Raw genomic sequence first — 57,671 nt, 5'->3', positions numbered from 1 at the left:
GGACTCTAAGGGGCTAGTGGTAGTGTCCATATCCTGGCCGTAAAGAAGCATGCCCGCCTCCAGCCGCAGCGTATCTCGAGCGCCTAAGCCACAGGGATGTACGCCTACCTGCATTAAGTTATTCCATAATTGGACGACGCTCTCTTGAGGAACGATGATTTCAAATCCATCTTCGCCAGTATATCCGGTGCGCGCAAAAAACCATTGTTCCACATCCACACATTCAAAATGTGTCAGTGTGGAGACTGCATCAATTTGCGCAGGATTAAGCGTTTTCAAGGTTTTTTCTATTGCCTGAGGTCCTTGGATGGCAATCATCGCCAATTCTCTGCGTTCTTGCAGACCCACCGCAAACCCTTCGCTTTTTTTGCGAATCCAGGCTAAATCATTTTGTCGTGTTGCCGAATTTAGAACTACTCGGTAATTATCGGAAGCGCGTTGATAAACGATGAGATCGTCAATAACACCACCATGTTCGTTGCACATGCAGCTGTAAAGCGCTTTCCCATGGTGCTCGAGTTGATCCACATCATTCGTTAACAGCTTACGTAAAAATTGGCGGCCACCGGCGCCAAGTATGTCAACAATGGTCATATGCGAGACATCAAACATGCCGGCATCTTTTCGAACATAGTGATGTTCATTGATTTGCGATCCATAATGCAATGGCATTTCCCAGCCATGAAAATCAACCATTTTTGCGCCACATGCTTGATGAGTGGCATGAAGGGGAGTTTTAGCAATCATTGTACGTCCTTTTTCAATCACCTTGATGTGGGTGATTATACCTATTGCGATATATACTGTATATTGCATACTGCATATTTATTAGGACTACTTTAATGATCGGGCTAAATGTTTGGCGTTGGATGCTGGATTTAGGTTGGTTGCTCTTTCTTTTAATACTCTTCAGGCATTTTTGGCGTGATAGACAAATTTTGGTACAGGCTCAATCATGGCTAAAAGTTAAGGGATATATCAGTGCATGTGAATGGACTACAGTCGGCCATAGCGTTTGGCCTAAAATTGAATACACTTATCAAATTAACGATCACAATTTCACCGGGGAATATTTGTTTTTGGATACAGCTCATAATAATCCGAACAGTAAATATTCGCGCGGAGTGGCATATAAAGCAGCCGTAGCCTTTCAAGAAAATGAGGCAATTGATATCTATTATAATCCTAATCGTCCTGAGCAATCTGCTTTAGACGTATCCATGCCAACCAAATTGAATATTATATTGATTTTGATTGGCATACTAATTGGGGTGCACCTGGGTCTTATGGCTTGGCGTTATTGGGGGTAGGTGCGCTGGCAGGTGCGGTACCCGTTGATGGTGTATTCGTCGTACTCGGAGTTGGTGTGCTCGTCGGTGTGTCACTGTCTTCTTCGAGGATGCATTTACAAGCGGGTTTCGTTTCAACCGACTGTAGGTTGGTCATGCTGTATCCGCGAACACCTTGGCCTGAAGGGGCGACCATAAAATTAATGGCTACTCTCAAATGTTGCCGTTGTTGATACTGAGGATTTTGATAGACCACCAACAGCCTCATGTTTGCTTTCCAATGTGTGGGATCAATTTGAGTGATTACTGGGGGTTCCGTTGCTACGGAGCTTACTCGATATTGATTTTTTTGCACTGCCTCTGGCAATTTGGAAGCATTTAAAGCATTACTGAAGGCAATCCAGCCATCAGCAGTAAAATATTTGGCTATTTTCTTTTGATCTTGGAGGTAATTTTGATAGCTGTAGGTATATGTAGCCACAATTGCTTCATTGACCCAAACCGATAATTCAGCCTGTTCTGATTGTGCATAACTTAATTGGAAAAAAATGGATAATAAAATAAAGGCAAATTTTTTATTCATATGTATGGTCCTTTTACAATAAGGAGGGCTAGACTTCGTTTTTTACATCATAGTGTAGCATTATTCAATGCACATAAAAAAATCCCCGGCTGCTGCCGGGGCAAATTGGATGTTTGGATAATTGATCCAAACATTGCCCCGCTTAAGAGGGGGTAAAGCGGAGCTAAGCATTCGGGGGAAATGCTCACTATGTTAGACACAAAAAACAGCAAAAAGTTCAATAAATGTTCAAATATTTATCATTTAAATCAATAAAGAATTTAATGCAATAAATAGGTTATTGAATATTAATGCATTTTAATCATTAAAGCAGTTATTTTATGCTCAAATTTCCATCTAGAAAAGTAGCATTTTTTGAACTTTACCCGCATTAGAACAACTTAATTGAGCAGAAAAATACATATTCAGCGGCGTAAATCTATCGATTATGTTGTCTTTATGGTATTTTATTCCCCTTAAACAAGCAGCTGAACTCGCATCAATACAATTAAACCTGTATCACAATTTGAGATACAAGCTTATCTTGATGTTATTTTTGAGCTTCACTACTTTTTCTATATAAATAGGGCTTGTTTCAAATTCGCTAGATTGAGCCCAAATGACGTGATTTAAAATATTAAAACGCCCTGCCAATCTGCGTCATCCGGAGCACAGCGAGGGATGACAACAGATAGTAGGCACGCACAGATCACGCCATTTGCGCTCAAAATCTAGCGCATTGTAAACAGACCCTTTACTGCGTGATTCATGCGTTGCAGAGTGTGTTTTGGGTGTCGACAAGCTGATTAAGGGGGGCATGGTGCGAGAAAGTCGATTCTACTTTGCTAATCCTGATAGATTTGGCCGATACATCAATCGTTGGGATTTGTTGCTCCTTATTCTTATTTTTTCGATCTTGTTTTTTTTGGGGTGGGCCGGTTCACAAATGGCTACTCCCTATCAGTTGGGACAGCAGATCCCTATTTCTTTAGATCCTGCCAATCTGCCTTTTTATGCATTACGTACCGTACTGCGTATGTTTATTGCATTGTTTTTTTCAATCATTTTTACCTTTACTGTAGGACTTTGGGCGGCCAAAAATCGACGTGCGGAACAAATCATTATCCCTGCGATTGATATTTTGCAATCCATACCGGTTCTTAGTTTCTTATCCATTACCGTGACTGGATTTATCCGCCTGTTTCCAAACAGTTTGTTGGGCCCAGAATGCGCCTCCATTTTCGCCATTTTTTGTGCCCAAGTATGGAATATGACTTTTGGTTTTTATCAGTCATTAAAAACATTGCCTCATGATTTACAAGAAGTGTCTTCTATGTTCCGACTTTCAGCATGGCAGCGTTTTTGGAAGCTGGAGGTTCCTTTTTCGATGTCGAGCTTATTGTGGAATATGATGGTTTCCATGTCTGCAAGTTGGTTCTTTGTGGTTTTATCGGAAGCAATTTCTGTAGCCCATCAAGACATCAGATTACCTGGGGTCGGTTCGTACATTGCTTTAGCAATCCAGCAACGGGATATCCATGCAGTGGGCTATGCCATTTTGGCAATGGTGATTGTTATTTTTTTATATGACCAAATATTCTTCCGACCCTTAATTGCATGGTCTGAAAAATTTAAAACCGAACAGTCGCATGATGAAGTGGAATATCAATCTTGGTTGATAGACTGGATACGCGGTAGTCGGTTAATGAAACAATTTGCTGAAGTCATCAGTATTTTTACTGATTATTTTGTCAATGCGCGCTGGCTTAGGATCAATGAGGCTAAGGCCATTAAAGAAGTTGATTTCAAAAGACAGAAGCGTCTCGATCGGGTTTGGAGTATTTTAGTCTTCATCAGTGTTTGCTCAGGAGCATGGTTCCTCTTACGTTTTATCCTTGCAGAATTGAAAGTCAGTGATATTTTACATGTCTTTCTACTGGGGGCTGCTACAGGCACTCGCGTTCTGTGTTTGATTTTCTTGAGCTCCCTCGTTTGGATCCCAATTGGGGTATGGATTGGCTTGAGACCAAGAATTGCACAAAAAATACAACCGGTCATTCAATTTGTCGCGGCGTTTCCAGCGAATTTATTCTATCCTTTATTTGTGATTGCTATTGTTGCGTTTCATTTAAATGTCGAAATATGGGTGACGCCACTCATGATTCTTGGAACACAATGGTATATTTTATTCAATGTGATTGCAGGAGCATCTACTATTCCGCGTGAGCTTTATCTTGCTGCAGATAATTTTGGTTTGAAAGGATGGATTTGGTGGAAACGATTGGCGTTGCCAGGAATATTTCCTTTTTATATTACTGGTGCCATAACGGCAGCCGGTGGTGCATGGAATGCGAGTATCGTCGCGGAATTTGTGAGTTGGGGGAATACTACCCTTAGAGCCACCGGCCTTGGCGAATACATTCAAGCCAGTACGGCAACGGGTGATTTCCCAAAGATTGCTTTAGGTACCGCGATGATGTGCCTGTATGTGCTTACTTTTAACCATTTGATTTGGCGTCCGCTCTATCGGTTGGCGGAAGAACGTTTTAACTTTAATTAAAAAGATACCTATGTCTCAAACCATTATTGCTATAGAAAGCTTGCGCAAGTCATTTAAAAAAGCCGCAGAACAAGATTTGCTGGTGCTTGAGGATGTCAACTTTAAACTGCAAGAAGGTGAAATCGTTGCATTATTAGGTAAATCCGGTTCAGGAAAATCTACTTTGTTGCGTATTATTGCCGGGCTTATCGCGCCTACCAGTGGAACGGTCACTTATCGAGGCAAACCGGTTACCCGCCCAGTTGATGGTATTGCGATGGTTTTCCAGTCTTTTGCCTTAATGCCATGGCTTACTGTATTAGAAAATGTGGAACTGGGGCTTGAGGCACAAGGAGTAAACCGTGAAGAGCGTAGACATCGCGCGATTGAAGCAATTGATATTATTGGCCTTGACGGTTTTGAGTCCGCTTTCCCCAAAGAGCTTTCTGGCGGGATGCGCCAACGGGTCGGTTTTGCGCGAGCTCTCGTCATTAATCCGGATGTCTTACTCATGGATGAACCTTTCTCAGCCCTTGATGTACTCACCGCAGAAAACCTAAAATCGGACTTATTGGAATTATGGAAAGAAAAGAAAACCAATACTAATGGCATTTTATTAGTAACCCATAATATTGAAGAAGCCGCTACATTAGCCGATAGAATTGTAATTTTCGGTAATGATCCCGGTTACATTCGCGCAGAACTCCCGGTGACTTTACCGCAGCCGCGTGAGCCGGAGTCTCCTGAGTTTCGGGCTTTGGTTGATAAAATTTATACGTTAATGACAACTGGCCCCAAAGAAAAGGCAAAACGGGCGCAAAGAGAACGACAAATCGGTTTGGGATATCGCTTGCCTGACGTAGAACCCTCAGAATTAACGGGTTTGATTGAGACAATGACTTCTTTTGAAGAGCGGATTGATTTGCCAGAACTCGCTGATGAATTAATGATGAATATTGATGATCTGTTCCCCATACTCGAAACTCTGGAGATATTAGGTTTTGCTAAAGTTTCTGCAGGGGATATCCAATTAAGCGACTTAGGAAAGCAATTTGCGGAAGCGGATCTGCAAGAACGTAAACAACTATTTGCACAAAGATTATTGGAAAAAGTGCCCCTGGCGCGTTACATACGACGGATTTTGGATGAAAAGGTTGGTCATCGAGTTTCTGAAGAACGGTTTTTGAGTAAGCTTGAGGATTATTTAAGTGAAAAAGAAGCAGATCGGGTATTACGCACTATGATTGATTGGGGGCGTTATGCCGAGATTTTTGCCTATGATTTTAATACGGGGATCTTAAGTTTGGAAAACCCTGGTAAAGGTGCCTAATAAAAATTTCCGTCGCTTCAAAGCGGATTTCACTGTCCGCCAATGAATCACTATAAGTTCAAAGAACACTTAAATTAACACCAATAATTCGTTATTATTTTTGTTGAAGCTGATCTAAGGTTATTTAGCATGGAGCACAAAAGGGAATATGATGAGCACTTCAAAGTAATTCTTCTTGGAGATAATGCGGTAGGGAAGTCCAGTTTAATGCATACCTATTGTGGGGGTACCCTTCATCCTTTTGATGAGTATATGAGCACTATTGGTGTTGATCAAAAAATACAATGGGTCAATGCCTTTAACAAGAAAATACAATTACGGATCTGGGACGCATCGGGAGCTTCGAGACTGCAAAAAGTGGTAGATTCCTATTTTCGTACGGTCGATGGCGCCTTGGTTTGCTTTGATCTCTCGCAAAAGGGATCGTTACAGAATACCAAGGGATACATTGAGCGTTTACGCGCAACGAAACAAAATGTGCCTATACTACTCGTGGGTTGTAAAGCAGACATTTCCCATCGCCGAGAAATAGCCACCGAACAGGCACAGCAATTGGCTGATGAATTGCACATTGATTATTTCGAAGTTTCGGCCCTCAAAAAAGCAAATATTGAGCAGCCGTTTATCCATATCCTTGAACAAATCTATATTTCTAGGCAACTGAATAAGGTAAAGCCTACCTTAGAAGCGTATTTCCATGAATATTTAAAATTAACTAACCCTAAGAACCGTGCCGGTTTTTTTATAGAACAAGGTATGTTGTTAGATAAAGCTGATGACAAACTGCAAGAAGAATTCAAAACTCATTTCAAACAATTATTTGATTACAAAAATGTGGAAGAGTTAGTTGCGTTTTGTAGAAAAGCATCAGAGCTCATGGAAAGAGGCAGTGAGTTTTATAAACGTGAAAACCCTGTTTTGAGCGGCTTTGTTGCCAGTCCGCTGACAAAAATAGTAAAACAAACAGTGAATGTGCTCACTTATGTGTTAGGGGAGGCGTTGGGTTTCGCTGCCGCAAGAGAACTGATTGCTCAGAAAAGCACCATGACCAATGTACTTTAAAGACAATGCACCTCGGGGCATTGATTCGCGTGAGCGTATGCATCAACGAAAAGCATGGCTTTAGTTGGTTTAGCCCCACCAGGTTAAGAGAAAAGCTCAAAATATTCCCTCTCCCCAGCCCCTCTCCCCTAAGGAGAGGGGATACTGAACGGTATGGCAGTTGCTCTAGCTTGACATCGAACCAAATATTATTGCGCGGGTGAGGGTTTTTCAGGTTATCTGAATATGATTTCACGACTGGTGGTGAGGCGATTATTTATTTGATGACCAGTGATTCTAGCCGAGCTCGAATCAAATTTATTGCGCCGTCAAAGAAGTTTATAGTGCTATCTGAATACTAATTCACGGACATCGCCTCTCCACCTTGGGGGAGAGGGTTAGGGTGAGGGGGTATTTACCACGTCGTCCCACTCACGGGTCGCATCGTTCACCTATAGCAGATTACCCTTTGCGAGCAAGGTAATTTAATATTTCTAATAAACGCTCTGGGCTTCCGGCCATCTGTAAATCAGTTTTGTATTTGTTATTCACCACAAAAGCGGGTACCGCATTAATTTGGTATGTGCCCATGAGGCTCATGCCATTTTGTACGCGCATATCGATTGTTGGTGAATTTTCAAAAGCGCTTTTCGCAATTTCCTTATCGACACCCTGAGTAATAAAGAAATTGATCATCGCTTGTTTTGACTCTAACGGTTTTTTCTCTACTTGGATGGCTTTAAAGAGTAACGGATCCATTTTATCAGAAAGAGCGAGTGTTTTTGCAGTGTAGTAGGCCTTAGCATAAAGCTCCCAAGTAGGCTTGAAGACGACAGGGACGCGTTCGAATTGGATGTTATTACCCATTTTACTCACCCATTCATCTAAGGGTGCTTCTATTTTATAACACCAAGGACAGCCATAACTAAAAAACTCTTCAATGATGGGGGTTTTATTTTTATTGTTTGTTGCTTGGGGATTACTCACAACTTGATAATCCTTACCTTCAACAAATGAGGCGGCTAGAGCCATTGCGGGCAAGAGCAAGAATACAGCGATTAATTTTTTTAACATAATTTAATTTCCTAATGTAACCCTTCAATATAATGTGCAACTGCTTCCATATCATCTTGGCTCATTCTACTACTAATATCTTGCATGATATGGTTTAAATCATTTTTTCTTTTACCGTCTTTAAACGCATTTAATTGCAACACGGTATAAGCAGCATGCTGACCCGAAAGCACCGGAAAGCCCGCTTGGGAATTACCTGTCCCTTTAGGACCATGACAGGCAATACATGCCGTAATCCCTTTTGTAAAATCTCCGCCACGGTAAATTTGTTGACCACGGGTAACAAATTGTTCAGGGGTGCTGCCTTGGGCAAGAGGCATTTTAGCATAATATGCTGCCAAGTCATCCATGTCCTGCTCGTTCAGCATCGCAACAATAGCCTGCATGGTAGGTACATTGCGAAGGGAACCCTCTTTGATGTCTTTAAGCTGTTTTATAAAGTATTTGGGATGTTGTCCTGCGATATTGGGCCAATCGGGATTGGGACTATTGCCTTGTTGACCATGACATGCAGTACAAACAACCGCTTTAGTTGCTACGGAGTCAGCATTTTCTTGGGCAAAGAGGGTGAGTGGTACACCGAGAAGAAAAGTGAGTACAAATTTTTTCATCGATTTCTCATAATAAATTCTTGAAGTAATGGTACACTGCCTTGGTTGAAATCCGAAATATTATAATTCATATGTCAGAAAATCCTTATTCTAAAGCAATATTCTTAAAAAGTGCCGCACGCGTATCCCATTTGCCCGAGGACTCAGGATATGAAGTTGCTTTTGCCGGCCGCTCCAATGCAGGCAAGTCAAGTGCTTTAAACTGTTTAACCGGCATCAAAAATTTGGCACGAACCAGTAAAACACCGGGACGCACCCAGTTGATTAATTTATTTGAGATTGATGCAGAGCGGCGTCTTGTCGATTTACCCGGCTACGGCTATGCCAAAGTTGCCTTGCAAGTGAAGATGGATTGGCAAAAAAATTTAGCGCATTATCTTGAAGTCAGAAAAAGCTTAAAAGGGTTGATCTTATTAATGGATATTCGCCATCCTTTAAAAGATTTGGACCTGATGATGATTGATTGGGCTCTAGAGCGAGAGCTTCCAGTACATATTTTACTGACTAAGTCCGATAAATTAAGTCGCAGTGAAGTCAAAAATACGGTATCTAAAGTGCGCAAACATTATGAATTGGCAGAGCATTTAATTACGGTGCAATCGTTTTCCTCTTTAAAAAAAGCAGGGGTTGAGGAATTGATAGTTTTACTGAATCAATGGTTTGAAATAGTGTAGCCTCAGGCTACACACTCAATGGGTGAGATGAATTTCTCGAGTTACCCCTTGATGGTGGCATTTTCCAATACTTTTTCTGCTTGACTGGCACGATATTTTTTAATCGCCGCGATGCTCAGGATATTTATTTCCCAGGATAGTTACTGCCAAAATAGCTGCATTGATTGCGCCAGCTTTCCCTACCGCAAGAGGGCCAACCGGGATTCCAGCCGGCTGGACAAGGATAAAAGCGCATCAAGGCCATTAGTGAACGTCGATGAGGACATGGGCACACCTAAAACCAGCTTCCTCCATAATGGCCCAGGCTGATTTTGAACCCATCAGAAGGGTAGACCTATTTCCCCGGTGAATCAGTTCATTGCGGTTCGATTGAGGTATTGTTGGCTTGGGTGTGGCGAAACGAACCTTGGCTTTCATTGGAGGCAATAAGCTGAATTGCTTCAATCAACGCCTCTCCTTCCAATTCTTGTACTCGGGTTTTTAACCGCTCTGGGGTATCACCTGCTAAAACAGGACATTTCTTTTGTAAAATAATCGGACCTGCATCAACCTGCTCAGTAACATAGTGCACGGTGCAGCCGGTTTCAATTTCACCGGCATCTAAAACGGCTTGGTGAACATCGAGATTCATCAACCCTGCATAAGCGGGTAATAAAGAAGGATGAATGTTGATTATTTTATTGTCCCAATTCATCACAAATTCAGCAGATAAGATACGCATATAGCCAATTAAAACAATAAGATCGATGTGGTGCTGTTTGAGTGTCTCCGATAAAAAATTATCGAATTCGCTGCGACTTAATCCTTGAGGATCAACAAACAGTGATTTGATTCCGAAATGTGCGGCTTTTTCTAAAATCAGAGCATCTGCTTTATTGCTTAAAACCACTTCTATGGTTGCAGGCAAGCGCTGTTGCTTTATTGCCGCAACAACTGCGTTTAGATTTGTTCCGCGAGTGGAACCCAGTACGGCAATGCGAATCATGAGGCGCGTATCCTTTGCATGTGATCAATACGTTGCTGAATTAATTGTTGTGTACCGATGTCTTCACGATGAAATAAAGGCCCTTCAATTAATGAAATTTCACGTTCCGCTTTTATTTCTGCAGCAACAATGGAATCGGCAATTCCTACATAAGCGGCAGTACGCGAACCCTCCGCGATGATGTGCTGATCGACTTGATTGACTGAAGAAAGGTAGAGATGATCCTGGCAAACTACTTTTGAAAAATCAACGACAAAATTCTTCTTTGGGGTATCAGGATAGCCTTCAGGAACTGCATATTTACACACCGTAGCCTGTTTGGAAAATTGAACCTTATCATCGCTTAAGTCGCCATCAATCATTGCTTGGCAAAGGGCAACAAAATCAGACTCTAAAATCGATAATACATTTAATGATTCAGGGTCGCCAAAACGGGCGTTAAATTCAATGACATAAATTCCGTTTTTAGTCGCAATAAAGCTGCCATATAAAATGCCAATATAAGGTTCATCATATTCAGAAGACAAGGCCTGAAAGACGGCATTGTTAATCGCTTGCGCTTCGTGTACGTCGTCAGCCGTTAAAAAAGGCAAGCGATGGTCGGTGTCTGAATAACTCCCCATACCGCCCGTATTTGGACCTCGATCGCCGTTATAAGCACGTTTATGGTCTTGCACTAAAGGCATGGGAATGAGCCTTTTGCCATCAGCAAAACACATGAAGGAAAATTCTTGGCCAATCAGTTTTTCTTCGATGAGAATCGTTTGTTTTTTATCAAGAATTTCCTGACAAAAACGCAAGGCCTCAGCAATTGAGTGCAAGTGTTCGCCTGCAACTTTAACCCCTTTGCCGCCCATTAAGCCATTCGCTTTAATGACGTAATTGCCTTCTCCAAGCTCGGTGAGGAATGCTTCAACATGATTGAGGGTGGTAAATTTTTGATAACGCGGTAGACCGGCGATATGATGTTTTTTCATTAAATCACGGGCAAACTCTTTAGAGGTTTCAATTTGTGCCAATTTTTTTTTCGGTCCGATGGTTGGAATTCCTGCCTGCCATAATGCATCAGCCATGCCTTGTTCAAGGGGGGCTTCTGGACCAATAATCGCTAATTCAATTCCCCAGAGTTTTGCTCTAGAGACAACGGCAGCGCAATCGGTAATATCCCCAGCAGCATAGTGTTCTGTGAGATGATGGATGCCTGGGTTAATTGCCGTCCCATAACAAAATAATGAAGGTCGTTGTGGTGAACGGTGTAGTGCTTTGATGAGTGCATGTTCACGCGCACCAGAACCGATAACAAGAATGTTCATTCAATGTCCTCTTTATTTGGGGAAATACCTCTACTTGTTTCACGTTGTAGTTCAAGTTGCTTCATTTTTTCTGCGGTGAGCTTCTTACAAAAGTAATCACCATCCATACACGCCATGCAGGGTTTCTTGATTTGATGTTCCCCCCGACGCGTTACGGCTTCAACCAAGTCCTCGTGGGATTGATAGAGTAAGGCATCCACACCGAGATAGTTGGCAATTTCATCCTCACTTTGATTTGCAGCAATGAGCTCTTTGCGTGAGGGAATATCAATACCACTAAAACAGGGATTTTTTAGTGCGGGTGATGTGGAGGCAAAATAAATTTGTTTCGCACCAGACTCTCTTACCATTTTGACAATTTCGCGAGAGGTGGTGCCTCGCACAATACTGTCATCGATAATCATGACGATTTTATTTTTAATTTCCGTTGGTTGCGGGGTTAGTTTGTAACGAATATTCCGACTTCTGGCCTTTTGATTGGGCATAATAAACGTACGGCCTATAAAAGGATTTTTATACAGTCCCTCAGAGTAACGGACCCCTAATTCGCTGGCAAAAGACAACGAAGCGGTATTGGCCGTGAACGGGGCAGGGATAACAATATCCGGGATAAGATCGGGATGTTTTTTCTTCCATTGGATCGCCAAATTTTGTCCCATGCGTAAACGCGAGCGGTATACGCTGACGTTATTGAGCGTTGCATCTGGGCGGGCAAAATAAACGTATTCAAAAACGCAAGGTCTGAATTCTTCTGTCTTCAATACGCGACGGTGCATCCTCCCCTTTAAATCAATAAAGGCAACTTCACCAGGTAAAATATCTCCTTTGGGCTCAAAGCCTAAGGCATAAAAAGGGGTGGTTTCTGATGCAAAAATTGTATCTACAGTCCCATCAGGATTTTCACGTGTTCCCCAAACTAAAGGGCGAATCCCGTGGGGGTCACGAAAGGCAACCAGTCCTTTGCCAATAATCACAGAAACAATCGAATAAGCTCCTTCCATGCGCTCAAAAATATGTGAGACGGCTTGGGTCAGTAGTTCGAAAAAGCGGTCATCGTTTTCCTCATTACTGGCGGCATTACTGGCCAGATTATCCGCAAGCATCAGTAATAGGGCTTCAGAATCGAGTGAGGTGTTGAGATGTCGATGTTGTTTTAAACGAATTTCATCGGCCAACTCTTGGTAATTCGACAAATTACCATTATGTGCCAGCGCTATGCCACGGGGGCTACCAATCCATAAGGGTTGGACATCGCTTTCCGAATAACCGCCGGCGGTAGGATAACGAACATGACCAATGCCGATGTTCCCCATGAGCGGGGCAACATTGTCTGGCGTAAAAATTTCACGTACCAAACCCAATCCATGTTTTGTGTAGAACCGCTGATCACAAGTTAGGATGCCAGCGGCATCCTGACCGCGGTGTTGTAAATGGATTAGACTCTCATATAATTCAGAGGCTACTGGTTCGTGACTGTAAATACCTACTATCCCACACATCGGTTATATTATCCCAAGTAATTTGCAATATGACGCATGATCCGTTGCTCAGCAGGTTCTTTATGTTCCGCAAAGCTGAACTTTTTGCCTGTGATTCGTTCATACAATTGAATGTAGCGTGACGAGAGCTCTTCAATTAATTCTTGTGGTGCTTGCGGAAGTTGCTCATCATGATAAGGATCTGAGTTTTTTACAAACCACAGTCGCAAGAATTCCTTATCAATATTTTCCGGTTCTAATCCAGCAGCAATGCGGTCATGATAACTGTCGGCAAGCCAATAACGGCTGGAGTCGGGCGTATGGATTTCATCTACTACGATAATGTTCCCCTGCGCATCACGACCAAACTCATATTTGGTATCCACTAAAATCAAACCATGATTTTTAGCGATTTCAGCACCACGTTGAAACAGTCTCAGCGCTAAAGCACTGGCTTCTAACCAATCGGCTTCACTCATCCATCCTTCAGAAATAATTTCTGCTGGTGCAATAGGGCGGTCATGAATTTTTTCTTTGGTGGTTGGCGTCAAAACCGGCTGCGCCAATGGCTGATTTTTTCTTAATCCTTCTGGAAAAGTAATCCCACAATATTCACGCACCCCATTTTGGTATTGGGTCCAAAGCGACGTGCCAGTTGTTCCGCTAATGTAACCCCTGACTACAAACTCAATGGGAAAAACGGAGCATTTTTTGGCAATAACCACATTGGGATCGGGAACCGCAATGATGTGATTAGGAACAAGATTTTTGGTTTGTTCAAACCACCACGCACTGGTTAAATTAAGTACTGCACCTTTGTAAGGAATGAGGGCAAGATGTCGATCAAAGGCGGTGAGCCTATCGGTAGTAACGAGCATGATGGAATGACCCAAATCGTATGCATCTCTTACTTTTCCTTGATATTTTTTGCCTACGGGCAAATTCGTTTGATCCAAGCAAAAAGCTAAAGCCTCCCGAATTTCGTTGTCATAACGCGTGGTTGTATCGGTAGCATTCATGAGCATAGGGGTTTCCAATAATGTGAGTTAACAAAATAGGGTCTATTAACCTAGAAACATCAGTTTCCTCGCTAGTAAACTGCCATAAAACACCGTGATGTATTGTGTTTATTTTTGGTAATTCATAGTGGGTATTCAGGGTTTGAAGCGTTTGTTGTCCTTTCAGATCTTCTTTTGCACGAACGAGGTACGCGAAAGTATTTTTCGCGCTCAGTTCGTTGACGGAAACTTCACGCTCCTTTCGATCCGAATATAAAAGTCCGGTATTTTTGAGCTGTGCAAACTCCTCTGCAGAGTCACAATCAATTTCCCAGTGTTCAAATCGATTCACCGTTACGGGAAAACCTAAGCGTCTTAAGGTTTTTTGTACCGTCAAGGCTTGGTTGTCCGTGATAATCAGTTTGACCAGGCAAAGATGCGAGGTTGGGTTTTTATTGAAATTTTTGAGGTTGACTGCCATTCCTTCCCGCGCCTTGTTTGCAGGAGCCAACTCATGCGAGGACTCTGGAGCGACTGCATCGACACCCAGGCGGCCAGTACGTTCTTTGATGTAATCACGCATGGAAGCAAAAATTGGATCGCCGTTAATCGTGCGCTCCGGATGAGGCATCATCGCCATAACATTTCCAGCCTGGTTGGTAATGGCAGCAATATTCCCAGCAGAGCCATTGGGATTAGTCGGGAAATTATCAATGATCTTGCCTTCGGCATCGCAATATTGGAATAAATTTAAACCTTGCTGTTCTATTTTCTTTAACAACGCATCAGGCATTAAAAAACGCCCTTGCGCATGGGCAATGGGAAGATGAATTAAATCGGTGCTTTTAAGATGGCGGGTAAATGCATTATGTTGATGATTTGCCGCCAATCGCATGTGCACCCAGGCATTATAAAAACCAGTGCCTACTATTTTACCATGGGCAATACGCTTGTTTTCAGTCAGAGCCATACTGATCTCATCCTGGTCAAAGCTGGGCACTAAACCTGATTCGACGAGTATTTGGGCGCCATTGCAGATTCCAAATACCGGTTTGCCTTGCTCACTCTGGGCTTTGATTTCTTGAATGACGGGATCGAGGGCGGCAATAATTCCTGCACGGGATCGATCTTCATAAGAAAACCCCCCAATAAGGATATAACCATCTAAGTGACGAAGCTTCTCTAAAGGTTCATTCCACAAAAACTCAACGGGCTCCATGCCAGCACGCTTGACCGCAAGTGCCGTTTCTCGTTCACAATTGGAACCTGGAAATTGAATTAAACCGATGCGTATCATAACAGTTTCACCCTTTGATCCCCTCTCACAACCTGTCCAATTTCATAAAGAGGGAACGATGGAAAATCACGGAGTACTTCGCGTACAGCAGATAAGGTTTCTGGTCCTATAAACAGTACTAAACCCGCGCCCATATTAAACGTACGATACATATGCTCATCATCCAAATGGCCTAATTTACGTAATAAATTGAAGATAGGTAATTCAGGAATCCGATTTTTATGAATTTCTACACCACAATGTTGCGGTAAAATACGGGGAATGTTCTCCAGTAAACCACCACCTGTGATGTGCGCCATGCCCTTAATGGGAATGTTTTTTTCCAAAATGCTCAAAATTGGCCTGGTGTAGTTAATATGAGGAGTTAAAAGCTCTTCACCAATACTATGGGAAAAATCTTGGAGTTGTGATTCTACCTTGTAGCCCGCAACATCAAAGAGCAATTTTCTTGCTAATGAATAACCATTGGTATGCAAGCCGCTTGAAGGAAAGCACACCAGCAGGTCGCCTTCACAGATGGCTTTGCCTTCAATGGCTTTATTTTTTTCAACTACCCCGGTAATAACGCCGACCAAATCCAGTTCGCCAGGTAAATAAGTACCGGGCATTTCTGCAGTTTCCCCGCCGACTAAAGAGATCTGGTTTTCTTTACAGGCCTGGACCATGCCCTTAATGATTTGCTCAACGATTTCCGGTTTCAATTTATCGTTGGCAATGTAATCAAGCAGTGTAAGCGGTTTGGCGCCTAAAACGATAATGTCATTGGTGGTGGCACTCACTAAATCAATTCCGATGGTATCGAATTTTTGCATCATTTTGGCGACCATCATTTTTGTGCCGACCCCATCGATGCTTTGTACCAGAACCGGATGCTCGTAATCTTGCAGCAGGGTTTTGAGATCGTACATAGCACCGAAGCTGCCAATCCCGGTCAGTACCTGCGGCGAGAAGGTGCTTTCTACCGATTTTTTAATACTACGAACCGCTTCATTGCCTGCTTCTATGTCTACACCGGCAGCTTTATAATCAATAATTGACATTATATGAGCCTCTCAACTAAACCATTGTTCCAGGCAGTTTTGGCTGCACTGATTGACAGATTGATAACCGAATTCATCATCAAGGTTGGATTTACTGTGGTTTCACCTATAGTTTGAAACGCTACAGAATATTGGCGGAATATGTGTTCCAGCTTGCTTATATTTTCCGGGGAAACTTCGAGGATGAATCCGCCACTTTCTGAAAACAACTTTTTATCATTGGGCAAATCACCGGAAATAAAAACATTCACTCCAATTTCATTTTTAAAGCTCATTTCTGCGAGCGCAACCGCGATGCCGCCCTCGGAAATATCATGAGCTGAGCATACTAGGCCTGCCTGCATGGCTGCATGCACTGCGCTGATCTGATCAGCAAATGCAGCAAGATCGGGTTTAGGGAGTTGGCTGCCCAGGTGATTGTGTAACTGATAATACACACTGCCACCACATTCATCTTGACGTGCTCCAACCATCAACAGCACTGAATTAGGATGTTTGAAATCATAAGTGACGGTTTTGGATAAATCATCCATTGCACCAAGGCAACTGATAATAGGGCTTGGCGGAATGGCACCTTGGGCTGATTCGTTATAGAGCGACACATTCCCTGAAATAATAGGGAGGCTGACACTGCGATCAGTAAACATTTTTACCGCGTGACACGCATCGACTATCCCACGCACAGAGTCAACAAATTCTCCCATTTGCTCGGTATTTTCAGGATTGCCGAAACACAAACAGTCAGTCAAAGCCAGAGGCCAGGCACCTACTGCGATGATATTGCGTACCGATTCGATGACGGCATTCACCGCCCCCCAATAGGCATCAATTTTATTATAACGGGGATTATGATCGACGGATAAGGCAACGCCCGTGCGCTGAATTTCCTCGGGATACTTATCCTCATTAAAAGGGGCAATTACTCCTGCATCAGCCCATCCTGGCTCCACAATAGAGCGGCCTTGAACCTGCTTATCATAGCTTTCATAAATGGGAGCACGTGAAGCAATGTTTTCATGAGCAAGCAAACGCAATAATTCTTCATTGAAATCATTCACCACAATTGGCTGTGGTTCACTGTGCGCGTGTTGTTTTGAGCTGTAGGGACGATCGTAAAGAATACCTTTGGTAATGTCTTCTGCGCGCGCCGAGACAATTTCTTTTCCTTGGGCTTTCACGACATATAAGCCATCATTTCTTATTTTACCTACGACGGTTGCTTGTGCTCCATCGCAGATTTCTGGAAGTGCAAAACGCGTGTTGTAATGGGTTAAGAAGGTCTCCACCAATTCTTTGGGAACAACCCACATAAAGCGTTCCTGAGTTTCGGAACATAAGACCACGGCGGGTAATAAATTGTTCATACTGGTTGGCACTAGGTCAAGATTGATTTCTGCCCCATAGCCACTGGCTTCTGCCAACTCAACGCTGGCGCATGCTATTCCTCCAGCACCTAAATCCTTGAAGCCTACGCGGTCAATGAGATTGTTTTCGCGCAGGAATTCAAACATTGCATAATTGGCTTTAAGAATGTGTCTTTGCAAAAAGGCATTGGGCTCTTGTACGGCGCCTTTATTTTGTTCTTGTTGCTCTTCACTCAAAGTGGCTGAAGCAAAAGCCGCTCCGCCAAAACCACTGTTATCTGTGGGTTTACCGACTAGTATAAATTGATACTCTTCTGCATTAGGGGGAGCATAGGAGTGGATAATGTGATCTTCTCTGACTACACCTAAGGTCACTACAGTAACGAGACAATTTTCATTATATGCTTCGTCATAATAGGTATCACCACCGAGATTGGGAATGCCAAGTGGATTGGCATAGCCCGCAATTCCTTGCACTACGCCCTGATGGATCCATTTTGTTTTGGGACGATTAATATCTCCAAAGCGCAAACTGTCGGCAACGGCTATGACTTCAGCACCCATACAGCATACGTCACGCACATTTCCACCCACTCCTGTTGCCGCCCCTTCAAAAGGTACAAGCTGTGAGGGGTGATTGTGTGATTCATGACTGACCACAATACCATAGCGTCTATTTTGCTTATCAGTGGCTACTGCCACAATCCCGGCGTCCTCTTTGGGGCCCAGGATTACGTGGGGTGCTTTCGTATTAAATTGGTTAAGGTGTTTGCGACTGCTTTTATAGGAACAATGTTCCGAACCCTGAATTGACCATAAGACGCATTCAGCATAGGTTGGTGGTCTTTTTAGTAAGGTATTTTGAATGGTGAGGGCTTCTTCGGGAGTGAGGCGCAAGCTAAAACGTTGGAGTAAATGAGCTATTTCCTCCAAGGACAGCTGAGAAAAATCAAAACAATCCGGGGCATCTTGCATTTTAGTGGATCTGACTGGTAGCTAAAACGTGTCTAATTTTACTGGTATTTCGCATATAAAGCAATACATATTTTGCATTTACTTGACAAATTGGTCAAAAATTTACAATATTGGGGCGAGCAATTATAGCCTGGATGCAGTACAAAAAAAGCCCAGGTTAAGTCATTCATATTCTCGAAATCCTGGGGTACGGCAAGGCCTGTACCCAGGCTCCATTTTTAATAGGGAAATGAATGGATTAAGGCTAATTTGACTCCTTCCACAATGTCTCTACGATTTTGGGGTTGGCCAAAGTGGATATATCCCCCAATTCATCAAGACTCTCTATTTCCTTGCCGGCAATCTTACGTAAGATACGCCGCATGATTTTGCCGGAGCGAGTTTTGGGTAAATCACTCACTACATGAATGACATCTGGCTTGGCTATAGGGCTTATTTCTTTATTGACCTGCTTGATTAATTCCGCCTCTAATTGATCATTGGCCACATAATCTTGTTTTAAAATGACATAGGCGTAAATGCCTTGGCCTTTAAGCTCATGGGGAATTCCGACTACAGCTGCTTCGGCAACAGCAGGATGACTCACCAGGGCACTTTCGATTTCTGCAGTACCTAAGCGATGGCCTGAGACATTAATCACATCATCCACGCGTCCGGTAATCCAATAATCACCCTCTTCATCGCGTTTTGCACCATCTCCCGTAATGTAATAACCATGATGCAGATAGGTCATGCAATAACGTAGGTGATCACCGGCAATGGTTCTTGCCATGGAAGGCCAGGGGTATTTTATTGCCAAAAATCCTTCGCCGGCGCCTATGATTTCGTGACCATGTTCATTGAGTAATACCGGAATGATGCCCGGGATGGGTTGGCGCGCTGAGCCAGGCTTATGGGTGGTATCATCCGCTCTGGGACTAATCATCACCGCGCCAGTTTCAGTTTGCCACCAAGTATCTACTATAGGACATCTGTTTTGGCCTACTTTTTGATAATACCACTGCCATGCTTCGGGATTAATCGGCTCGCCCACGGATCCAAGTAATCGTAAGGAGCGTCGAGAGCTCGAATTTAACCATTCATCGCCAGCACGCATTAAAGCACGTATGGCGGTGGGTGCCGTATAAAATACGTTGACTTGATGCTTATCCACGATTTGCCAGTTTCTGGAAGAATCGGGCCAAGTTGGAATTCCCTCATAAATTAGGGTGGTAATCCCATTACAAAGCGGGCCATATACCACATAACTATGCCCTGTAACCCAGCCTATATCAGCAGTGCACCAAAACACTTCATCTTTTTGACAATTAAAAATCAATTGGTGGGTGTAAGCGGTTTGTACTAAATAACCCCCTGTTGTATGCACTACTCCTTTTGGTTGGCCGGTACTTCCGGAGGTATACAATACGAACAAAGGATCTTCTGCATCCATAGGTTCTGGATCACAGTGCGCGCTTACTTCTGTTTTGAGCTCATGCCACCAATGATCTTTATTTTTATCTAAAGGAACGGCATCATCGCTCGTTTTGATTAGGAGTCTTTGCAACGGCAGATCATTACATGCTTCATCAACCTGCTCCTTGAGACTCACTAATTTACCACCCCGATTAAAATGATTTGCGGTAATCAAACACGTGCATTCAGAAGCAAGGACGCGTTGTCTTAACGCGTGGGCAGAAAAACCGGCAAATATGACGGTATGCACAGCGCCAATACGTGAACAAGCAAGCATGGCAATTGCTGCTTCAGGAATCATGGGTAAGTAAATCGCTACTTTGTCGCCTTTTTTTACTTGTAGTTGTTTGAGCACATTACTCATGCGACATACTTCAGCATGTAATTCAGCAAAACTCAGGATTTTATGTTGGTTGGGATCATCGCCCTCCCAAATAATCGCTGGTTGGTTTGCTTTATGGGGTAAGTGGCGATCGAGACAATTCATGCTGACATTCAATTTTCCACCTTTGAACCAGGTTACATCCCCATCTTTGAAGCCGCCGGTGAGGACTGTATCCCAAGGTTGGAGCCAATCAACAGTTTGTTGCGCCACTTCGGACCAAAACTCGCAAAGAGAGTCTTCGGTTGGCGTTAGTTTTGGATCGTGCAAATGAGCATGCATGTTATACCTCTTCACCTTGAGAAATCAGTTTAATAATTGCTGAAAAATCAGAATCACCTAGACCTTGGTCGATAAAATGTTGATAAATGGTGGTTGCTTTTGCACCCAAAGGAGTGCTCACCTTCACTGATCGCGCTGAATCCTGACTGAGCAATAAATCTTTAAGCATCATTGCTGCTGCAAATCCGGGTTTGTACTCATTATTGGCCGGTACGTTTTCTAAAACCCCCGGAACGGGTGCATATTTACTCATGGCCCAGCATTGTCCAGAAGCATTAGTGACCACTTCAAAAAGTTTTTGCGGTGACAGTTGCAAGTGTTCGGCGAGAGTAAATGCCTCTGAAATCGCAATCATCGAGATCCCAAGGATCATGTTATTACATATTTTCGCCGCTTGTCCGCTGCCTGCGGTACCGGTATGAATGATTTTCTGTCCCATGGCTGCCAAAATAGGCTGAGCGGCATGGAATGCATGTTCTTCACCACCCACCATGAAGGTTAATGTGGCTGCCCCGGCCCCGGCTACTCCGCCAGATACAGGAGCATCAACGACTTGAAGTTGGTGTTGTTTGGCTAAATGATGCAGTTCACGCGAACTGTTGACATCAATGGTGGAGCAATCAATAAACAAAGCTCCTTTTTTTGCTGCATGGAACAATCCATTATTGCCATGACAAACATTTAATACTTGCTGACCGTTTTGCAGCATCGTAATTAATACATCGTGTTCTTTTGCGACTTCAAGGGTGTTTTGCGCAACTAGGCCACCTGCCTGGGAAAATTGATGCAAGGCGCTTTGTTGCAAATCATAACCGGTCACTTGATGTCCTGCTTTAACCAGATTGATGGCCATAGGTAAGCCCATATGACCAAGTCCCACAAATCCTATTTTTGCCATTGCGTTCTCCATGTGCTGTACCATGTAGCCTGGTTAACAACGAAATCCTAACCTGGGGTTTCTCGATTAAAGCGTTCCGGGTCCGGTGTCGTGTTATTCAGGCTACAGGAAATTATTCTCTTGGTTTAATCATGCGTTGGCATAATAAAAGCACTTTCATTGATTTCAGTAACAGGCCATTTGGTGGTGACGGTTTTGCGTCGGGTATAGAAATGGATGCTTTCCTGTCCGTGCATATTACTGTCTCCAAAAGAAGAATGTTTCCATCCACCAAAAGGATGATTGGCAACAGGAACAGGGATAGGGATGTTAATCCCAACCATCCCAACCTGGACGCGTTGGCTGTACTCGCGAGCGCTAAATCCATCCCGTGTGAAGATTGCGGTGCCATTTCCGTATTGGTTTCTATTGACTAAAGCGAGCGCCTCCTCGAAATGATTGACTCGCACAATGACCAAAACGGGGCCAAAAATCTCATTTTGATAAATCGACATGTTTTCATCCACATGATCGAAGAGACAGGGGCCCATGAAGAATCCTTGTGGGTGCTCAGGATGCTTAAATGCTCTGCCATCAATAATGAGTTTGGCTCCCTCGCTTATTCCTTTATCTACCGCAGCCAGTACTTTTTCTCGATGAGGGCCACTGATTAATGGTCCCATATCGGTGTTAGGCGCATCACCGGCGTTGATGCGAGTTGCTTTGATTAGTGGTGTCATTTGTTCAATTAACGCATCTGCTGTATGCTCGCCTACCGTAACCACGACGGAGATTGCCATGCAACGTTCACCTGCAGAACCATAAGCTGCACCTACAATCGCCGCAGCCGCTTGATCGAGGTCGGCATCTGGCATGACCACGCAATGGTTTTTAGCACCACCAAACGTATGGGCGCGTTTTCCGTGGGCTGTTGCTGTAGTATAAATATGTTGGGCAACAGGTGTAGAGGCAACCGCAGTAAAGGCAGCAATGTCGGGGTGAGCCAGCAAATGGTCTACTGTTGTTTTATCACCATGTAAACAATTGGCTACTCCGGGGGGTAACCCTGCTTCACTTAATAATTCGAGCAAGCGGACAGCGGCGGAAGGGTCTTGTTCTGAGGGTTTCAATATGAATGTATTGCCACAAGCGATAGCAGGGATCATCATCCATACAGGTACCATGACCGGAAAATTAAAAGGGGAAACACCGGCACAAACCCCTAATGGTTGTCTTAATGTATGACAATCAATGCCATTGGTCACATCGGCTGAAAAATCGCCTTGCAGATGATTGGCTATGCCACAATGTAATTCGACTACTTCGATAGCACGTGCTACGGAACCTTTGGCGTCATCTATAGTTTTTCCATGTTCGCGCGTAATGATACGTGCCAGGTCCAATTGATTTTTTTCTAATAATTCTCTGAACTTAAAAAGGATGCGCGCTCTTTTGATGGCGGGAGTCTGGGCCCATTCAATTCCTGCTTCTTTGGCGGTAGCAACTGTTTTATCACAAAGTGCTGTAGACGCGAAATGAACTTGACCAATCACTTCTCCCAAAGCAGGATTGTAGATAGAGTGACTTGTGGCGTTCGTTTCGTTAATAAATTGACCACCAATATAATGTTGTACAATGTAGCCCATTAGCAAACTCCTTTTTATTATTTTTATCAAATTAAGTGATTATTGTAATTGTTTCATGGAATTATTTATACAATAATAACGAAGAGATTAGGACTAAAAATGACCTCTATTTGAATCGCTCTGCTGAATATTTTTGAATCGAGGCGAGTAGTTAAGGAAATTAATCGATGGGAAAAGGAATTATTTTACGTGTACCTCATGGTACCGAATTATCATCAGAATTACTCAGTTCATTACAGAAGCGCTTTCCTGGCTATGTTTTAGAAACTTACCATCAGAAACCTGATTATAATCGGAGTTTTGGACGTCGGGTCAATAGCCTTAACAATGCATTTAATTTTCTTCTTGATGCATACCCTTTACCTCCTCAGAGCAGTTTTTTGACCAAGGAAACCTTACGTGATTACGTAGAAGAGTGTAAAACCTTGGCTTTAGATGCAAAAGGCTCAACCGATAAGTTACATAAGGAGTTAGAAAAATATACTGCCAAACTAATCGAGGTGATTGCGTTGGCTTGGGGTACCTCTAACGAAGAAGCGATTGAGCTGCTCAATGAGGCAGAACAATATGAATTAATGCGGAATGGCCGCAATGATTTAGTCACTCTAATACCGATGAAAGTGGGTGAGGATATCAGTTATATCCTGCAGTTGGACGAATCGCTGCCTCCTTACTACGATGAAATAATTAACGAACTCAAAGAGATAAAAGCTCAGGAGTATCCGAAAACTCCATCCTGGCTGGCCAAGCTGCCTGAATATCAACAAGCCTATTTTTACCATCTGGATCCCGCCATTAGCAGTCCTACAAAAGTGGTTCAGGATTTCACAGACTTTAAAATCAATTGGTCCTCAATCAAAAAGAAAGCAATCAGTTTGAAGAGGGACCTAGAACAAATTGCCAGTAATTTGTTGCCACTACCTAAATGGTTTAATGAGCTGAGTCCGCATCAGCGAGAAATGATGCGGCTTTTGGCCGCTAATCCTGCTCAACTAGACAAAAACCTGGATCAGTTTAAAGATTTAATCACCGGAGAGAGTTTTAATAAAGAGAGTATCGATACAGTGGGACAAATCTCCAGTCTTCCACAATGGTACTGGGTATTGCCTCATCACCAACAGTTTTTTTTGCAGCACGTACTGCAAGGAGTTGATAGGGTTGAGGATGCGGTGACTTTTTTATCCAGCCGTCATCGAACGCTGCCTTTGCCTGCTAATTACGCCGCGCATAGTTTATTGGGTATGAGTCATGATGGAAAAGTAATTCGCGAACTCTCAAAAAAACGTTACCGCTCCAGTCATATTGCTACACGAGATGGCTTGGATTGGCCTGCAGCAGTCCAACAACGCCATTCCGACTCGAATTTGGCTAAAGTGATGGAGCAGGTGCAGCCTGATCAACCGGCATTATTACAAACGCTGATTAGTCCAATTCATGCGGTGGACTATGTACCGACCTGGATTACAGACTTCATACCAACATTGCCTCCAGATTTGGCGTTGTACAAATTAGCACGGGCTGCGGTTGAGCGGCGAGATAAGTATGCGCAAGAGCGGGGAGAAAAGCTTCAACCCATTCAACAAAACAATCATCCTTATAATTTAGCAAAAAGGATCTATTATACCCCGTCAAGTGATCCAGACAGTTTGAATTTATTGGCTGTCGCGAAAAAATATGTTGCCACAACTCCTGGACTACAGACTCTACTGGATCAATATAAAAATGTTTTAGAGTCGAAACCCGGTTCCGCGACGGTTTTTGATTATGCGGGCAGAGAGTTGTTTTTGAGCTCCTTGGAACAGTTAATTATTTTAACGATTGGTGGGCATTCTTATGGCTCTTGTGTGAGCGGTAAGGATAGAAAAGCCATTGAACTCATCCATACGGATGCAATGCTCCTTTATAGAGAGCTTTATGGCTGCTGGCCGATATTCGATGAACCTGAAGCTAAAGATCGCATTCGTTTTGTTTCTCTGGTCGCTGATCTTTATATGAGCCGTCATCAACAGGAACATGCAGGACATAATGCCCCGGGCTCTGAAGGGATTAAAACTCCTGAATGGTATTTACCAGAAGATATTGCTACTGAAATTAAAAAGCGTCTCGATAGTGAGCGAGCGCTTAGAGATGATGACCGAGCCGCAACGGATAACGAAGTAAAAAATATTTTTGTGGGTGGTCATAAAAAAGTAAACGAATATTTATTACCGAAAAACACCCTAAAATGTCGTTTAGTGGCCCGACAATTAGGCAAGAAAAATTGTAATCGACTGTACGATGCGCTTCATCCTTTAATTAACGAAAAAAGTTTATTTACCCCAGAACCCAGTTCACGTTGGTCTACTTTGTTTTTTACCGATACGTCGCCAACAACGCCTGAGGGAATAGAGCAAATTTCTGAACTCATGTTAAGTCCCACCTCTGGAAAAGATAATCTTGTACGGCTCGAAAAAATATTGCAAATCGTCTTAGATAGGCCTATAGCAGATGAAACCCGTTCTGAGGCCACAAACTCAGTTTATGGACGGTTACGCGCGCTGTTAAAGGCACATGAAGAGCAAATCAGTTTTGCTGGATTGGTCGAGCGGACGGTAGAGGAGTGGAGCAGCCTGTTTAATAAATCGAAACAATCACATCATAGTGAAGCACATTTTCATCATTAACTGGAGCCCGGTGCATTTCCTTGGCCGGGCTGATTCACGAGGTTAAAGTAAATGCTCGAGTCCGTAAATTAAGGTAGATAATCCGGAGACCTTTTGGCAGGACAAAATAATCCCGGGCATAAAACAACGGCGATCAATACAGTCATCAGTAATGGTTAATGTTTCACCTACACTCCCGAAAATGACTTGTTGACGGGCAATCACACCAGGAAGACGTAAAGAATGGATATTGACGTCACGATGGGTTCCACCACGAGCACCAGGGATCAATTCTTTGAGATTTAATTTATTTTTGGGATGTTTTCGTGCTGCAGCAATCATTTCAGCAGTTTTTAATGCAGTTCCCGATGGGGCATCAAGTTTCTGCTGATGATGCGCCTCAATAATTTCCACCTCGGGGAAGTACTCAGCAGCTTTAGCCGCAAAAAGCATCATCAAGACAGCACTTATTGAAAAATTAGGTACAATGATTCCACCCAGACGACGACTTTCACATAGTGCCGTTAATTCTTTGATTTGCTCGGGAAGAAGTCCTGAGGTTCCAATAATTGGGTGTGCGCCATGTTTTATAATGGTAAGGCTATTTTGATACACACAATCTGCACGAGTGAGATCAACCACAATCTGTGCTTTAGTTGCTTCAATTGCTTGCGCTAAATTGTCTTGTTTGCCAAGTTGTGCAACTAGTTCAAATTCCTCGTGATTCTCTAAAGTCTCACAAGCTAAAGAGCCCATTTTACCATTGGCCCCATTCACAATAACACGCGTTAACATAGTTCTCCTCATAAAATGGTTTATGATTTTTCTTTTGGGGGAGGATAGTGAGTTCGCAAAGCCCAAATGGTTGCAAAAGGCCATCCAATTACTGTTGCTTGTAAAGCTAGGGCAACAAAGGCACCTCCAGGATTATCATTCATAAGAAAAATGATCCATGGAAAGAATGCAGCGAGGAAAAATATAAACATTTTTTGTATGAAGCTTACCATATAGTGCTCCCATAAGCTTTAATCGAAACGTTAAATCGGTCATTAATCTTAGCAAAAGCAGTTGCAACGTGTTGTGCAAGCGAAGGATGCTCACTAGGGTTGCCCCTGTTTTATCAAGGATTATCCATGTTATCACATCAATCCATAGGCCAAAAAACGAGGGCCATTGCAAAAAGACCTGTTTCATTATAGGTCCATAATTATCTATTTTTCTACTAGAGCCTGTTCACCGTTCTACTCAGTTGAGCAAAGTGGTCAACTATTTGCTTGGCCTACCTTATTTTCCTTTGTATGCACCGTAACTGAACATGATTAAGAATGCTTGCAAACAATCATTAAACATTGTACATTGTGCGCTCATTCTTAAGGCCAATCTGGAATGACATTTACTATCTAACAAGGGTACTCTAATGAGAAAACAGGAGCTGCACCCACGCACCGCTGTTATAAATAAAACTCAAAAAAATAAGTCTAAAAAAGCACGAACAGATGCATTGTTATGGCTCGCTGCACATTTTCCTGAAGCATTCGATAATTCATTACGAATACGTCCATTAAAAATAGGGATTATGGATGATATCTTGCTGCATGCAGATGACGCTGCAGAACAAGGTATTTCCAAAAGTAAATTAAGAGAAGCTGTGGTTATATTCACCCGCCGTCTTGATTATTTGGCATGCCTCAAGTTGCGGGAAATGCGCATTGATTTGCACGGTAATGTCGTGGGTGAAGTCAGTGAAGAAGAAGCCGAGCACGCTGCAGTTAAGATCAAGAAGCGTGTTGAAAAAAGCGTACGAAATGCACGTAAAGTTCTGACGGAAAAAACACCCAATCCAGTCAATTCAACGCAGCAAAATACAAGCTTCCAAGCGAAAATTGGCCAACCATCGTCACCTGCTGAAGACCACTTTCCTACTTATCCGGTGCGCTCCTCAACCTACAATACCTTAAATGCACCAGCACAACCTGCTCGGGCTACGGCAGTCATGGTAAAAAGTAAAACGACACGACAATATGATCCTGATGCTGTCGCGCGTTTGAAAGAGAAATTAGGGCTCTCGAGAAGTCTTGAAGAGAAAAAGGAAGTCATCGAATAGTTCTTGCTGGAGCTTAAGTGCAGCGTGGCGCAATCTTATCATCCCGAGCTTTGCAAGGGAGCTCCACGTTGTAACACAAGCCCATACCAACAGAACCCTTGGTGCATCCGATGAGGCAAACAATAAGGGCGGTTCGTGGTTGGTGTGTGATTTAAACAGGATCTGGGCCTAAAGAGACAGCACTTTAATCACGTGAATTTGCTTTAAATAGCGGATAACAATTCCTTCTGTATTTACCTCGCCTGTGCTGAATTAAAAACACTTTAATGATGCAGGCGGCTAACTGAACAAAGATGTTTTTATTATTGCGTCAAAAAGTACCCATGACACACGAGTGTCATCAGCACCGCTGAATGAGCGGGTGATGGGAATCGAACCCACGCCATCAGCTTGGGAAGCTGAGGTTCTACCATTGAACTACACCCGCAAAACGATATGGATTATAATCTCTAAACCCGAATAATTTCCATACTGTTTGTACCGCCTGCTGAACCAATTACTCGGCCACGTGTTAATAATACAAAGCGTTCTTTCTCCAGATGGCCTGACTGGATTAACTCTTCAAGTACCTGTTGATTCAAGGTTTCAGAGGCGAATTGATGGTAATCCATAAACACTGGGAACACATTATGAACAAGGCATAAGCGACCTATAGTTCGCTTATTCGCCGATACGGCAATAATAGGAACCGCGCTTTGTTGTCTTGATATCCATAATGCGGTATCACCTGATTCAGTCAAAGTAATAATGGCTTGGATAGGAAAGTGATTCGCTGCATGCATTGTTGCCATCGCAATGGCTTGATCTGCACGTTGGTAATGACAGGTTTCCTCGCTGCTATGATAGTAAAAATTCGCATGCTTCTCAGCGCTGAGGCAGATCTTATTGACCATAGCGAGAACTTTCACGGGGAATTGACCACTGGCAGTTTCTGCAGACAACATCACCGCATCCGTTCCATCCAATATGGCATTGGCAACATCAGATACCTCTGCGCGCGTGGGTTGAGGATGGTTAATCATCGATTCCATCATTTGGGTTGCGGTGATGACTACTTTATCCAAGCGACGGGCTTCACCAATAATATGTTTTTGAATTGCAGGGACTTCTGCAGCACCAACTTCAACGCCTAGATCACCTCGTGCAACCATGATTGCATCGGCCTCCTGAATAATTTCAGTGAGGAATTCCAGCGCCTCTGTCCGTTCAATTTTCGCGATAATCGGAATTTTTTTACCAAATTCAGTGATGAGGGCACGGGTATGGCGAATGTCTTCGGCATCTTTGACAAAGGATAAACTGATGTAATCCACCTCCGCTTCAATGGCTGTGTGCAGATCACGTTTGTCTTTATCCGTCATGGTCCTGGCTGCCAGGCCACCGCCTTTTCTGTTTAATCCTTTAAGATCACTCAGAGTACCGCCTTCAATGACGATACAGTGAATTTTAGAGCCGGCAATGGTTTTGACTTCTAATTCAATCAAGCCATCATTAAGCAATAAATGATCTCCCGGGGCCAGTTCCCGAGCTAGACTGGGATAAGCTACAGATACTTCATCATGATTACCTAAGCGATCTGGGGCATCGCAATCCAAAGTGAAGGCTTGACCTTCAATCAAAGCGATCGATTTATTTTGGAAACGGCCAATGCGAATTTTTGGCCCTTGTAAATCGGCCATGACGGCCACGGGGCAATTCAACTCTTCCGCAATTCCTCGAACCAGCGCAATAAGCTGCAATGCAGAGGAATCGGCATGGGAGAAGTTAATGCGTACCACGTCAACACCAGCGGTTAACATGGCACGGAGTGTGATTGGATCGCTACTGGATGGTCCTAAGGTGGCAACGATTTTAGTTTGTCTTAACATCTTGTGCACGCTCCTGCAAAATGGCAACAGCAGGCAAGGTCTTTCCTTCCAAACACTCAAGAAACGCCCCACCCCCTGTGGAAACATAAGAAATTTGCTGGTTCAAATCATAGAGATCGATTGCTGCAAGCGTATCGCCACCACCGGCAATTGAAAAGGCATCGCTTTCAGCAATAGCAATAGCCAAGGCCCGGGTTCCATAAGCAAACTGTGCAAATTCAAACACTCCGACAGGACCATTCCAAATGATGGTTTTGGCTTGATTAATAATATCAACGTACTCACTCACGGTCATCGGACCAATATCGAGAATCATGTCGTCTGTAGCGACATTGTGCAGTGATTTATTATAGGCTGGGCAATGTTCACTAAAGGATTTGCCGACTACCACATCAGTTGGTAAGGGAATATGGCAGCCTTTCTCTTTAGCCAGTTGGAGAATTTCACGTGCTTCATCCAATAAATTCTGTTCATAGAGTGACACACCAATTTCAAATCCTTGGGCTTTGAGAAATGTATTGGCAATTCCACCACCAGGGATTAAATAATCAACGCGGGTGACTAATTGGCGTAGCAAACTGAGCTTAGTGGAAACTTTGGCGCCACCGACAATTGCCACAATCGGTTTTTGGGGGGCGGCAAGTGCCTTGTTTAAAGCATCCAGTTCCCTTACCAATAAGGGGCCTGCCACGGCAATCGGTGCATATTGAGCGACACCGTAAGTCGAGGCTTGTGCGCGGTGCGCTGTTCCAAAAGCATCCATGACAAAAACATCACATAGATTGGCAAGTTTCCTTGCCAGCTGTTCTTCATTGTTTTTTTCGCCAACATTAAAGCGTACGTTTTCGCAAACGACTAATTCACCTGGTTTGGCTTCCACTCCATTGAGGTAATCACTTACAAAACGAACAGGATAATCTAAATGGTCCTGCAAATATTCTGCAATGGGCGCCATCGAAAAACGTCGTTCGAATTTTCCTTCTTCAGGACGTCCCAAATGAGATAGGACGATAACTGCAGCACCAGCATCTAAAGCAGCTTTAAGCGTGGGAAGCGCTGCCTGTAATCGCTGGTCACTGGTAATAATCCCCTCTTTGATTGGAACATTCAGATCTTCACGAATTAGCACCCGTTTTCCTGACAGGTCTATATCGCGCATTTGTATCAGATTCATCAGTTATCTCCAAACAGGGGTTCTAGCAACTCATCATTTGCTGAGCCGTATCAAGCATACGATTAGAAAAGCCCCATTCATTGTCATACCAGGCTACAATTTTAACGAGTTTACCAAATACTTTAGTTTGAGTAGTGTCAAAAATAGCTGACGCAGGATTATGATTAAAATCACAGGAAACTAAAGGATCATCATTGATTTGTAAAATGCGGCTTTTTGCTTGGCGTACAATATCGTTGACTTCTTTTGCAGTGGTTTCGCGTTTTGCTGTAAACGTTAAATCAATAACGGACACATTAAGAACTGGAACACGCATCGCAAACCCATCGAGTTTTCCAGCTAATTCAGGTAATACCAATCCTACTGCAGCGGCGGCACCTGTTTTGGTTGGAATAATGGAGTGTGCTGCTGCACGGGCACGACGAAGATCTTCATGGCTGCCATCTAAAAGCATTTGATCATTGGTGTAGGCATGCACGGTATTTAATAAACCAGCTTCAATGCCTAAAGCATCGTTTAATGGTTTCACCACTGGAGCGAGACAATTGGTGGTGCATGAAGCATTAGAAACGATGAGATCAGAGGCCTTGAGTGTATGGTGGTTTACTCCATAAACTATGGTCGCATCCACATTTTTTCCTGGGGCAGAAATCAATACTTTTTTCGCACCAGCAGTGATATGCTGCATCGCTTTTTCGCGCTCGGTAAAAAAGCCAGTGCACTCTAAAACCAAATCAATGTTTAACTCTTTCCACGGCAAATTCAGCGGATTGCGTTCGGCAATGATTTTAATCGCATGACCATCAATCACCAGCATGTCGCCTTCAACACTGACATCGGATGCGAAACGACCATGTGTTGTATCATAACGGGTCAGATGTGCTGTAGTATCAATCGCAGATAAATCATTGATTGCAACAATTTCAAATTCATTCTGTTTCTTTGATTCAAAAATTGCTCTTAAGATACAACGGCCAATGCGACCGTAGCCGTTAATCGCGACACGTATTGTCATATTACTTCTCTCCAATTTTAGTGGAGTCTGTTTACAATCAAGCACATGGTAAGCAGACCCTTTATCTCAAGTTAAGTATCTAATTCGTAGCTTTAGCGCCATCAAGCTCAGGAATTTCGCTTCTCCCCGCGGGGATAAGGTGCCCGAAGGGCTCACTCAACCCCTCTCCCACAAGTGGGGAGAGGGAATGCTTCTTTGCTCTATCTAGACTGCAAATTATTTTATTCTATTTTAGTTTTTTAACTAATGCTTCTAACGTCTCAATGATTCGCTCTACAGTAATACCCAAATATTGATAGGCTTGGGCAGCAGGGGCAGATACGCCAAAACAATCCAGGCCAATGACCGCACCTTGTAAACCAACAAATTGATACCAATAAGCAGAACTGGCCGCTTCAATTGCGATGCGGGTTTGAATATTTTGAGGCAAAACATGTTCTTTATAACTTTGATCTTGCTCCAAGAATCGTTCCGCGCAAGGCATAGAGACTACTCTCACCTTAAGTCCTTGTGTTTTCACCCGCTCTGCAGCAGCAAGTGCGAGCTGAACCTCCGAGCCTGTTCCGATTAAGATGGCATCAGGAGTTCCATCACAATCGAGAATGATATAACCTCCTTTTTTAATTAACTCAGCCGCTGTTGCTCCATGAGGCAATGCAGGAAGATTTTGCCTTGAAAGCAGCAAGGATGTTGGCCCATTATGATGCTCCAAAGCGAGTTTCCATGCAACGGCTGTTTCCATTAAATCTGCGGGACGCCAAACATGCATACCTGGAGTCATACGAAGCATGGACGCATGTTCTACAGGTTGATGGGTTGGACCATCTTCACCTAACCCAATCGAATCATGGGTAAAGACATAAATAATACGTTGCTGCATTAAGGCACTTAAACGTACAGCATTGCGTGCATAGTCGGCAAAAACCAGGAAGGTTCCACCATAAGGAATAAATCCACCATGGACTGCCAGGCCATTCATGATGGCGGCCATTCCGAATTCGCGTACGCCATAATATAGGTAATTCCCTGAAAAGTCTTCGGCAGTGATGGCTTTGCTGCCGGACCAATCGGTATTGTTGGAGCCCGTTAAGTCTGCTGAACCACCGAGCATTTCAGGCAGCAAGCGGGCAAAATGCTCAATGCATTGTTGTGATGATTTACGGGTGGCAATCGCTTTGTCATTGCTGCGGCACTGCTCAAGAAATGCATCGCTGTAACTTTGCCAATCATCAGGCAGATCGCCATTGATGCGACGTAAAAATTCATAGTGGTCTTGTGGGTATTTTTGCTGGTATTGATTCAGTTGCATGAGCCATTGTTGCTCTTCTTTTTCCCCTTGTTCTATATGATTCCATTGCTGATAAATGCTATCAGGGATGACAAAAGGCTCGTAGTCCCAGTTAAAAAATTCACGAACATTGGCAACGTCTTTTGCCCCTAGCGCCGATCCATGAGCTTTTTCACTTCCTGCTACTGAGGAACCCAGTCCAATGACGGTTTTGCAGATAATCAGTGTGGGTTGTGTGGTATTGGCCTGTGCTTTAAGGATGGCTTGTTCAATAGCCTCCATATCATGGCCGTCTACTGCTTCGATCACTTGCCAATGATAGGCTTTAAAACGTTGGGCTGTATTGTCAGTAAACCAAGATTCAACATTACCATCAATCGAAATGCCATTGTCGTCATAGAAAACGATGAGCTTTCCTAAACCTAAAGTGCCTGCGAGCGAACACGCTTCGTGCGAAATGCCTTCCATAAGACATCCATCGCCAGTAAATGTGTAGGTATAGTGATCCACGAGCTTCAAATCATCGCGATTAAAGTGTGTTGCCAGCACCCGCTCCGCTAAAGCCATGCCTACTGCATTTGCCAAGCCTTGTCCTAAAGGACCTGTAGTCGTTTCTACTCCAGGCGTATGGCCGAATTCTGGGTGTCCAGGGGTTTTCGAATTTAATTGACGGAACTGCTTCAAGTCTTCTAAAGAAAGCTTATAGCCAGTGAGGTGAAGTAATGAATAAAGCAGCATGGAACCATGCCCATTGGACAAGACAAATCGATCGCGATTAAACCAATGAGGATTTTGGGGATTGTGCTTTAAAAACTTTTTCCATAAAACAGTGGCTATGTCTGCCATGCCTAAAGGCATTCCTGGATGTCCTGATTGAGCTTGTTCTACGGCGTCTACACTTAAAATGCGAATGGCATTAGCTAATTCTTTGGAAAGATTCATGGGTACTCTTCGTGCTTAACTCGGTGCAATATTGTCGCTCAGAAGACATGAATCAGCAAGAAAATAAGTGCATTTTTGATCATTATTTTGCAAAAAGACTTAATTTTGTTCTATTTCCGTGTTTAATGAGCATGCTAAAACGATAAATTTGTGTAACTATATTATAGATCGATTCGATAGCGGATGGATATTTTTGGGGTGATAAAAAACGAGTCCAGGCGTGCTTAATCGATTCTCTGAAGCAACAAACCGTATGACTGATGTTCATAAATTTTCTTTTTGTACAGATTTATATATAATCAGACCTATTTTTTTACTTTTGAAGTTATTAATAGACAATAAGCAAATGAGCAGTATAAGATTGTTCATTTGATATCCCAAAATTCATTTTAGGACATCATGACCCCACTTATTCGACATTTACATGAAACTTTTTTAGCAGAATCCTTCTCTGAACTTCCTTTCACACAGGCTGCGCAAAATCCTGCGAATTGGAACTTCACCGAAAGCATTAAAAAGTTAGGTCCTGATTTTTATTGTAAGATAGTCCCTCTTCATTTGGTATTGAACCTGGAATATAGTCTTTTGGGACAACAGCTTAATGCCAAGTTCGAGTCTGAGAAGCCAATCGATCAAGAGGAAATCAAAGAGCAGCTGATTGCCGCATTGATGATGGCCGAACTTTTGGAGCATCTCTACGCACACTATTTGACTGTACCAAGAGAAGTGGCGCGCTTACGTCGGCAACAAAATTTATATCGTGAGTTACTCGCACAGTTAATACCCAATTTTCCTAAAAAACCTAAACCAGTAGATGAGTTTTCGTTTACTCAAGACATACGCAATATGACGGTCGAAACAAATCCGTTTCGATTGTTGTTCACCCGTTCGAAACGTGCTTTAGACTTTATCTCCCGAATATCCAAATCAGAGTCATACCTTCATTTTGTCAGTGTCATGGATTATGTTTTGGACCCTGTTCTGGCGCAAATCGCGTGGATTTTCTTTCTACCCCGTTTGTTGGTCAACTTCTTCGTGGTGTTCAAACATACGGTGCCGGGCTGGTGGATGGAACCGGAAGAGGAATCTTTAGGGTGGACGGTTCGTTTCAATGCGCAAATAAAACGTCGGTGGTTTGAATTAGGTAATGATATTGTCTGGTTTAGCGCCGGATTTATTAATTGTTATTATTTAGTGGGCGCTTTGGCGCCATTTGCTTTTTATGTGTCGCTTGCTGCGTTTGCTTTTGACATCATCATGTCGTTGACCCGTGCGTATATCGAGTTGAGTCGTTTATTTGAGCTACGGTCGCACTATACAGCCATGTTAAACACGGCATCGAGTATCAAAGAGCAAAAAGCAATAAACGAACACCTTCAAGCAATAGACAAGCAAATTGCATTTGAGCAATTTCGACTGGGCTCTCATTTAACGACGACCACGCTCATTTTCCTCGCCATGTGTTGCGCGCTTCCCATTTTTGCGGCCAATCCCATTATTCCGGTGCTTGGTGCCATAGCCCTGGTGGTGATTTGCTTTGTTAATTTTGCACTAACCGATGCGATTAACGAGAGTCGCCCCAGAGATACAATCGATCGCTCAGCCGCATTATCAAAGCTGGGATTTTTTGGCAATAAAGAGCCAGCAATCGTCGAGTTAGATAACATTTCTGATGAAGAAGAGGAGATGCAACTCGATGATTCATCGTGTTGTCTTCAATAATCAGCCCTCATAGAACAGTCGCGTTTTTTTCCTGCCCCCTTCGCAGCTCCATCAATGATCTCATTTGGGTATAGAGCCTTGATTAATTGAATGCTATGCTTTAGGTCTTGTATTCATTTTCAAAGGTAGAGCATGTCAGCGCCAGTCGGATTACCCCAATTTAGCCATCTTGATGTGAATCACTTTCAATCGCATCTTGATGCCATATTAAAAAAGCATTTAGAGCAGGTTGAACGTTTGCTCAAAGAAAATCCTCATTATACTTGGGACAATTTAATGTACCCTTTAGATGATATGGCTGATGAGCTGGAACGTTTTTGGTCTCCGCTGTCTCATTTGCATGGCGTGATGGACTCTCCTGAGTTGCGTCAATGCTATGATGCCTGTTTGCCCTTACTCTCCGCTTATGAATCTGCGATGGGGCATAACCATGAGTTGTATGAAGCCATTAAATCAATCGATCTCCATACTTTGAATCCTGTGCAGCAAAAAATAATTGCTGATAGTTTGCGTGATTTTGAATTATCGGGCGTTGCTTTGGATAAAGAACATAAAAAGCGATTTGAAGCAATTCAGACACGTCTTGACGATCTGACCAATCAATTTGAACACAATATTTTGGATGCAACTCAAGCTTTTACGTTACCTATTAAAGATCCCGCACGTTTGGCAGGACTTCCAGAGCATGCGCTGCATACTGCTAAAGAAGTTGCCGCAGAAAAAGGCCTCAAAGGACATGTGCTGACCCTGGAGTACCCCTGTTATCAAGCCGTGATGACCTATGCGGAAGATCGCGCATTACGTGAAGAAATGTACCAAGCGTACATTACCAGAGCCTCAGATCAGGGCCCACATGCGGGTACTTATGACAATACGCCCTTGATTCACGAAATTTTGGCATTACGCGATGAAAAAGCCAAGCTGTTAGGTTTTAATAACTATGCAGAGCTTTCAATCGCAACAAAAATGGCTGAATCAACCCAGCAAGTCCGCGATTTTATGGACGATTTGGTGGGCAGAATACATACTCAGGCAACTACTGAGTTTAAACAGTTGGAGCAATTTGCTGCAGAAAAATATCAGCTCAATCCAGTTAAACCTTGGGATATTGGCTATTTGTCTGAAAAACGCAGACAAGCTTTATTTACTCTATCACAGGAGGATTTGCGTCCTTATTTCCCTCAACCCAAAGTCATGCAGGGACTATTTGATTTAGTTAAAAAGCTGTACGGCATGTCGATTGAAGAAATCAAGGGCGTTGATATTTGGCATAAAGACGTACAATGCTATTGCGTCGTCGACGAACACAACAATGTTCGTGGTTATGTGTTTACCGATTTATTTGCCAGACCCAACAAACACAGTGGTGCATGGATGGATTCATTGCAAAGCCGCAGAAGGTTGGAAGATGGTAGCGTCCAGTTACCCATTGCGACATTGACCTGTAATTTTGCCAAGGCATCAGCCAATAAGCCTGCGATGCTCTCCCACGAAGAGGTGGTGACCTTATTCCACGAATTTGGTCATTGCTTGCATCACATTTTAACTCAGGTCGATTACCTCGGCGCCTCAGGCATTAATGGCGTGGAATGGGATGCGGTGGAATTACCCAGCCAATTTTTTGAAAACTGGTGTTGGGAGAAAAGCGGCTTGGCTGCTTTAACTGCACATGTGGATACTGGGGAGCCACTCCCTGATTCACTTTTTGAACGTCTGATTGCCGCCAAAAATTTCCAATCCGCTATGGCCATGTTACGGCAGATGGAGTTTTCAGTATTTGATTTTCGTATTCATCAGGAATATGTTCCGAATCGTAAATCATTGGTTGATGACATTCTGGCTGACGTACGTTCTAAAACCTGTGTGGTGCCTGTGGTTCCTTACAATCGTTTTCCCCAGAGTTTTAGCCATATCTTTGGCGGTGGATATGCTGCAGGCTACTACAGTTACAGTTGGGCCGAAGTGTTATCCAGCGATGCTTTTTCCCGTTTTGAAGAAGAAGGCGTATTAAATTCCAAAACAGGACATGATTTCCTGCATTTTATATTGGAGGCAGGCAGTTCGAAGAAAGCCGCTGAGGCGTATAAAGAGTTCAGAGGCCGTCCTGCAACGGTGGATGCTTTGCTACGCCACAATGGCATTCAGGGTTAATGAGACACTGGGCAAAAGCGAAGCTTTAGCCCAGGAGCCTTTGCACATCCCAATCAATTTTCACAAGAAAAGCTGCTCATCTGCGACCATTTTATGTTATACTTAAAATGTACAGATTGGGGGGCGACCTGGCTTCGACGTGGGTTGCAAAACCAGAGGTGCATGCCGAGAATGAGAACTCTCGTAAATCAGACTCAACTAAATATAAATGCAAACGATGAAAACTTTGCTGGTGGAGAAGCTATCGCTGCCTAATAAGCACTTTAGTTGAACCATCACTGTGTACTGGCCAATAAACCCAGTATCCCGTTCGACCGAGCCCGCTTATCGGTATCGAATCAACGGTCATAAGAGATAAGCTAGTGTCTTAATCCATCCCGTATTAAGATGCGAAACTCAGGGAATCGCTGTGTAGTATCCTGCCCGTCGGAGAATGCACAGTTAAATCAAAAGACACGGCTACGCATGTAGAGCTGAAGGCAGAGGATTTGCGGACGCGGGTTCGATTCCCGCCGCCTCCACCATATAACTCCTTGATTTATAAGAAATTTAATTTGTTTTTTCATTTCAAAGGGTTTATTTGGACTTATTCTCCAGTAAATTTCTATTATCTTCTTAACATTCTATTCCATAAAACGATGGGTTTGTGAACTTTACTATATAGGGGTGTAACTCTTCCATTCTGATATAATATCTGTTCGAAAACTCAGAACTATAATTAAAGTTCATTTAGTGTAAGGTGCCTAAGTTGATAAACTTTGTTTGAAATCGTTAGCTTTTTTTAAAAAAACTATTCCTGATTTTAATTTCCACAGACAAATAAACAATATCTAGGCTCTTTCCAGAGAGCACCATAAAGCATTTGAATTTCTTGGGAAGGATAGATTTCCTTCATTTTCTTTAAATTTAAATTATTTTTTGTGAGAGTATTAATATAAGTAGATATTGGCCTATGATTATAGGGAACATTGGTTATTAAGTTTTTTTCATCTTTGGTAATAGTAAATGAAATATTTTTAAACTCTTCTCTCATATAATTATAATCACCATTAAATATATTTTTATATTGATTGTAAAAGCAAGGATGGGGTATTGAAAAAACAAATATAGACTCATTATTTAGGTATTTTGTTACTTGACGAAAAAAATTATCAATATTTGTAATTGTATGCAAAACCATATGAGAGATTATCAGATCATATTTTTCTTTTATTTCCAATTCTTCTAATTTAATTTTTAAAATGCGTACATTACTTTTCGACAAAACTTCGGTTGCGACCTCATACATACCAGTAGAGGGTTCAATCATTAAAATTTGAGAAGTAAATTCTGACAGTGTAAGAGACAAATGTCCTGTTCCACCGCCAATTTCCAATATTTTTTGCGGATTTAAATCTTGAATCATTTCAATAAAAATAGGTTTAAACACGTCATTAAAAGTAATATCAATTCCAGATTCTATTTGTTTTTTTCTAAGCTGTGCTGAATCACACCATCTATGAGGCATTGTCATTTTCCCTTAACTAATTTAATTATATCTTTTGCCAAACCAATCATTTGTGGACCTGTAGTTGAATCAAATATAGTGATTTCATGTTCAGGGTAATTCCCTTTAGCGATAGCGAGTTTTTCAGAACCATTTCTTGTACCATTAATTAAAGTAAAACGAGAACATGTACTCGATTGAGTATTAAGAAAATTTACTGCGTTAGACAGTTTTTTCATCGCTTTCTCATCTAATGGTTTATTCGTAATAATTTCTACGTTGATTCCCGATTGAATTTTTTTGTTAAGAGCTTCAAGCAGTTTTTCATTCTCTACTAACCAAGAAGCCCTGTTACTAAAAATAGTGGCACTACTTCCAGATGTAATGAAGTTTTCCATAAATTTATTTGTTTCTTCCTCATTTTTAGTAATGTGTACTTCTGGGAGGTATTTGAAGCCTTTTTGGGTAAAACCTATAATAAGAGCGATTATTTCACCTATGCAAATAGTCAATAACCATCCCAAATAAGGTAAGTCAGGAGTATTTTTGGAATAAAACCATAAATAACCAATGCCAGATAGTGTTAACAAAAATGTAAGAATTGTCAGGACAAGAAATGAATACAATATCCGTATTATTAATTTTTGCATAATATTCCTGTTGGTACTCGTTTCTATCAGTAGAAATAATCAATTTGTTTATAAAGAGTATAGATAAATTTTTATAAAATTAACTAAAGTCAGTTATATGTTCAAAAATTATTGCAGTACTCATTTGTGATGGATAACGTACCTTATCTGTCACAAATAGGGTATGATGGGAGAAAAATAAGAATGGGACATCATGGGTATACTGGATCACCAAAATATGAAAAATCAAAAGTTTGTGATAGATAAGATTTTTCATCCCTTGGATGTGCATTTTGATACCAACTCACTCTCTGCATGGTTGTCTTATTATTACTCAGTCCATGTTAATGGAGCTCCTGAGAAAACCGAAAGCGCTAAAAAGAATGATCTCTCCAAATTCATTCACTTTTTTCAAAACGAAGTGGGGCATGATTTAGTGGATAGTTGGACTCCTGCAGTCAGTAAGCAATTCCAGAAAAATTTAACCAAAACCATTTCTGAGAAAACTGGAAAACCTTACAAGGCAACTTCCATTAATCGCACTATGGCAACCATTCGGCATGTGGGGCGTTGGTTACACCAACAGCGCCCTTTATTGGCAGGGGACCCGTTTGCCCAAGTCAAAGATTTGCAAACCGATGCACCTGATTGGAATGGACTTACTTCACGTCAGCTGATGCGATTAAAATCAGCTTGTGAACAGCGAATTAAAGGATGTACCCGTAAAAATCAAAATCCTGTGATGGAGGCGGCTTTATTTTATGTGCTTATGGGAACTGGGCTTCGTGAATCTGAAGTTGTATCACTTAACGTAGGACAGTATCGACAAAAAGGGTTTTATGATGTGTTGCGTCATAAGTCAAAACGTATCAGCAGTAAAATTCCATTGCCTCAAGAGAGTAGGGAGTATTTGGATTCTTATCTGGATAAAAGAAATGCAATGGATGATGAGCCTTTATTTATAACAAGATATGGTACTCGTTTGCAAACTTTGGATGTCTATCGGATTTGTCAGAGGGTATTAAATCAGGCATTGGCGTTTTTGCCAGAAGCGGAGAAGTTTGAATTTACTCCACATAAACTCAGGCATACCTTTTTGAAGAAGGTCACTGATAAACATGGGGTTCATTTTGCGCAAGAGCTTAGTGGTAATGTCTCGATCAAAGAGATCTTTCGTTATGCCAAGCCTAGCCAGGATGAGATGCAGTCAACCATAGAAGAGTTATTCGAAATTTAATATCGTATATGATGCATTTTAAAAGGTGGTTTATGGAAAAATATAAATGGATAATAGAAATATTATTTGGTGGATTAGGTACAGCCTTAATTGGTTGGTTACTGTTTAACAATATTAATAAGAAGCACAGTCAAAAACAAAAATCAGGTAAGGGATCGATAAATGTTCAAGTTGGCAAGGATTTTACTATCAAAAATGATTCCAAACGCGAATAATAAACAAAACCAGAAGAGTGGAAATAATTCAACTAATATACAAGCCCAAAGGGATATAGTTGTAAATCATGGTCTTGGCTATGAAGATATAAAGAAGATCTTTATCGATTTATTTCGGGAAAATTTTTTAACCCTTCAAAATGATGCTCAGAATACAATAAAACAAAGGTTTGAAGAGTTCACCAATAATTTAATTGCAGCTTTAAAGAATGAAAGTCAAATTAATTTAGATGCAGCAAAAGACCCTGATCTTCAATATGCCATTTTTACTTCCCAAAAAGAGTATGCTCGTTCTGGAAAAGAAGACTTATTAAATTTATTAACGGATTTATTGGTAGAGAGATTTAAGTCTGAGGATCATGATTTTAAAAAAATTGTTCTAAATGAAGCCATACAAGCTGCTAATAAACTTACTAAACAACAGCTTAATACCATGAGTTTAGTTTTTTTAGGTGCTGAATCTGGAAAAGCTATTAATGACGTAAAATCTTTTGAAAATCACTTGAAGACTTTTTTACCTTTTTGTGAAGATTACAAAGGGGGCTCATTTGATTTTAGGCATATTGAATATGTGGGGTGTGGTAACATCAATTTTGTGGGTAGTAAATTTACTGATCATTTAAAAGCTAATTATGGTGGAGTTCTGTCCAAAGGTTTTGATGCTGAGAAAATTAAAGAATTACAATTAACCGCAGAACAAATTAAGCAATTTATAATTCCTTGTTTAAGAGACGATAAAAAGTTACAAATAAATGCTTTAAACCATACTGTTATAGAGGACAGAGGTCGGGAATTAGGTTTGGAAAATGAGAAAATTAACAGATTAAAAAAATTGCATGATGATTACTTATATACAGAAGAAGAAATTTTGGAATTATTGGCTGTTATCTCTCCTCAATTATTAACTTTAAATAATAATTGGAATACGACTAATTTAGGCCAACTTAAATTGACTCCAGTAGGAATAGCAATGGCGCAAGCAAATATAACAAGGATCACGGGAGAAAAATATGAACTTAATATTTGGTTAAATGCCCCATGATCATTTATTACCAGGATCTCGAATGCATTTATAAATTATATATAAATATTAATTATAACTGATTGTTTTATGTGGATATCTTATGAAGCGAGTGTTATGCGCCATCTATTTAATTCTTTTTGTTTCAGCATCCTTAGCTACTCCTCAAAAAATATATGATATTAATTTCGAAGATGATCCGAATTCTGTTAGCACGTTAGATTTAGTTTTTTATGGTCAACTCCCTGCACCTGAGGTTGTGGATAAAATACTTCGAGAGTCACTGCAACATGCCATCTTGGTTTATCCTAATAAAGATATTTTAGCAACTTCTTTTCTGGGTGATGAAGTACTTAACCCTAATCAATATTCGGGCATGTTGGTTTATAAAGCCAAACTGAAAAAAATCCTAACTTTTGGAATATGAAGGGAAAAAATTTACTGTATCAAATACCAGCAAATACTTTGTAGAAGTTGTGGAAGATAAAACGGCTGAAGGTATAGAACCGGAGAGGAAATGGCTCGATGTTACTATAGTTTTTGCCAAAAAACCCTCTATTGAAGAAGCATATAATAGTATTTATGCTGAAACTCAGAAGTTAGCTAATAAAGGATTGGATATAAGTTTATATGTGAGTGTTGGGAATAAAAATATCAAAACCTCCTGGAAGCAATTGCATGATGTTGATGGATCATTTGTATTTGCTAATTATGACTCTACTTATAAGAGGTTGACTAAAAATGAACACGTACTTAAGCAATATCCATAAGGTATTATTCGAGAAGGAGCTACTTACTCTTCGATTATAAATAACGGCGCTGTTAACTGCTGATCGATACCCTATTTTGCTAAATTTTTTATTGGCCCAAAAATCCATAGTAAAAAAACCTCTATCTTCTAGTTATATTTACTTAGAAAAATTAACTACATTTATTAACTAGAGTTGCTTGCTTTTTCCATCAGCAATAGAAGCTAAGTAAGGGAGTAAAGAAAAGTCCCGTTTTATTTCCCAGATAATATCTTTAGGTTTTTTGAATCGGTGGTTCAGGAATTTATTTTATTGATTTATGAGCTACTGATAATAATTTGTGATACTTAAATTTACTTCTTTTGATTTTATTAAAAATTTATTTATAAGAGGTTCATGCAATTTAGAAGTGGCATATAATTCTAAAGGCTGATTTGAAAATAATAATTTATTTTGAAATTTAACTATTTTACTAATATTTAATTGATCACTAATAATTAAACTTGCAAAAAAACATGAGTGTGGATTTAAAGGGAAAGATAATATGTATCCATTTCTCAATAAATCATTTAAATTAGTGCAGGTATATTTTACAGGTCCTTTATATGATTTGTAAAAACAAACTGGCTTTTCTGATGTAAATAAATCAAATTTTGTGTTTTCAATTTTAATCACATACCATTTCAAATTCAATAACATGGGCAACTCGGTAAAAGTAAGCCCTTCATTATAAATTTATGTATATCCACTCCTCATCGCAATGATTTCATTAGCGGCTTTTTTTTCATACTGTTTGATTTTATTATATGCTTCAGGGAAGCCATTCCATTTCCTTTTTAGTTTATTAACATTTTTACTGACGTGCTTTTGTGCTAGGAGAATGTCACTTTGCTGTCTTCCAGATAACGAGCTTAAGAAATGGCAAAAGTTTTCACGTAGGTCTTTGGTTATAATATCATCTAAAAGAATTAATGAATTTTTATTGTTCCGTATCTCTTCCTCTATCATGTGCATAACATTAGCTGCTTTTCCATCTAAGTTAGCATAATGTTTAACTTCTAAATCCCCATATGGTAATCCCCCCATTTTTAACTGCCGCTAAAAGTAGAGGATTAGGCAACTAGTGCCAATTTTTGCTTTGGAGGAATCCCTCCAATAGCAGTATTAGGTCGTTCATTGTTATACGTCCAGAGCCATTGTGTCGCATGTAGTTGTACCTCGGCAATGCTTTCAAATAAATGTTGGCTTAACCAATCGTATCGAACGGTACGGTTATACCGCTCGATATAAGCATTTTGCTGTGGGTTTCCTGGTTGAATAAAAATCAATTGAATCTGATTTTTATCAGCCCACTGTCCTAGCACCTTACTGATATATTCAGGTCCATTGTCACAACGTATCTGTCGCGGTTTACCGCGCCATTCAATGATCTGATTCAGAGTTCTTACAACGCGTTCTGCCGGCAAGGAAAAATCTACCTCGATAGCAAGGCCTTCGCGATTGAAATCATCAAGTACATTTAATAATCGATAAGAACGACCATTGTCTAATTGATCATGCATAAAATCCATCGACCAACACTGATTGATTGCAGTGGGCACCACCAATGCTTCAGGCTTTTCCCTGATTAACCGCTTTTTTGGTTTTATCCGCATATTGAGTTCTAACTTTCGATAAATACGATAAACCCGCTTGTGATTCCAGACAAATCGCAGGTATAAAAAACATAGGCCAAAACCCCAGTTACGCTGGTTCTGAGATAATCGCAACAACCAATTTGCTATCAGGGCATTTTCATCATTTAATTTAGCTCGATATCGGTAACAGGTTTCAATGATACTAAACAATTCACACGACAAGCGAATAGAAATATCCCTATGGGTCACCGCCTTTTTCGCCAATTCTCTTCGGCGCGACGGTGTTACCACTTTTTTTCAATAGCCTCTTTAAGGATTTCCGCTTTTAAGCGCTCTTCTGCATACATCTTTTTAAGACCTATTTTCAGCTTCCAGCTCTTTTAGACGAGACATCATCGAGGTATCCATGCCTCCATATTTTGCGCGCCATTTATAAAAAGTAGCTGCGCTAATGACATGTTCTCGGCATAGTTCTGATACAGGAGTTCCATTCTAAGCTTGTTTTAGAATTGAGTGGATCTGACTGTCTGTAAATTTTGATCTTTTCATGAAGAATCTCCTTCGTCATAGGTTACGAGAAAATTCTACTTTTGACATCAGTTATTTTTCGGGGGGATTACCATATAAATTTTTTACCTGTCCAAGATCTAATGTAGACGTTTTTTGAAAACTAACTAATTTGTCAGAAATAAAATTATAACAATATATATATCCTTCAGAATTTATCCATTGTTTTAAATAAAATTGCGGAATGTAATGATGCCTAGCCATAATATTAATTCTAGATAAACTACTCATTCACGTACCTATATATTTCTCAGTATAGACAAACATATATAACAACTCTAATTGTTAGTTTTGGTTATTAGTAGAATAAACATCCTTCAATATGGTGGGGAATTTAATATATTAATTAATATGTTCTTTACTACATATGTATTTAATGCCATAATATGGTTTATGAGCTGGGAAATAATATTTCAAGAAGATTTTAATTTAGAATTCGATGAACTCAATGAAATGGTTCAAAACGAATGTTTAGCCCATTTAAAAGTTCTAGAGGAATTTGGACCAGAACTAGGTCGACCTCATGTAGATACATTAAAGGGGTCAAAACATTCAAACATGAAAGAACTTAGATATAATGCAGATAATGGCGTATGGAGATTAGCGTTTGCTTTTGATCCTACACGAAAAGCAATTCTACTTGTTTGCGGAGATAAGTCAGGTGGAAGTGAAAAGCGATTTTATAAAGATTTAATTAAAAAGGCAGATTTAAGATTTGATGAACATTTATCAAATTTAAAAAAGTGAGGTGAATTATGACGAAATCACTTAATGACAAAATGAAATCTCTCTCTAAGGAGAGACAAAAAATTATTCAAAACCGAGCCGATCAATTAATTGCCGAGGAAATGACTTTGCGCGATTTACGTCTAGCACTTGAAAAAACTCAAGAGGACCTTGGTGAAATTTTGCATATGAAGCAGGATGGAATTTCTCGTTTAGAAAAACGTTCCGACATGTTACTCTCAACTCTGAGTAAATATATTTCAGCTATGGGGGGGTCATTAAAATTAATGGCTGAGTTTCCAAATAGGGCACCAGTGGAAATTCATGGAATTGCGGAAATTAAATCATCATAATTCTATAGAAAGAAGTCGAAGAATATGCCTTAGGATGGGTATATATGAAAACTCTCAGCATGCATTTTGAATGTAAATGTTTTAATGAAAAGCCAAGTAAAGAGATTAAATTTATTTTAAATAATCCGAAAAAGGAAGAGGTGGATTACCAAATTTTATTATGTGGCCGAAGAATTAAAAGCATTTCTATCTTCTTAGAAGATAACATTACCATTAGTAATAATAAAATATTTTACATTCTAGATATCCTAAAATTTTTAATGATATTCCATGGGGCATTTCCTAAAATCAGTTCAATTACAATTGATAAAGAATCAAAAGACGTAACCGCGAGATTTAAAAATTATTTACTAAAATATTTTCTAACTGATAAATCTTTTATTCATAGCTCTTTTTATTTTAATTTTATTAATAATTATGAGAGTGCTCAGTTTGTATTATTTTTCAAAAACTGGCTTCAAATAAAGGATGAACTGGAAATAACACATAATCTTTTTTTATATAGTATAAGCGAGGCATGGCCTTTAATAGATATAAGAAATATTTTTTTAATTCAGGTCCTTGAGCCTTTGTATGAAATGATACCCAGAATAAAAGAAAATAATATTACTGTACATGAAACTTTTAAATTTGCAGAAGAAATTATATGCGCAACAGATTATCCTAAATTAGGTAATGGTATTACTAAAGCATATAGAATTGATTTAATAAAAGATATTTTAAAAAATTCAAAAAATGCCTATAAGCACACTTCTTTGAAAGAGAAACTTGATTTTATAATTCGTAAATATGGTTCTATCATATTCCAAAAGGAAATTAAAGAATATAAATATGAACTTATGTTAGCTTTGTTCGTAAACTCAAGAAATAGGTTGGCACATATTAAGCCTAATGTTAATACCAAAGATTTTTTATCCGGGAATCAATGTTATCCCTATAATTTAAAGTTATATCTTTTATATAGGGTAGTGTTAATGTCATTAATAGGTGTAGAAGAAAAATGTTATATAAATTGTTTAAGTACAGCTATAGAATTGATTGATAATGATGAGGCGATACTTTAGTAGTATTTAAAATATGTTAAACCCAAACGCGGAGTAGGGGAGTGAGGTCTTGGCAAAGGAGGTGGTGATGGTGGTGGTGAATCCAATTCACTAAGTCTGATTACTGCGAATACTAGACATTAGATTCTATTATCTATTTAGTATAACGAGAATAGCTAAACATTAAATTAGATCAAAGGGTTTATTGCGGGTTTATCTGCTGACAATTAATGACAACTAAAGACAAAAAATAACAATTACCGATCTACCTTTAGACTTGATTTTATATGGTGTTTTATAATCTTTCATTGTTTTACGAATCTACCAGAAATTCTTAGTAACGGGTTCGATTCCCGTCGCCACACCAATTAACTTATTGATTTATAGTTATTTATACAAATATAGATTATTTCCGTGTTCTCAAAGGGTTTATATATACCTTATCTACCGTAAAGAGCCCATTCTCATAAAAAACTGAAAATATTCCCCGGGCAGTTTAATTATCCACCAAGTTTTAACAAATACTATGACGTTCTACAAACTATAAGTTCAAATACTAATGCTTTCGGCAACTCAAGGAAATGACAAAAAATAAAATTTAATGTGAATGAGATAAGGGCTAGATTTTTAAAAAGGGCATTGCATGAATGCCCCTTTTAGATGAACATTTACTTTGGGTGCTAAAATCCACCAGGCAGGTTGATATTTCCTGGTTTATCTGGGGTTGCGGGTGTTGAATTAATGTAACATCCTTTGGAGTTATCCGTAATTACAGTGACTCCCCCATCTGTTCGAATTGCTAAAGTACAGAGATGACCATTACTTCCTGCAATTGTCATTGTAGCGTTTGCATTGTTGGTAGCTAAACAGGCAGGTTGTTTTGTGACCGGATCAGGACATGTAATCTCTTTATTGATCAGCACGGGGCTAAAGGGGTATCCAACATAAACCATATAAGAAAATTGAGCTGCAGGAGGTGGCGGATCTACCTTATTGCAAATACTTCCTGCGATTTGGCCAGGTACTATGTTTTCCAGATGGCACAGGAAGGTGCCATTTTGGTAGAAATTAACCGTTTTGTTTGCAGTTCCATTATTATAAGCGGCCACATACAAAGTATCCCCAGTGCCAAAAGCAGCATATGCAGGGGAATCGGCGCTTATAGAGGTATTTAGTGTCCCGAGTGATTTCAAATTTTGAATCCAATAATAGATACTTGGCTTAGATTCTCCCGGATCGGGGGTATTTGCTTGTTCATCGAAATAACGAGTGTAGTACAACGATGCATTAGCAGGGTCGCCTAAGGCTAAGTATTTTAATAAAGTGCCACAATAAGCTGAATTGGATGCATCACCTGAGCAGGGATTTTTAGCATCTTCAGTATAGGCTCGCACCACAAAGTGGGGATCAGAACCCAGATATAGGCTTCCGGCACTGATAGGTAATGTATTGGATGCGAGATTCTGGTAGTAGCAAGGCTGAGCTGCACAGAAATAGGTAGAACGGTCAAGCTTACCTCCCCATACATTACCCACCAGTAAATAGTTCTGCCCGGAGCTTGTATTGGACCAGCCATTTGGAAAAACCCCAGAATTAGGATTTTGATTAAAATGGTAATGGTTTAAACCTTGTTCTTCAGTGGTGTATAGATATAAGCCCGTTTCCATTAATGTTTGTGGGGAAGTGGTATCGCCTTCGAAAGTCACTCCTTCAGTATTAAGACCCCAAAGAATGATCGCTTGAGCAAAATTCATAAATTCCGCACTGTCTTCCTCATTTACATTATCAAAGCTATAAGGCATTCCAAGGGCAGAGGATAAACCCGCATAAGGATCGAAACTTCGAAAGTGTGGGAATTGGGTGGTTTCACCTGAATTGTCTGGATATTTATAGTTACTAATATCTCGAATGATTAAGTTCACCATAGCCCCATACTCTTGAGCCCAGGTTTTATCAAATTGGGCAATGGTTGCTGCACCGTCTACAAGATAGCCCCAGTGGAAAGGATGATCAGTTAAAGTAGTCGCTGTAAAGAAGCCGCTGGGAAAACCTATCATCGTATTCCATTGTGGATTATAGGAGTAAAACCAACTTCCTTCCGGGCGAATACAATCAGAGGTTCCGCCAGGACAAGGATCAGTGAAATCTAGACCCGTGAGAAAGCTAGTTACCTGTTTTTTAAGATCACTTAATAGATCATCTCTTATTTTTTTATAAGGTGAGGTAGAAGGGGAAGGGGATGCCTCCATTAATACATGAGCTATTTTAATAAGCTGAGCTTCTCTGGATAACAACTTTCCAGTTGCATAAGTATCGGTCCAGGGATTTTTAGCATCTAAATGGGGATCAGGGGGTAATGTAAACGAGTAGCCGCCTATTTTCTCCACCTCTGCTGGACTCAGGTGATTGGGTAAAACAGGTAAAACGCCATGAAAGGGTACTTCAGTAGTAAACGAGAATTTTGCTTCAGTACCTGCTGGTACTGCAAAAGAATGCATCGTACCTTTCAAGGTCTGAATGGTGCCGAGGCTCCCGGTACAATTGTCCTGGAATATACAGTTTGCTTTTTCAGAAGAATTTAGATTTTTAACCTGCCAAGGATAAAGTAAAACCAGCGGTTGTTGTTTTAAAGAACCATTTGCATAAACCGTTTGTGCATCAAAATTAAAGTGAGTTATCACATTGGAATTCTTCTTATCATATTCATATGAAATCCAGGTATTTTTTATAAATGTAGCGGCATAGGGTTTATATAAACTGGCGACGTTGAGGGCTGATGCATCCGAATCAGCAGGAATAGCCGCTACAGAAAAAAAGCGGTTGGAGTCTGAATTTTGAATTGCAGTATTTGGAGTAATAGTTCCACTTCCGCCTTGGTTTACTGGCGTAATTACAGCACCTGAGCTGGTCTTCCATGGAGAAATTGCAGCATCTGGATTTGAAAAGTAGGCGTAATAACGATAACGTTGGTCAGATGCATTCTTTGTCTTGAAAAGACTCATCCCTTTTTCTTGGCTTATCAATTTTGCATCTTGTGAATTATTAATCTGTAAATAAGACGTTGTCTGATTGTTTTTCTTTTCAACAAATATAAATGGAGAGCCTTCAATCACACTTGCAGAAAGCAGAGGAACGTTGTTATTTGCCCAGCCTACAGTGACCATCCAATCGGAGTAATCGGCGACCAAAGGTGCCGTACCTATGAGATCACCAGTGGTAACCGTAACATCAAGAGTATTATCGTACCCTCTGTCCACATGTACATTATCTACTTTCGCATTTTGCAAAGGGATTCCTATTGAAATCCCCTTTTCGGTTAAACGCACTGTCAAAGGATTAGGAAGTAAGAGCGAGGGATTTAAGTAGTCTGAGTTTTGCATCTGCCCTATGGGCTTATCGACTGCAAGCAGCGGTGTCCACCAATGACCTGTGGTAATTGGTTTGTTACTCAAACCAAAATGACTGCCTTTAAAATCAGACTTCAGGGTAGAGTAATTATTAATCAATGGGTACCCTGCGTCCTTTGAAACGCGGCTAGGATATTTCTGCGCCAGTTTTTGGATTTGTTGTTCGTCATAATAGATCCCGTGGCCGAGGGGAGTAGCAGCGAGAACACTCTGGGTTAAAATGGCAAAGGTGGTTACAGGCAATACTTTCTTGATGATCTTAAATGGATTACTTTTTCCTGTCATTGATCTCTTATCCTCTTTCTAATGCAAGTTTTTTGATAAACTACTATTTTTATCATAACGCCTTTTGCTGCAGAATGCACTTGCAAAGAACTTGGGTTCGCGGCGTGCGGGGGATGGGCTTATTCCCTTCTTTTCTGGGTGATGAAGTACTTAACCCTAATCAATATTCGGGCGTGTTGGTTTATCATTCTAAACTGAAAAAAATCCTAACTTTTGATTAATATGAAGGAAAAAATTTACTGTATCACTCTTGCCCCTGATAATTTTGTCAAATCATTCCGAGCTATAGTTGGTTCAGCTCTACCAAATCGCCCTCGATATCTTCTTTCAAAGAGATAACCAAAAGCTAAAATGAGAAATAGAATGTTTGAGGCCGCTCTTGATTAAGGAAACACTGAAACTAGATTAGTAGCAGCTGGTACTAATTTAAGCGATAAACAGAGTCTCAACAAAGTCAACGCGGGAAGAAGTGGCGAAAGGTAGCTAATAATTTTTGCGACTCCAAAACGGCACCATCTGCAGACAATAACAGACCATGAAAGGCATTTTAGAAAAAAGGCAATAAGCTAGAATTAACGTGTTTTTCATGGTCTTTGGTGGTCTTTCATAAAAAGCTAAAATACTATGGTAGCGGGTTCGATCCCCGCCGGCTCCACCATATAAATCTTTGATATATGGAATTTAATTTGTGTTTTCATTTCAAAGGGTTTATTTGGACTTATTCTTTAGTAAATTTCAATTATCTTCTTAACATTCTATTCCATAAAACGCTGGGTTTGTGAACGCTCAAAATAGATGTTTAAAATTGTAATTCACTGCGAAAACAAGTTCGAAAACCCCATACATAAATCAAAGTTCATTTTAATCTATTTTTTAGCCGTTCTGAACAACAAGAAATAATAATCAGACTAGGGTATGCCAGAGTATCAACACATGAGCAAAATGTAGACTTGCAACTTGATGCGCTTAAAAAAGCAGGATGTGAACCAATTGTTACAGATAAAATAAGTGGTGCAAGATTGAGTATTTTAATGGCAGAGGATATCTATTTTTTCGGTTCCAGATTTCCTTTTGAAAACCAGGAACGCTTTAGCCTAAAGGCAACATTCACTAATGAAATAAGAACGGGAACTTCAACCAGCGGACCAATGACTGTAGTAAAAGCAATACCAGAATTTAGTCCGAATGTGGCTATTGCTACAGCAATAGCCAGTTCAAAATTATTACTTGCTGCTGTAAAAGATGCTGCAGTTGTTTTTTCATAATTAGCACCAATTATCTTACCCATTGCAAAACTAATGAAGAACATAACAATAAAATAAAGTGTCAAGGGAATTGCAATACGTATTACATCCAGTGGAAGTTGTAAAACCATAGCTCCTTTCAAAGAAAACATTGCCAAAACTGTAAAAAGCAAAGCAACTAAGGTAATAGGAGAAATTTTGGGTAAAAAATGTGTTTCATACCAAGTCAGCCCTTTTTTCTTTATCAATATAAAGCGGGTTAGAAATCCGGCAAAAAAGGGAATCCCAAGATAAATAAATACACTTTCCGCAATGGTTATAAAATTGATGTGAATTATTTGTCCAGCCATACCTACCAAAGTTGGTAAGATAGTGAGAAAAAACCAAGCGTAGATGGTAAAAAATAATAGTTGGAAAATGCTGTTAAACGCGACTAAGGCTGCAACATACTGATTATCGCCCTCAGCCAGCTGATTCCAGACAATTACCATGGCAATACACCGCGCTAACCCAATGAGAATGAGTCCAGTCATATATTCAGGGTAGCTATGCAAGAATAAAACAGCCAGCCCAAACATGAGAAATGGTCCAACAAGCCAATTTTGAATTAAGGACAATAACAAGATGTGCCAATCTTTAAATACTAGAGGTAACTCCTCATATTTAACCCGGGCAAGAGGAGGGTACATCATTAAAATCAGTCCAAGTGCAATAGGGATATTGGTAGAGCCAATAGATAATGAATTGATAAATAGTGGTGCTCTGGGAAAAAATGAACCGACACCAACACCTGCCGCCATAGTCAGGAAAATCCAGAAAGTTAAATACCTATCTAAAAAAGAAAGACGATGGGGGCTACAATTGCTCATGATAGCAAATCCTTTTTTATTTGTTGTTTCAGCAAACGTAGGCTGGGCTGCAAAGCCTAGCAGGTACTCTGATGAACTGCTAATACTTGAGTTAATATTATGTTTTTAATTTATCAATTTCTAGTAACACGCAACATTATGCGCTGGGCAGCTCAGCTTACATGCCTTATCCATTAATCAAGGTTCAAAATCAATGGGGTCATGCCTTGAATTGTGAATTTCAATTAAAGATTGAGGCTTCTATTGACGCTCAGATGAAATGGGTTAAAAAAACATGTCAGGAGAAGATTCACAATCCAAGGCCTGACCCGTACGGCACCATTGAGTATTATTTGATTGCTCTAAGTGTCCCTGATTTAATTTGATTATCAATCCATTTCTTAGCTTTGTTAATTAAATATCTTTTTGCTTCTAAAACGAGTTAAGTATTTACAAATTTATACTGTCGATAATCAACTGAGTATCTACGCTGAGTGTCAGGGATATTCCAAAGTCCAAAAATTTATCAAATTAGCGATTGGAGGATACGAGGAAACGAAGCAGAAGGCGTTTCGCATGGGGTACATCGACAAATGCATCACGTGCATGGAGGATAACGTGGTTATTGATAATCAGTAAATCCCCTGCTTTCAGAGTGAAGCGTAATTCAAGATCAGGGTGAGTGGCAAGGCGATCATATACGTTAAACAAAATTTTTGCTTCAGGATCAATTGTAACTCCCGGATGACGGTCTGCACTGCGGAAATAATCTGAGAGATAAACCGTTTTCAGTTGACCCTCATGGTGTGCACAAGGTGTTATCCAGACAACTGGGGGAGTTCCTGGAGCTTGTTCGTTGCGTAAGTCGAGTAATACAGGCTCAAACAATCGGTGTATCAGATGTGGTGACTCGTTGAGTAATGCATTGAATACAGAAACGGAACTCGTCAAGCGACTTTCCCCACCTTGTGCCGCAGGTCGGATGGTAAGGAGTCCGACTAGGTCAGCGCCGTCGCAATGAGGACGAAACTCCTGGTTTGTGAGGTAATTCCGTGCATAGTTGATATTTACCTCGGGGTGATTACATACTTCGCCAATGAGGTCATTTTGAGGGTTTTGGATGCCTAAATGGCCAAATTGACTGCCGAAAATTGCCATGAATAGTTTAGCGCGTGCTAGGGACCAACGCTCAATCGGAATACCGCGGATCAGCACAAAGCCTCGACCTTGAAACAATGCAGTGCAACATTCATCAACAAGTAATTGTAACTTGACATTACCCCAGTCACCTGGCCCGATTTCATCAAGCCTGATATTTAATGCTTCGACTTCATCAACTAAAGTATCTATAGCGTTGATTTCGGCTAAAGACAAATGATGTGCGAATGTTTCAGGACTTCCAATTTCCTTAGCCTTCCAGGCGCATTCGCCTTTAAGCTCTTGCGTAGGAATTGAGGTATGTTTTCTGGTAAGAAAATGAATGCCTTGTTCTAAAGTGGTATATGTTTTCATACGTAGGTTTCTTTAGGTTCGGTACCTAGGATCAATGCGGTCAAGTTTTCGCAGAAAAGTAGGCCAGGCAAACGTACCCAAGGTTCCATCGTACCAAGCGCGACTCATTTTATGAACTTTTTCAGGGATACCCTGTATCGGTTTATTCAGTTCTCTGCTATGGGTTGTGGCGCGTAACTGCATCGAGCACGCAGATTCTAAGTAGTAAATCAGTAACCAGGCAGCCCCACAGTTAGGTCCCACCGCTAAGGTTCCGTGATTGCGAAGCAGCATGAGATGTTTGGAGCCTAAATCAGCAACCAGCTTTTCCCCTTCCTGAGAATCAAGCACAATACCTTCATAGTCATGATAAGCAAGCTCGCCACTAATGATCATGGCATTCTGCGTCAGTGGTAATAGCCCTTCTGCGCACACAGAGAGCGCAACACCATCTAAGGTATGAAGATGGATAACGCATTTTGCATCGTCACGTGCCTTATAGATTGCACTGTGGATGGTAAAAGCTGCTGGATTGATCATTTTGCTTTCCGACTCAATAACATGACCTTCTACATCAACCTTCATCAGGCTTGAAGCGGTCACTTCTTCAAACATTAAACCGAATGGGCTTAGCAGGTAATGGTGTTTGCTTCCAGGTACTCGCATTGATATGTGAGTGAAGATCAGATCGTCCCAACCTTTCCAGGCAACAAGACGATAGAGTGCAGCTAAATCGACACGTGCAGCCCATTCGTCATGAGTCATACCTCTAGGGCACTCTTTATAGTATACCCCTGCAGTAGTCATTTCTACCTCCCTCTGCCCAGAGCTTTAACCTATAGTGAAAATGAGCTTATGAATTAAAAGACTTTTTCCAATCTTTCTCTCATAAAATATAGTATATATTTTTAAGCTAAGGGACGTGAGCGAAATAATTTCCCGTTTTTGGAACATTCGCGATCCAATTTGTATGGGGCAAACTCTATAATTCCAGCGTTTAAAAATACCATCAAATTTGATCCCCTGGACCCTTTACAGCTAATGGGGTCCAGCCTTGAATTGTGAGTTTAATTAACTTTTAATGAAAAATTCACAATTCAAGGCCTGAGCCTATATGTGCGTGTGTGGTGTAAAATTCGTCGATGGTATCAGAGAAATCAAACAAAATGGTTCCGTAGAGAAGGGGAAAGCTGCCTGATCTTTTTGGACCATACACAACTTTTAACCGTCGCTCTATCATTATCTACATATATCCGTAAAATACACGCCAAATTAGTTTAATAAAGACTCAGTTATAAATAAAATTAAGAGATTTTATATGAAAATAACTTTGAACAATAAAGAGTATACCTTTCTCATAGGATACCAAAAAGAAGATAACTACAGAGCTCAGTTAAATAATTTAGCAAAAAAAACTTTTGGTATTTCATTTGAAGATTGGTATCAAGCAGGATATTGGAATGAAAAATACATACCTTATACTCTGTTTTATGGAGACAGGGCAGTAGCTAATGTTTCGGTCAACATAATGAATTTTCAGGTATTAGGTCACCAGCAGCGATATATTCAAATCGGCACAGTCATGACCGATGAGGCGTATAAAAATAAAGGATTGAGTCGATTTTTGATGGAACATGTATTGTCTGAATGGAATCAGAAATGCAACTTTATTTATCTTTATGCTAATCCTTCAGCATTAGAGCTTTATCCAAAATTTGGTTTTGTGAAAGTAAAAGAATATTCCTTTTTCAAACGAGTGGAAAACCCTATCAAACGTGCAAACTTTTCCAAATTAGATATGCAGGTTCAATCAAACAGAGATAAGCTCTATGATTATGCAAAAAACAACCAAGGCTTTGGGGCGCTCTTTATGAAGGAGAATGCTGATCTTGTTATGTTTTCTTGTGTGCAATTTTTAAAAGATAATGTCTATTATATTCAAGAACTAGATGTTATCGTAGTTGCGAAATTCAATCATAATCAACTTCATTTGTTAGACATATTTGGAAAAACCCAGGTGGGATTAGATGAAATAATACATTCATTATGTGATTCAAGCATCAATGAAGTTCTATTCGGATTTACTCCAAAAGATTGTACTTCTTATGAAATAAAAGAAAATATTGGGGATGATGTCCTTTTTATTCAGCAAGATAAGGATAGAATTTTTGTTGAAAATAAAGTGATGTTTCCTGTGTTATCTCATGCCTAAAAAGAACGGCCGAGTTTTCATTGCCAGTTTGGGCTGGATATGCAATCCACACGGCTCCTGCATCAAAAACTATTCTCTAATGAACCAACAAAATTAATTTTTGAGTTTCATTTACAGGTAGTCAGTTTCTCATCTTCCCCATATGGGTAAATACTTTGGAATATCTCAAGACTTGGAGTCAGGAATATTCATTAAATTAAGTTTCTAAGAAACGAGTTCTATTTCCAATTGACTTTGTGCCATTGCTTTAGCTTCTTTTTCGAAAGAAGCATCCCTTTTTCTTTCTATTGACCCTATATGTCTCGTGTTAATTTTTTGTTGCTGGTATTAAAGTCAATGTTAGTCTAAGGCTTAAGCACCGCATTCAAACTGACAATGGTTTTATTGTTGGAAAAATAGAAGA

Annotated in this window: 48 protein-coding genes, 1 tRNA gene, 1 other RNA gene and 3 pseudogenes (1 of these 53 only partly in view); 20 read left to right on the top strand and 33 right to left on the bottom strand. The window is 40.8% G+C overall.

The genetic code is table 11. The features are described from left to right. Positions 1–747: the 5' portion of a glycine cleavage system aminomethyltransferase GcvT gene (gene gcvT / locus OQJ13_RS08160; RefSeq protein WP_265710380.1), read on the bottom strand. The gene continues 336 nt to the left of window position 1, outside the view; the window shows 747 of its 1,083 coding nt (coding positions 1–747); the start codon lies at positions 745–747; its stop codon lies off the left edge, out of view. A gap of 95 nt (positions 748–842) precedes the next feature. Here gcvT and OQJ13_RS08155 point away from each other — a divergent pair, with 95 nt between their 5' ends. After that, positions 843–1,310, top strand: coding sequence for a DUF3592 domain-containing protein (locus OQJ13_RS08155; protein WP_265710379.1), 468 nt, complete (start codon positions 843–845; stop codon positions 1,308–1,310). On the opposite strand, the gene OQJ13_RS08150 is transcribed toward OQJ13_RS08155, so the two are convergent. Beyond that, entirely contained in the window at positions 1,285–1,872 is a 588-nt protein-coding gene (locus OQJ13_RS08150) for a DotI/IcmL family type IV secretion protein (RefSeq protein ID WP_265710378.1), read from the bottom strand. The genes OQJ13_RS08155 and OQJ13_RS08150 overlap by 26 nt on opposite strands. A gap of 799 nt (positions 1,873–2,671) precedes the next feature. On the opposite strand from OQJ13_RS08150, the gene OQJ13_RS08145 reads away from it, so the two are divergent. From OQJ13_RS08145 to OQJ13_RS08135, 3 genes are all read left to right on the top strand, one after another. Beyond that, entirely contained in the window at positions 2,672–4,411 is a 1,740-nt protein-coding gene (locus OQJ13_RS08145; protein WP_126325249.1) for an ABC transporter permease, read from the top strand. Positions 4,412–4,421: 10 nt separating this feature from the next. After that, positions 4,422–5,720 (top strand): AAA-associated domain-containing protein, encoded by a 1,299-nt coding sequence (locus OQJ13_RS08140; protein WP_265710377.1) that lies wholly within the window; start codon positions 4,422–4,424, stop codon positions 5,718–5,720. A 129-nt stretch (positions 5,721–5,849) separates the two neighbouring features. Further along, positions 5,850–6,782: a Rab family GTPase gene (locus tag OQJ13_RS08135; RefSeq protein WP_265710376.1), complete on the top strand. Its 933-nt coding sequence runs from the start codon at positions 5,850–5,852 to the stop codon at positions 6,780–6,782. Between the two features lie 441 nt (positions 6,783–7,223). Here the strand turns inward: OQJ13_RS08135 and OQJ13_RS08130 are convergent, their stop codons facing one another. Together OQJ13_RS08130 and OQJ13_RS08125 are read right to left on the bottom strand one after the other, a co-directional pair. After that, positions 7,224–7,835 (bottom strand): thiol:disulfide interchange protein DsbA/DsbL, encoded by a 612-nt coding sequence (locus tag OQJ13_RS08130; RefSeq protein WP_265710375.1) that lies wholly within the window; start codon positions 7,833–7,835, stop codon positions 7,224–7,226. An 11-nt stretch (positions 7,836–7,846) separates the two neighbouring features. After that, positions 7,847–8,446 carry a c-type cytochrome gene (locus tag OQJ13_RS08125; RefSeq protein WP_265710374.1) on the bottom strand — a complete coding sequence of 200 codons (600 nt, stop codon included), beginning with the start codon at positions 8,444–8,446 and terminating at the stop codon, positions 7,847–7,849. 71 nt (positions 8,447–8,517) lie between these two features. Here OQJ13_RS08125 and yihA point away from each other — a divergent pair, with 71 nt between their 5' ends. Further along, the gene (gene yihA, locus OQJ13_RS08120; protein WP_265710373.1) at positions 8,518–9,120 is read left to right on the top strand and encodes a ribosome biogenesis GTP-binding protein YihA/YsxC; all 603 of its coding nucleotides are present in this window, start codon (positions 8,518–8,520) and stop codon (positions 9,118–9,120) included. Between the two features lie 41 nt (positions 9,121–9,161). Here the strand turns inward: yihA and OQJ13_RS17080 are convergent. From OQJ13_RS17080 to OQJ13_RS08070, 11 genes and pseudogenes are all read right to left on the bottom strand, one after another. Beyond that, positions 9,162–9,401, bottom strand: a pseudogene (locus tag OQJ13_RS17080) (AIR carboxylase family protein); the annotation flags it as partial. A 74-nt stretch (positions 9,402–9,475) separates the two neighbouring features. Continuing rightward, positions 9,476–10,105: a phosphoribosylglycinamide formyltransferase gene (purN, locus tag OQJ13_RS08115; RefSeq protein ID WP_265710372.1), complete on the bottom strand. Its 630-nt coding sequence runs from the start codon at positions 10,103–10,105 to the stop codon at positions 9,476–9,478. After that, positions 10,102–11,418, bottom strand: coding sequence for a phosphoribosylamine--glycine ligase (gene purD / locus OQJ13_RS08110; protein WP_265710371.1), 1,317 nt, complete (start codon positions 11,416–11,418; stop codon positions 10,102–10,104). Before purD ends, purN begins: the two co-directional genes overlap by 4 nt. Further along, a complete protein-coding gene (purF, locus tag OQJ13_RS08105) occupies positions 11,415–12,917 on the bottom strand; it encodes an amidophosphoribosyltransferase (protein WP_265710370.1) in 1,503 nt (500 codons plus the stop codon). The genes purD and purF overlap by 4 nt, the downstream gene beginning before the upstream one ends. Positions 12,918–12,925: 8 nt before the next feature. Beyond that, positions 12,926–13,921, bottom strand: coding sequence for a phosphoribosylaminoimidazolesuccinocarboxamide synthase (locus OQJ13_RS08100; protein WP_265710369.1), 996 nt, complete (start codon positions 13,919–13,921; stop codon positions 12,926–12,928). Continuing rightward, positions 13,884–15,191 (bottom strand): phosphoribosylformylglycinamidine synthase I, encoded by a 1,308-nt coding sequence (purQ, locus tag OQJ13_RS08095; protein WP_265710368.1) that lies wholly within the window; start codon positions 15,189–15,191, stop codon positions 13,884–13,886. The genes OQJ13_RS08100 and purQ overlap by 38 nt, the downstream gene beginning before the upstream one ends. Then, positions 15,188–16,231, bottom strand: a complete 1,044-nt coding sequence (purM, locus tag OQJ13_RS08090) for a phosphoribosylformylglycinamidine cyclo-ligase (RefSeq protein ID WP_265710367.1) — start codon at positions 16,229–16,231, stop codon at positions 15,188–15,190. The genes purQ and purM overlap by 4 nt, the downstream gene beginning before the upstream one ends. Further along, entirely contained in the window at positions 16,231–18,570 is a 2,340-nt protein-coding gene (gene purL / locus OQJ13_RS08085) for a phosphoribosylformylglycinamidine synthase subunit PurL (protein WP_265710366.1), read from the bottom strand. Before purL ends, purM begins: the two co-directional genes overlap by 1 nt. A gap of 244 nt (positions 18,571–18,814) precedes the next feature. Continuing rightward, positions 18,815–20,689, bottom strand: a complete 1,875-nt coding sequence (gene acs / locus OQJ13_RS08080) for an acetate--CoA ligase (protein ID WP_265710365.1) — start codon at positions 20,687–20,689, stop codon at positions 18,815–18,817. Position 20,690: 1 nt separating this feature from the next. Next, entirely contained in the window at positions 20,691–21,587 is an 897-nt protein-coding gene (mmsB, locus tag OQJ13_RS08075; RefSeq protein WP_265710364.1) for a 3-hydroxyisobutyrate dehydrogenase, read from the bottom strand. A gap of 125 nt (positions 21,588–21,712) precedes the next feature. Then, positions 21,713–23,212 (bottom strand): CoA-acylating methylmalonate-semialdehyde dehydrogenase, encoded by a 1,500-nt coding sequence (locus tag OQJ13_RS08070; protein ID WP_265710363.1) that lies wholly within the window; start codon positions 23,210–23,212, stop codon positions 21,713–21,715. 167 nt (positions 23,213–23,379) lie between these two features. Between OQJ13_RS08070 and OQJ13_RS08065 the strand changes: the two genes are divergently transcribed. After that, positions 23,380–25,875, top strand: a complete 2,496-nt coding sequence (locus OQJ13_RS08065; protein WP_265710362.1) for an oxidoreductase — start codon at positions 23,380–23,382, stop codon at positions 25,873–25,875. Between the two features lie 42 nt (positions 25,876–25,917). Here OQJ13_RS08065 and dapB read toward each other — a convergent pair whose 3' ends face one another. After that, a complete protein-coding gene (dapB, locus tag OQJ13_RS08060; protein WP_265710361.1) occupies positions 25,918–26,649 on the bottom strand; it encodes a 4-hydroxy-tetrahydrodipicolinate reductase in 732 nt (243 codons plus the stop codon). A 20-nt stretch (positions 26,650–26,669) separates the two neighbouring features. Continuing rightward, positions 26,670–26,861 carry a hypothetical protein gene (locus OQJ13_RS17075; protein WP_416209905.1) on the bottom strand — a complete coding sequence of 64 codons (192 nt, stop codon included), beginning with the start codon at positions 26,859–26,861 and terminating at the stop codon, positions 26,670–26,672. A gap of 410 nt (positions 26,862–27,271) precedes the next feature. On the opposite strand from OQJ13_RS17075, the gene OQJ13_RS08050 reads away from it, so the two are divergent. Beyond that, on the top strand, positions 27,272–27,958 hold the full coding sequence (locus OQJ13_RS08050; protein ID WP_265710360.1) for a ProQ/FinO family protein: 687 nt from the start codon (positions 27,272–27,274) through the stop codon (positions 27,956–27,958). 356 nt (positions 27,959–28,314) lie between these two features. On the opposite strand, the gene OQJ13_RS08045 is transcribed toward OQJ13_RS08050, so the two are convergent. The 6 genes from OQJ13_RS08045 to OQJ13_RS08020 all read right to left on the bottom strand — a co-directional run bounded on the left by OQJ13_RS08045 (position 28,315) and on the right by OQJ13_RS08020 (position 34,513). Next, positions 28,315–28,385: transfer RNA gene (locus tag OQJ13_RS08045), tRNA-Gly, on the bottom strand. 22 nt (positions 28,386–28,407) lie between these two features. Beyond that, the gene (pyk, locus tag OQJ13_RS08040) at positions 28,408–29,826 is read right to left on the bottom strand and encodes a pyruvate kinase (protein WP_265710359.1); all 1,419 of its coding nucleotides are present in this window, start codon (positions 29,824–29,826) and stop codon (positions 28,408–28,410) included. Continuing rightward, positions 29,810–31,000 (bottom strand): phosphoglycerate kinase, encoded by a 1,191-nt coding sequence (locus OQJ13_RS08035; RefSeq protein ID WP_265710358.1) that lies wholly within the window; start codon positions 30,998–31,000, stop codon positions 29,810–29,812. The genes pyk and OQJ13_RS08035 overlap by 17 nt, the downstream gene beginning before the upstream one ends. Before the next feature lie 22 nt (positions 31,001–31,022). Next, positions 31,023–32,015: a type I glyceraldehyde-3-phosphate dehydrogenase gene (gene gap, locus OQJ13_RS08030; RefSeq protein ID WP_028381596.1), complete on the bottom strand. Its 993-nt coding sequence runs from the start codon at positions 32,013–32,015 to the stop codon at positions 31,023–31,025. A 226-nt stretch (positions 32,016–32,241) separates the two neighbouring features. After that, positions 32,242–34,245 carry a transketolase gene (gene tkt, locus OQJ13_RS08025; RefSeq protein WP_265710357.1) on the bottom strand — a complete coding sequence of 668 codons (2,004 nt, stop codon included), beginning with the start codon at positions 34,243–34,245 and terminating at the stop codon, positions 32,242–32,244. A gap of 82 nt (positions 34,246–34,327) precedes the next feature. Continuing rightward, the gene (locus OQJ13_RS08020; protein WP_265710356.1) at positions 34,328–34,513 is read right to left on the bottom strand and encodes a hypothetical protein; all 186 of its coding nucleotides are present in this window, start codon (positions 34,511–34,513) and stop codon (positions 34,328–34,330) included. Positions 34,514–34,644: 131 nt separating this feature from the next. Here OQJ13_RS08020 and OQJ13_RS08015 point away from each other — a divergent pair, with 131 nt between their 5' ends. The 3 genes from OQJ13_RS08015 to ssrA all read left to right on the top strand — a co-directional run bounded on the left by OQJ13_RS08015 (position 34,645) and on the right by ssrA (position 38,642). Beyond that, entirely contained in the window at positions 34,645–35,967 is a 1,323-nt protein-coding gene (locus OQJ13_RS08015; protein WP_265710355.1) for a hypothetical protein, read from the top strand. 132 nt (positions 35,968–36,099) lie between these two features. Further along, complete coding sequence (locus tag OQJ13_RS08010) at positions 36,100–38,118, top strand: M3 family metallopeptidase (protein WP_265710354.1); 2,019 nt, start codon at positions 36,100–36,102, stop codon at positions 38,116–38,118. Positions 38,119–38,237: 119 nt separating this feature from the next. Beyond that, positions 38,238–38,642: a transfer-messenger RNA gene (ssrA, locus tag OQJ13_RS08005) on the top strand. A 278-nt stretch (positions 38,643–38,920) separates the two neighbouring features. Here ssrA and OQJ13_RS08000 read toward each other — a convergent pair. Next, positions 38,921–39,625, bottom strand: coding sequence for a class I SAM-dependent methyltransferase (locus tag OQJ13_RS08000; protein WP_265710353.1), 705 nt, complete (start codon positions 39,623–39,625; stop codon positions 38,921–38,923). A gap of 2 nt (positions 39,626–39,627) precedes the next feature. After that, a complete protein-coding gene (locus OQJ13_RS07995; protein ID WP_265710352.1) occupies positions 39,628–40,254 on the bottom strand; it encodes a hypothetical protein in 627 nt (208 codons plus the stop codon). 193 nt (positions 40,255–40,447) lie between these two features. Between OQJ13_RS07995 and OQJ13_RS07990 the strand changes: the two genes are divergently transcribed. The 5 genes from OQJ13_RS07990 to OQJ13_RS07970 all read left to right on the top strand — a co-directional run bounded on the left by OQJ13_RS07990 (position 40,448) and on the right by OQJ13_RS07970 (position 43,476). After that, entirely contained in the window at positions 40,448–41,470 is a 1,023-nt protein-coding gene (locus OQJ13_RS07990; protein WP_322783741.1) for a tyrosine-type recombinase/integrase, read from the top strand. A gap of 32 nt (positions 41,471–41,502) precedes the next feature. Further along, on the top strand, positions 41,503–41,685 hold the full coding sequence (locus OQJ13_RS07985) for a hypothetical protein (protein ID WP_265710350.1): 183 nt from the start codon (positions 41,503–41,505) through the stop codon (positions 41,683–41,685). Beyond that, entirely contained in the window at positions 41,633–42,727 is a 1,095-nt protein-coding gene (locus OQJ13_RS07980; protein ID WP_265710349.1) for an LPO_1073/Vpar_1526 family protein, read from the top strand. Before OQJ13_RS07985 ends, OQJ13_RS07980 begins: the two co-directional genes overlap by 53 nt. An 82-nt stretch (positions 42,728–42,809) precedes the next feature. Then, complete coding sequence (locus OQJ13_RS07975; protein WP_265710348.1) at positions 42,810–43,133, top strand: hypothetical protein; 324 nt, start codon at positions 42,810–42,812, stop codon at positions 43,131–43,133. Positions 43,134–43,182: 49 nt separating this feature from the next. After that, a complete protein-coding gene (locus OQJ13_RS07970; protein ID WP_265710347.1) occupies positions 43,183–43,476 on the top strand; it encodes a hypothetical protein in 294 nt (97 codons plus the stop codon). Between the two features lie 303 nt (positions 43,477–43,779). Here the strand turns inward: OQJ13_RS07970 and OQJ13_RS07965 are convergent, their stop codons facing one another. The 4 genes and pseudogenes from OQJ13_RS07965 to OQJ13_RS17070 all read right to left on the bottom strand — a co-directional run bounded on the left by OQJ13_RS07965 (position 43,780) and on the right by OQJ13_RS17070 (position 45,863). Beyond that, entirely contained in the window at positions 43,780–44,154 is a 375-nt protein-coding gene (locus tag OQJ13_RS07965; RefSeq protein ID WP_265710346.1) for a hypothetical protein, read from the bottom strand. 36 nt (positions 44,155–44,190) lie between these two features. Then, positions 44,191–44,541, bottom strand: a complete 351-nt coding sequence (locus OQJ13_RS07960; protein WP_265710345.1) for a hypothetical protein — start codon at positions 44,539–44,541, stop codon at positions 44,191–44,193. Positions 44,542–44,567: 26 nt separating this feature from the next. After that, positions 44,568–45,641 (bottom strand): annotated as a pseudogene (locus tag OQJ13_RS07955) (IS3 family transposase). A gap of 51 nt (positions 45,642–45,692) precedes the next feature. Beyond that, on the bottom strand, positions 45,693–45,863 hold the full coding sequence (locus tag OQJ13_RS17070) for a DUF4238 domain-containing protein (protein ID WP_416209920.1): 171 nt from the start codon (positions 45,861–45,863) through the stop codon (positions 45,693–45,695). Positions 45,864–46,052: 189 nt separating this feature from the next. Between OQJ13_RS17070 and OQJ13_RS07950 the strand changes: the two genes are divergently transcribed. From OQJ13_RS07950 to OQJ13_RS07940, 3 genes are read left to right on the top strand one after another with little or no spacing between them, the layout of a single operon-like run. Beyond that, a complete protein-coding gene (locus OQJ13_RS07950; protein ID WP_265710344.1) occupies positions 46,053–46,406 on the top strand; it encodes a type II toxin-antitoxin system RelE/ParE family toxin in 354 nt (117 codons plus the stop codon). Positions 46,407–46,414: 8 nt separating this feature from the next. Continuing rightward, entirely contained in the window at positions 46,415–46,738 is a 324-nt protein-coding gene (locus OQJ13_RS07945; RefSeq protein ID WP_265710343.1) for a helix-turn-helix domain-containing protein, read from the top strand. A 44-nt stretch (positions 46,739–46,782) separates the two neighbouring features. Beyond that, positions 46,783–47,802 (top strand): HEPN domain-containing protein, encoded by a 1,020-nt coding sequence (locus OQJ13_RS07940; RefSeq protein WP_265710342.1) that lies wholly within the window; start codon positions 46,783–46,785, stop codon positions 47,800–47,802. Between the two features lie 659 nt (positions 47,803–48,461). Here OQJ13_RS07940 and OQJ13_RS07935 read toward each other — a convergent pair. Further along, on the bottom strand, positions 48,462–51,473 hold the full coding sequence (locus OQJ13_RS07935) for a glycosyl hydrolase (RefSeq protein ID WP_265710341.1): 3,012 nt from the start codon (positions 51,471–51,473) through the stop codon (positions 48,462–48,464). Positions 51,474–52,321: 848 nt separating this feature from the next. On the opposite strand from OQJ13_RS07935, the pseudogene OQJ13_RS07930 reads away from it, so the two are divergent. Beyond that, a pseudogene (locus OQJ13_RS07930) lies at positions 52,322–52,480 on the top strand (recombinase family protein); the annotation flags it as partial. A gap of 38 nt (positions 52,481–52,518) precedes the next feature. Here OQJ13_RS07930 and arsB read toward each other — a convergent pair. From arsB to OQJ13_RS07915, 3 genes are all read right to left on the bottom strand, one after another. Continuing rightward, the gene (gene arsB / locus OQJ13_RS07925) at positions 52,519–53,586 is read right to left on the bottom strand and encodes an ACR3 family arsenite efflux transporter (protein ID WP_265710340.1); all 1,068 of its coding nucleotides are present in this window, start codon (positions 53,584–53,586) and stop codon (positions 52,519–52,521) included. 510 nt (positions 53,587–54,096) lie between these two features. Beyond that, positions 54,097–55,077 (bottom strand): TauD/TfdA family dioxygenase, encoded by a 981-nt coding sequence (locus tag OQJ13_RS07920; RefSeq protein ID WP_265710339.1) that lies wholly within the window; start codon positions 55,075–55,077, stop codon positions 54,097–54,099. A 12-nt stretch (positions 55,078–55,089) separates the two neighbouring features. Further along, positions 55,090–55,863, bottom strand: coding sequence for a class II aldolase/adducin family protein (locus OQJ13_RS07915; RefSeq protein ID WP_265710338.1), 774 nt, complete (start codon positions 55,861–55,863; stop codon positions 55,090–55,092). Between the two features lie 511 nt (positions 55,864–56,374). Between OQJ13_RS07915 and OQJ13_RS07910 the strand changes: the two genes are divergently transcribed. Continuing rightward, on the top strand, positions 56,375–57,268 hold the full coding sequence (locus tag OQJ13_RS07910) for a GNAT family N-acetyltransferase (RefSeq protein ID WP_265710337.1): 894 nt from the start codon (positions 56,375–56,377) through the stop codon (positions 57,266–57,268). Positions 57,269–57,671: the final 403 nt, after the last annotated feature.

The sequence above is a fragment of the Legionella sp. PATHC035 genome, assembly GCF_026191115.1.
In the GTDB taxonomy this organism is placed as follows: Bacteria; Pseudomonadota; Gammaproteobacteria; order Legionellales; family Legionellaceae; genus Legionella.
Note: the sequence above shows the minus strand (reverse complement) of the source record. Positions and strands in the feature narration are given on the sequence as shown.

Coding starts and splice junctions, on each gene's coding strand:
- OQJ13_RS08130 (WP_265710375.1), bottom strand. CDS start 7,835: ATGTTAAAAAAATTAATCGCTGTATTCTTGCTCTTGCCCGCAATGGCT.
- OQJ13_RS17075 (WP_416209905.1), bottom strand. CDS start 26,861: ATGGTAAGCTTCATACAAAAAATGTTTATATTTTTCCTCGCTGCATTC.
- OQJ13_RS08135 (WP_265710376.1), top strand. CDS start 5,850: ATGGAGCACAAAAGGGAATATGATGAGCACTTCAAAGTAATTCTTCTT.
- OQJ13_RS08065 (WP_265710362.1), top strand. CDS start 23,380: ATGGGAAAAGGAATTATTTTACGTGTACCTCATGGTACCGAATTATCA.
- gap (WP_028381596.1), bottom strand. CDS start 32,015: ATGACAATACGTGTCGCGATTAACGGCTACGGTCGCATTGGCCGTTGT.
- OQJ13_RS07985 (WP_265710350.1), top strand. CDS start 41,503: ATGGAAAAATATAAATGGATAATAGAAATATTATTTGGTGGATTAGGT.
- OQJ13_RS08020 (WP_265710356.1), bottom strand. CDS start 34,513: ATGAACATCAGTCATACGGTTTGTTGCTTCAGAGAATCGATTAAGCAC.
- OQJ13_RS07950 (WP_265710344.1), top strand. CDS start 46,053: ATGAGCTGGGAAATAATATTTCAAGAAGATTTTAATTTAGAATTCGAT.
- OQJ13_RS07965 (WP_265710346.1), bottom strand. CDS start 44,154: ATGTTATTGAATTTGAAATGGTATGTGATTAAAATTGAAAACACAAAA.
- pyk (WP_265710359.1), bottom strand. CDS start 29,826: ATGTTAAGACAAACTAAAATCGTTGCCACCTTAGGACCATCCAGTAGC.
- OQJ13_RS07945 (WP_265710343.1), top strand. CDS start 46,415: ATGACGAAATCACTTAATGACAAAATGAAATCTCTCTCTAAGGAGAGA.
- OQJ13_RS08000 (WP_265710353.1), bottom strand. CDS start 39,625: ATGCCTCATAGATGGTGTGATTCAGCACAGCTTAGAAAAAAACAAATA.
- OQJ13_RS07940 (WP_265710342.1), top strand. CDS start 46,783: ATGAAAACTCTCAGCATGCATTTTGAATGTAAATGTTTTAATGAAAAG.
- OQJ13_RS08125 (WP_265710374.1), bottom strand. CDS start 8,446: ATGAAAAAATTTGTACTCACTTTTCTTCTCGGTGTACCACTCACCCTC.
- arsB (WP_265710340.1), bottom strand. CDS start 53,586: ATGAGCAATTGTAGCCCCCATCGTCTTTCTTTTTTAGATAGGTATTTA.
- OQJ13_RS07935 (WP_265710341.1), bottom strand. CDS start 51,473: ATGACAGGAAAAAGTAATCCATTTAAGATCATCAAGAAAGTATTGCCT.
- OQJ13_RS08155 (WP_265710379.1), top strand. CDS start 843: ATGATCGGGCTAAATGTTTGGCGTTGGATGCTGGATTTAGGTTGGTTG.
- dapB (WP_265710361.1), bottom strand. CDS start 26,649: ATGTTAACGCGTGTTATTGTGAATGGGGCCAATGGTAAAATGGGCTCT.
- yihA (WP_265710373.1), top strand. CDS start 8,518: ATGTCAGAAAATCCTTATTCTAAAGCAATATTCTTAAAAAGTGCCGCA.
- OQJ13_RS07990 (WP_322783741.1), top strand. CDS start 40,448: ATGGGTATACTGGATCACCAAAATATGAAAAATCAAAAGTTTGTGATA.
- purD (WP_265710371.1), bottom strand. CDS start 11,418: ATGAACATTCTTGTTATCGGTTCTGGTGCGCGTGAACATGCACTCATC.
- mmsB (WP_265710364.1), bottom strand. CDS start 21,587: ATGGCAAAAATAGGATTTGTGGGACTTGGTCATATGGGCTTACCTATG.
- OQJ13_RS17070 (WP_416209920.1), bottom strand. CDS start 45,863: ATGGCTAGGCATCATTACATTCCGCAATTTTATTTAAAACAATGGATA.
- OQJ13_RS08140 (WP_265710377.1), top strand. CDS start 4,422: ATGTCTCAAACCATTATTGCTATAGAAAGCTTGCGCAAGTCATTTAAA.
- OQJ13_RS07915 (WP_265710338.1), bottom strand. CDS start 55,863: ATGACTACTGCAGGGGTATACTATAAAGAGTGCCCTAGAGGTATGACT.
- OQJ13_RS07920 (WP_265710339.1), bottom strand. CDS start 55,077: ATGAAAACATATACCACTTTAGAACAAGGCATTCATTTTCTTACCAGA.
- OQJ13_RS07960 (WP_265710345.1), bottom strand. CDS start 44,541: ATGGGGGGATTACCATATGGGGATTTAGAAGTTAAACATTATGCTAAC.
- OQJ13_RS08070 (WP_265710363.1), bottom strand. CDS start 23,212: ATGGGCTACATTGTACAACATTATATTGGTGGTCAATTTATTAACGAA.
- tkt (WP_265710357.1), bottom strand. CDS start 34,245: ATGAATCTTTCCAAAGAATTAGCTAATGCCATTCGCATTTTAAGTGTA.
- acs (WP_265710365.1), bottom strand. CDS start 20,689: ATGCATGCTCATTTGCACGATCCAAAACTAACGCCAACCGAAGACTCT.
- OQJ13_RS08150 (WP_265710378.1), bottom strand. CDS start 1,872: ATGAATAAAAAATTTGCCTTTATTTTATTATCCATTTTTTTCCAATTA.
- purM (WP_265710367.1), bottom strand. CDS start 16,231: ATGTCAATTATTGATTATAAAGCTGCCGGTGTAGACATAGAAGCAGGC.
- OQJ13_RS07980 (WP_265710349.1), top strand. CDS start 41,633: ATGTTCAAGTTGGCAAGGATTTTACTATCAAAAATGATTCCAAACGCG.
- OQJ13_RS08015 (WP_265710355.1), top strand. CDS start 34,645: ATGACCCCACTTATTCGACATTTACATGAAACTTTTTTAGCAGAATCC.
- OQJ13_RS07995 (WP_265710352.1), bottom strand. CDS start 40,254: ATGCAAAAATTAATAATACGGATATTGTATTCATTTCTTGTCCTGACA.
- OQJ13_RS08010 (WP_265710354.1), top strand. CDS start 36,100: ATGTCAGCGCCAGTCGGATTACCCCAATTTAGCCATCTTGATGTGAAT.
- purF (WP_265710370.1), bottom strand. CDS start 12,917: ATGTGTGGGATAGTAGGTATTTACAGTCACGAACCAGTAGCCTCTGAA.
- OQJ13_RS08100 (WP_265710369.1), bottom strand. CDS start 13,921: ATGCTCATGAATGCTACCGATACAACCACGCGTTATGACAACGAAATT.
- OQJ13_RS07910 (WP_265710337.1), top strand. CDS start 56,375: ATGAAAATAACTTTGAACAATAAAGAGTATACCTTTCTCATAGGATAC.
- OQJ13_RS08050 (WP_265710360.1), top strand. CDS start 27,272: ATGAGAAAACAGGAGCTGCACCCACGCACCGCTGTTATAAATAAAACT.
- purQ (WP_265710368.1), bottom strand. CDS start 15,191: ATGATACGCATCGGTTTAATTCAATTTCCAGGTTCCAATTGTGAACGA.
- OQJ13_RS08035 (WP_265710358.1), bottom strand. CDS start 31,000: ATGAATCTGATACAAATGCGCGATATAGACCTGTCAGGAAAACGGGTG.
- purN (WP_265710372.1), bottom strand. CDS start 10,105: ATGATTCGCATTGCCGTACTGGGTTCCACTCGCGGAACAAATCTAAAC.
- OQJ13_RS07975 (WP_265710348.1), top strand. CDS start 42,810: ATGAAGCGAGTGTTATGCGCCATCTATTTAATTCTTTTTGTTTCAGCA.
- purL (WP_265710366.1), bottom strand. CDS start 18,570: ATGCAAGATGCCCCGGATTGTTTTGATTTTTCTCAGCTGTCCTTGGAG.